The following is a 55,705-nucleotide window of genomic DNA, read 5'->3' as shown; positions in this document are numbered from 1 at the left end:
TCGGTTTGGCGATGCCATTTCGAAACAAACCTCTGATATGACTATGACCAAAAAAGAGTAACGGTTCGCGTTGTTGTGACAGGTCGGGTAGAAAATCCCGCGACCAACTGAGTTGATCTCCATGAATCAATAACGCCCCCTCGATCCGTTGTTTTCGAGGGCAGTCGCGTAATGCATCGATGACAGGAGATAGATGTGGTGGAACGAGCGACAGGATGCGCTCTTCTTGATTACCAAGTAACGTCTTAAAATCAATCAGCTTTAAAAAATCATCATCGAGCGTCACGACGAGGGAGAGCGATTCGAAAGAATAGCGCTTCGCTCGCTTTTTACCGACATGGCATTCATGAACATCACCGAGACAAAACAAATGCACATCGGGAGCGAGCCGCCGTATGTCAGCTAGGACAGCCGCTGTGTCGGCTAATGAGCTATGAAGATCCGCAAAAAGGGCATAACGCATGATCGACCACTCCTTTGTTAAGGAGATACCCGAAAATGCGTCATGCCCATCTTTTTTCAATTAAGTCGTACGGATCTTATTCTGTTTCGACTGTGACGCCACGTTCTGCGAAGACGACTTTTGCGACTTCAAGTGCGTTCAAGACACGTGGGAATCCAGTGTAAGGAACAAGATGCATGATAGCTTCGACGATTTCGTTTCCTGTTAAACCAGCTGTCAATCCAGTATTGATGTGGAGAGCAAGCTGTGGTTCTGTACCTTGTGTGACGAGAGAAGCAATCGTAACGATTGCGCGGTCACGGTTGACGAGACCATCGCGGCTGTAAACTTCACCGTATGCGAAATCCGTGATCCACTCACCGACTGCTGGAGCGATATCTTTCAGGGATTCAGAGATTTTGTCATGCGTAGATTGTGCAGCGTTTGCGTCTGTGAATTCGCTGAGTTTTTTAACGCCTGTTTCGTGACGTGATTCAAAATGAGTTGCCATGGTAAAGGACTTCCTTTCTTTTTTAACGATGTTCTTATCGTAAAGGAAGAAATACCATGCTACAAATACATGGTTTTTATGAAAGGTATGCTTATTTGGAATATATATCGCTGACGAATTGAATCCACTTCCGCGTCACGTACGATTGATAGCGACCGGTCGGAACGGCGATTCCTAAGTGCCACGGGACACGTGTTTCAAGCGGAATCGTTTTGACGCCACGAATCGAAAAGCGATCCGCGATCGAACGCGGCAGGACAGTCACGGCATTTCCTTCTGCGACTAGTAAACATAAGAAGTCCCACTGCGAGCTCACCCGAGACACGTTAGGCGTAAATCCGGCATCTTGGCAGGCGTTCAAGACGACATCGTGTAGTGAGAATGTTTCATTGAACAAGACGAACGGCATGTCGGCGACTTCCTCTAACGCAATCATCGACCGATCGGCGAGTGGGTGATCATTTGGTAAAAACAAATGCAATTCTTCTTCAATGAAGGGGTGTGTCGTTAAATGCTCATCCGAAGGCAGCACCGTTGCGATCAAATCGACTTCACCGGCGACGACCGCTTTTTCTAGCGCATGCCCACCGGCTTCGATTAATTCGATTTGAATCATCGGATACATCTCTTCGAAGCGACGCAGGAGACCCGGGAAAAACAGCGAACCGATCAGTGGGGGCACACCGAGCCGAATCGTTCCCTTCGTCAGATGCATGACATCATAGAGGTGGGAAGGCAGGTCAGATAACTGCCGCAGAATCTTTTCACCTTCAATCAATAAGGTCTCACCGGCATCCGTCAGGACGATTTGTCGTTTACTCCGATCGAACAATTCCATCTCAAGTTCTTCTTCTAAGTGACGGACCATTTTACTGAGTGTCGGTTGCGTGACGTGGAGATGTTCAGCGGCACGAGTGAAGCTTTTGAAGCGTGCCACTTCCGTAAAGTATTCCAGTTGGCGGAAATCCATCAGTATTCTCCTATTCTTTTGAGTTATAGATGTCATAACAAGTATTCATTTTTATTATTCTTTCAATCAGCGTACAGTAAAGAGACCGAACACGTAAAGGTAAAGAAAGAAGGAATCCATCATGATGAAACAACTCGAAGGAAAAGTTGCATTAATTACAGGAGCAGCAAGCGGAATCGGTCTTGAGATTGCTGAAGAATTTGCTCAAGAAGGTGCGAAGGTCGTCATCGTCGATCTTCAGGAAGAAGCTGCAAAACGCTCTGCTGAAACACTTCGTGAAAAAGGCTTCGATGCGTTTGCTGTCGCAGGTGACGTGACGAATGAAGAGGCAATCAAATCAAGTATCGATCAGACGGTCGCGCATTACGGAACGATTGACATCGTCATCAATAACGCGGGGATGCAACACGTCTCACCAATCGAAGAGTTCTCGACTGAGAAATTCGACTTGCTTCAAAGCATCATGCTTCGTGCACCATTCCTTTATACGAAATATGTCTTCCCGATCATGAAAAAACAAGGCTCTGGACGAATCTTGAACATGTCATCGATTAACGGATTGATTGGTTTTGCAGGGAAAGCTGCCTATAACAGCGCGAAACATGGTGTCATCGGTTTAACGAAAGTCGCAGCATTAGAAGGAGCAACTTCTGGTATTACGGTCAACGCGATTTGCCCAGGATATGTCGATACACCACTCGTCCAAAATCAGTTGTCTTCGCTCGCTGAGACACGGAACGTACCGCTCGAGCATGTTTTAGAAGAGGTCATTTATCCGCTTGTTCCGCAAAAACGGTTACTGCAAGTCAAAGAAATCGCGGATTACGCTATTTTCCTTGCAAGTGACAAAGCAGCAGGTGTCACTGGTCAAGCTGTCGTTCTTGATGGTGGATATACGGCGCAGTAAGAAACAGCCTAAATGAAGGGAGGTACTTTTTGGATACGATCCAGAAAGCACCTCCCTTTTTGGTTTGCTAGGTTGAACGAAAGTGTTCAGATTTTTTAGTGAATCGATTAACGGAAGTTAATGAACTGGACGTCGACCGATAATGGAAGTTCACGAACGATTTGCATCACTTGTTGCAAGTCGTCACGTGATTTACCTGTGACACGGATTTGGTCATCTTGGATTTGTGTTTTCACTTTTAATTTTGATTCCTTGACGGCATTGTTGATCTTTTTCGCATCGTCACGATCGATTCCACTTTTAAGGATAACGCGTTGACGGACTGTATTCCCGGCAGCCTGCTCGACTTTTTCGTACTGCAGGTTTTTGGTCGGGACTTCGCGCTTGATCAATTTTGCTGTTAAGACGTCTTTAACTTGATCGAGTTTGAAATCGTCATCAGAGATTAGAATCAGATCCTCTTTTTCGAGCTTCATGTCGCTCTTTGAACCTTTGAAATCGAAGCGGTTCGTGATTTCCTTCAATGCGATCTGAACTGCATTCTTGACTTCCTCGATGTTGATTTGTGACACGATATCAAATGAATTATCTTTTGCTGCCATTTTAATCTCCCCTTTCATTCCACTCTCTATTTTAGAGAGGAATACCGGAAGCGTCCACTGCTTTGAAATTTTGTTATAATAAAAACCATGAAATGAAAGGGGTGCTTAGCTTTGAAACAAACAGCAGACATGTTGACGCTCACACCGCAAGAACTGGATGAGCGATTTGCCTATAGTGGAAATGATTTAGGAGCGACCTTCTCAGAGACAGCGATTCGCGTGCGCTTGTGGGCGCCGACGGCAGAACGCGTCGTGATTCGTCTCTACAAGACACTACGCGCACGAAAAGTCGAAGAGGTCGAGATGGTGGCAGGCGAACGGGGAACGTACGTCGTTGAACTCGATCGAGCGGCATATGAAGGTTATTTCTATACGTTTCAAGCGAGCATCAACGGACAAAAAGTCGAGGCGGTCGATCCGTATGCGAAAGCCGTCGGAACGAACGGGAAACGCGGTGCGTTGATTGACCCGACAAGTGTGAAACCAGAACGATGGATCGAAGAACGCCCACTGTTCCATTCTTCGCAAGACGCAGTTGTTTATGAATTACATGTACGCGATGCAACGAGTCATCCGGCTAGTGGTGTCGTCGCACGTGGTACGTTCGCTGGACTGACGGAAGCAGGAACACGGACACCAAATGGTGGATTGACAGGACTTGATTATTTAGCGGATCTCGGTGTGACACATGTCCAGTTACTGCCGATCTATGATTTTGGCTCAGTCAATGAGACGGCGCTGAACGATCCGGATAATTATAACTGGGGTTATGATCCGGTGAACTACTTTGCGCCGGAAGGTTCGTACTCATCAAATCCAGATGATCCTCGAACGCGGATCCTTGAATTAAAACAATTAGTACAAGCATTACATGACCGCGGGATCCGTGTCATCATGGACGTCGTCTTCAATCATACGTATGATGCAGCAAAGGTTCCGCTCGGTCAATTCGTTCCTGGATACTTCTATCGTCAAGAGGCGGATGGTAGTCTCTCAAATGGTAGTTTCTGTGGAAATGATACCGCATCTGAACGTCTGATGATGCGGAAGTTCATTCTTGATTGTGTGACGTACTGGGCGAAAGAGTACCATTTGGACGGTTTCCGATTCGATTTGATGGGACTGCATGATGTCGAGACGATGAATCAGGTGCGCCATGCACTTGACCGGATTGATCCGTCGATTCTGATTATCGGTGAAGGTTGGGATCTCGATACGCCACTTGATCCAGAAGAAAAAGCGAACTACTTCAATGCACCGAAAATGCCAGGGATCGCTCATTTCAATAACGGTTTACGGGACGGGGTCAAAGGAGATGTTCAAACGCCGGAAGACCGTGGTTTCATTAGCGGTGCATTCGACCGGACGAGTGAAGTCAAGCGGGGAATCGCTGGTAACGTCTCTTCGCAAGGATTTGCCGATGAACCGAATCAGGTTGTCTCGTATGTTGAAGCTCACGATGATTTGACGATTTGGGATAAATTAACGGTGTCTCGCCCAGAGGATACGGAAGAGACTCGTCGGAAACGGCAAATGCTCGCGAATGCGATCATCTTGACGGGACAAGGGATTCCCTTCCTCCATGCCGGACAAGAGTTCTTCCGGACAAAGGACAGTATTCGTGACAGCTTCAATGCCGGAGAGGTCGTCAACCGTCTCGATTATGAACGGGCAGAAACAGAGCGTCCGGCCGTCGAGTACGTCAAAGGATTGATTGCTCTTCGTCGTCAGTATCCGATGTTCCGTCTCGCAAACGCAGCAATGATTAAAAAACACCTTCGTTTCCTTGAAGAAGGGGAGGGCGTGATTGCCTTTGAACTGAAACGCACCTATGAAGGATACGTCGAACGACAGCGTGTCTACCATAATGCGACGGAAGAGGATATCACGATTGAATTGCCAAACGGTGAATTCGAGGTGTTAGTTGAGTCGGGTGCCGTCAAGTTGCACGCACCACGGTTGCATGAAGAGAAACAGTTGGTCGTCCAAGCATTGACGACAACGGTCATTGCGGAGCGAAAAGCAGACTACAAGAAATACGCGGTAGCAGGCGGTGCAGCACTGACCATCATCGGATTGTTGTACGCAGCGAACAAACGTCGTAAGAAAACGGATTAAATTGAGAAGGACGAAGCGAAAGAAGGCTTCGTCCTTTTTTGCGTGGATGACAGTCCGATGTCAGTCTGTCATGCAATTGACTTGCGAAAATCATCGAAACATTGTTTGAAGATACATCTTTCGGGAAAATTCATATGTAGTATTTAAGATGTTGTTTTGAAGTGAGAGGGTGTACGGTGTATGTTCGGTTTCGGTGACTTATGGAAATTCTTTTTGTCGTTCTTTTTGCTGCTGCCTATCGTGACATTGATTCATGAGATGGGTCATTACTTTTTCGCCCGATTATTCGGTGGAAACATGGAAATCAATATTGGTTCAGGCAAGTCATTGCTTCGTGTTGGTCCGATTCGACTGAATCGTGTTTATTTTTGGGATGGCTGGTGTCAGTATGAGGCACTACGTCATGAAACGAAGTTTGCTAATATCATGGTCTACGCTGGTGGATCGATCGCGAACTTGGTGAGTATCTTAGTCGTAAATGGTCTCATATATGCCGGTGTGTTCGAGGCGTCGATTTTTACGTACCAATTTGCGTATTTCTCGTTTTATTTCGTCTTTTTCTCACTCTTCCCAATCGATCATCCGAATGGTTATCCGAGTGATGGAAAAGCGATCATCAACGTCTTTCGTTACGGTAAATCCGACTATCATCCACAATCTTAAACGAAGATTAAAGCCTCTTTCCGTCATTGGAAAAGAGGCTTTTTACTCAGGATTTCGATTCGCTAGACGAATCCGATTCCGTTTTCGCTTGTTCCTGCTCGAGTTCGACGAGCTTTTGAATCAAGATATGGCGCGGCATATGCATCAGTTGTTCAAGTGGTACGTTCAGACGTTTTGCGAGTTCGACAGCCGTCTCTGCTGATAATTGTAAAGGTTTCATCGTGTTCGTCCTCCTTTTTCCATGAAGTTAGTATAACAGGAGGTGCAAGTCGAGCGCATCAATAGTAGCGAGAAACTGAGAAGGTTGATACCGTATGAAGTAGGAAGTGATGCATATGTATAAACCTGCTGCAGAGCTGTTACTCCATGAATCCGTCTCACTGTTCGATCGAATCGGGGAGGATTTGCTTCTTTTTCGAGATCGCCACGGATTTATGAAATGTGATGCGGATTTAAGACCACTATGGGAAACAGCATGTGCGTATGTTCCATTCTCCTGGTACATTGAGCCAGGCGGTGGACGATTGTTCATCGTATTTGAAGAGTCAGCTTATTTTGGTTTACTAGATTTAGAGCAAGGGCATTTAGATTATATCAAGCGACCCGCTGCTTTTTCCGAAGCATGGTTCAGTAATTTATTCTTGTGGCAAGACGATGAGATCTTCCTGTACACGGCAGAAACAGACGTCGTCTGTGTGAACGTTCAAACAGGGGACTGGCGGTACTCAAATTATGAAGAGGCGCCACTGTTCGGACGCTTAGTGGAGCGAGGATATGATACACGTTTGACGTTCGAACGATTCATCGCACCTACGACAATCATTTCTTATGATGATCTAAAAGAACGGTATGTGATTTGGGACGCTGCGACGAATCAGGAATCGATTATTCCTTTTTCAGATTACGCGGAGTACTCACTCGTTGATCACCGGCACCAATTGTTTTCGATCACCGATTCATCTCGTTTTTACTTGTATGAGAAGAATCAGCTGAAATATAAGTTCGAGGGATGTCATTCCTCCGTTTTACTCAAAAGTGTGTTACTCGATGAAGAGGCGCGACGTCTTGCGATCGTATCGACATCGGCGACATTCGGCAACACATGGGTTCAAATTTTTCAGAAGACGTAACGAAACATCCTTTTCGCTTTTCAGCAAGAAGGATGTTTTTTGTACGTTTATACAGAAAGGGGGACGCATCATGGAACGGCTTGGTCATCTGATGAGTACGTATTTTCGAGGAGTGTTAATCGTTTGGGCAATCCTGCTCGTCGTGCTTGGTTATTTCGCCTATCAATTACCCGATCGGCTAGAAGGAAACGGATTTACACGTGACGGTGATTTTCAACGCGTCGAGACAGTACTCGATCAAGACTTCGGTCAGGATCCGCATACGATCATCGTCCTATTTGAGAATCAAGAGAACCTACAACAAACGATGGTGCAACATGTCGAGCGCTTCCGTGATATCAAAGGTGTCGGGAACGTCACTGGTCCTGTTGAAAATCCGCGAGCGATTCGTGACGATAAGGGATACGTGACAGTCGGTGTACCGACACTTGATGCGAAATGGGCAGCTGCGGTCACACGTCAACTGGATGACACCGGAACGATTCGGCTAACGGGTGAACCGGTCGTCGTCGATGATTTGAATACAGCGTCGAAAAATGACCTCATCCGGGCTGAGTTGATCGGAATTCCAGCAGCGTTGATCGTCTTGCTACTCGTTTTCGGTACTCCGGTTGCCGCCATCCTACCGTTGATCATGGGACTCGTTACTTTTGTCTTTGGTGCCGGTGTTCTTTATTTTGTCGCCGGACAACAAGAGTTATCAATCTTCGTCTTGAATGCGGTCGCAATGATTTCGCTGGCGCTCGGAATTGATTTTTCGCTGTTATACGTCAATCGATTTCGCGAAGAACGGCAGGACGGACAAGATATTCGGAAGGCGGCGATCCGTTCGGTCGAGACGGCAGGGCGTTCGATTTTATTTTCCGGAATCTGTGTATTCGTCGGACTTGCCGGACTATTATTGATTGATGTGGATGTTTTCCGCGCTGTCGCGATCGGAACGCTCGTTTCAGTTCTTGGAGCAGTCGTCAGTGCATTGACATTACTGCCGGCACTATTGATTGTTTTCGGGAAGGTGTTAGAGAAAGGGCGACTCTTCCGGCAGCGAGCAGGGCGCAGTGAAGATCGTTGGCGTCGCCTCGCTCGTTTCGTCATGAAGCGCCCTGTCGCAGTCACTGTTTTGTCCTTATTGCTGTTGTTACCTTGTTTATTGCCGTTACGTGACTTGACGTTGAACATTCCGCAAGCGACCGCTTTACCGGAATCCTATCCGTCACGTCTCGCCTTTGAGTCGTGGGAAAAAACATTCGGAAACGATGGAACGGACGCCGTCCTCATCTTATCTGCTGATGCTTCCTCAGAGGTGGGACGAGAAAAAATCGAAGACGTGACGATTCGACTCGAGTCGGATCCCGATGTACGCTCCGTCGTATCCGCCGCAACGATTGCCGAACAGCAACAAGTACCGCTCGAGCAGTTAGTCGCTGTTCCGGTCGGGCGCGAAGCTTTGACGGCATTTCTATCAGAGAATGACCAAGCACGAATTGATGTTAACTTAAAAGGAGATCCCGGGGATGCTGCTTCGCAAGACTGGGTGCGAAAGATGCAAGCGGACGGTTATCTTGTCGGGGGACCGGCAGCCTTCAATCAGGAAATTTATGATGCCATTGAATCGAAACTCCCACTAGCAGTCGGTGTCGTCGTCTTGGCGACATTCATCATCCTGCTGATTGCGTTCCGGTCCATCTTAATCCCAATCAAGGCGATTCTAATGAATTTGCTTAGTCTAGGAGCGACATTCGGATTACTCGTCATCTTGTTCGAGTCCGGCGCAGTTCTTCCGCAGGAGACGATCGGCATTCTGACACCGGTCTTCATCTTCTCACTCGTCTTTGGTTTATCGATGGATTATGAAGTGTTCCTCGTCTCGCGAATGGAAGAGTATTATGACGAGACAGGCGATAACGATTACGCGACCGAGATGGGGCTTGCGAAGACGAGTAAAATCATTACGTCCGCTGCCTTGATCATGATCGTCGTCACTGGAGCGTTTGCCTTCACGGGCGTCAGTCCAATTAAACAACTTGGCGTCGGTATCGCGCTTGCGATATTTATTGATGCTACGATCGTCCGGATGCTGCTCGTTCCCGCATTGATGAAACTATTTGGTCACTGGAACTGGTGGTGGCCGGGTGGTCGTCGTAAAGCGATCCGCAAGTGACGCATCGCGTAAGCACATCAGTAGCTATTCAGAGGAAGACGAGCGTATACTGTCGATATTCAATTCAAGAAATTAGAGGAGGCACTTCACTCATGGCAACTCAAGCAATGTTTGAACCATTTACATTACCAAACGGTGTGACGCTGAAAAACCGCGTCTTGATGGCACCGATGACGAACTATGCGGCACAAGAGAACGGCGAAGTATCGGATGCGGAACTCGCGTACTATGCAGAACGTTCAGGCGGCGTCAGTGCGGTCATTACAGCATGTGCGAACGTCACGGCAGACGGTCAAGGATTCCCGAATGAGTTCGGTGCGCATCGTGACGATCTCGTTCCAAGTCTGAAGCGACTTGCAAAAACGATTCAAGATAAAGGCGCAAAAGCGATCTTACAAATCTTCCACGCTGGTCGTATGGCACCACCAGAACTTGTCGGTGGGCAAACAGTCAGTGCAAGTGCTGTCGCACCCGTACGTGAAGGGGCAATGACACCTCGTGCATTAGAGGCGGAAGAAGTTGAAGCAATCGTTGAAGCATTCGGTCAAGCGACACGTCGTGCGATGGAAGCTGGATTTGATGGTGTTGAGATTCACGGTGCGAACACGTACTTGATTCAACAATTCTTCTCACCACACTCAAACCGTCGCGAAGACAAATGGGGCGGTAGCTTAGAAAAACGTCTCGCCTTCCCATTAGCGGTCGTGGATGCAGTCGAAGCTGTCGCGAAACAGGATCCTTCGTTCATCGTCGGATACCGTTTCTCTCCAGAAGAGATCGAAAATCCAGGAATCACACTCGATGATACGATGCGCCTCGTCGATGAGCTGGCGAAAAAAGACCTCGATTACTTGCACGTTTCCGTGATGGACTTCTTCGCAGGTTCGATTCGTGACGAAAATGCAACGACATCACCAATCACGCTCGTCCAAGAACGTGTTGGCGAACAAGTACCTGTCATCGGTGTCGGATCGCTGCACACAGCGGACGAAGTCGAACAAGGTTTGGCTGTCGTTCCAATGATCGCTCTCGGTCGTGAACTGATCATGGAACCGAAGTGGGTTGAAAAAGTCGAAGCGGGTGATCTTGCGTCAATCCGGACAGAACTTGATCCAGAAGCACAAGCAGAACTCGTCGTTCCAGATGCATTATGGGCAGGCATCACAAGTCGTCCAGGCTGGTTCCCGATCAAACAAACAAGCAAATAATAGAACAGCATCAAAAAGCACTCTAGATTTCATGTCTAGAGTGCTTTGAGACTGAAGGTAAAGTGCAATTTTTCTCTAACGAGAAGGATTGCGCTTTTTTGTTCGTCTCGCATCGTTTTCCTGGGACAAGCATAGCATCGCGCCGCTTCGCTGCAGGGTCGCTCTTGCTTGTTTTTTCCTAGTAAGCGATGTCGAGTGAACAAAACGCTTCTCGAATCCTTCTTCTAGAAAAAAATAACGCGTTTCACGCCACTCCTACAGGAAAAAGCGCATTATGCGCTGTCAGAGATAAACGAGACCCGTTTTCCTGCTCGAAGCGGGAAAACTGGCTTGTGTCTCGCCTGAGGAAAGGGCGTGAAAAGACGCGTCATTTTTTGGAGTCATCCTTGTTGTCTACAATCTGAAAGCACTCTAGATTTTGTGTCTAGAGTGTTTTTTTGTTTAATAGGCAACCTGTCCCATCCGAACGCCACAAAACGTATGCAAGGTGACAGGATCCTGTAGATTCGTTCGTTCCAACATATCGTTTAAGAGCAAGGCACAGACGTAGGCATCCTCTTTCGCATCATGGTGCTGGAAAGAGACGTTGAGGAATTCTGCCATCGTATTCAATCGATGGTTCGGCAACCACGGATACAGTTTGCGGGATAATTTGACCGTGCAACCGTAAGTGAAAGCGGGCATCTGGTACATATCATATTTTTGAATCGCTTTTTGGAGCGCCCCCATATCAAATGATGCATTGTGGGCGACGACCAGTTGAGCACCTGCGATTAAATCGTATAAGCCATGTGCTTCCATCGCTTCAGGTAACGTCGGTGCATCGAAGACATCACTCGGACGAATTCCATGAACCCGGATGTTTCCGGCATCGAAGTTTTCTTCTGGATTGATTAAGACCTGTTTACTCTCCGTGACGCGACCGTTAGAGAGAACGGACCAACCAAACGCACAAATACTTCGGCTATTCCGATTTGCCGTTTCAAAGTCAATCGCTAATGTATACATGCAACAGGCTCCTTTCTGTCATTCACTAGTAACAGAATACATGTTCGTATTATAGAAGTCCATCAAAAAAGACCATCTGCAAGGCAGATGATCTGATATCTCTTCCATTCACTTCGCGGTGGCGACTTTTTGTTCCTCTGCGACGTATTCCTCCGGTTTAAATAATAGAACGCGATCTTTATAGGCGAAGACAAGGGCCGTCAAGACAGCCATCGCATCAGCAATCGGGAAAGCGAACCAGACACCATTGACACCGAAGAACAGGGGTAAGATCAGGACGAGTGGAATCGTGTATAACGTTTGGCGTGACAAGGACAAGAATAAAGCGACTTTTGCTTTGGCGAGCGATTGATACATCCCGTTGACAATCATTTGAATCCCGTAGACGAACGATAGAGCGAATAAAATGCGCATCGCACTCGAGCCTTCCTGCAGCAGTGCTGCTTCTTCTGTGAACAAGCCGACCCAAAAACGGGGGAACAGTTGAATCAGTAACCACAAGCTGATTGATAACGATAAGCCGTAACGGATTGCGAGCTTAATGGCAAGCGACATCCGGCTAAATTGCCGAGAACCGAAATTATACCCGACGATCGGTTGCATCCCTTGTACGATCCCCATGATCGGCATACCGACAAGCGCCATGAACTTATTGATGACCGCAAACGTCGCTAGTTCTGTTGTACCCCCGTACCGGACGAGCATATGGTTGACGGTGATGAACAAAATCGATTGAGAAACCTGCATGATGAACGACGATGATCCGATTTGCATCATCCGAAACGTTAAACGGAAATCGGGTTTGAAAGCATTTCGATCGAGTGTTAACCCCGTTTGCCGACGCTTCGTAAAGAAGAATCGGAAAACAAGTGCAGCACCGACGATTTGTGCAACGACTGTCCCGAGTGCAGCACCTTGGATGCCCCAATCAAGACCAAAGATGAACAGCGGGGTCAAGACGATGTTGATCGCAACTGTCGTCAGCATGACGCGCATCTGATAGTTCGCGCGTCCTTCTGCGCGTAACATGGCACTCGACGCCATCGTCAACATGAAGAACGGAGATCCGATCAAGAGGACGCGTAAGAAATCGATACTATACGGCATGATCTCATCTGTCGCTCCAAAGAGACGAAGTAACGGTTCGACGAAGATGAAAGCACTGATAATGGCGAGCATACTGATGAAGAAAACCGCTATCAAGACGTTAGCGTAAGCACGACTGGCACCATCCGTTTGTTTTTGACCAAGCCGTTGTGATGCAATTGCAGCCCCCCCGATACCGATTGAGTTAGCGATCGCCATCAACACGAGCTGGACCGGGAAAGCGATTCCGACAGCGGCGACGGCAGCCGTACCGATACCTTGAGCGACGAAAATCGTATCGACGATATTGTAGAGTGCTGTGACGAGCATCCCGACCATCGCCGGTAAAGAGAGACTAAGTAAGAGCTGATTGACAGGTGCTTCACCCAGGCGGGCAGTATTTTTATTCATGGAAGGAGAGCCTCCTTTTTTAGACAAGTGGTAAGTAGGGTTTTACTCAGAGTAGTCGCTTCTTTGATGAGATGCAAGAAATCACTCTAGTCAATGTGTTTGCTCCATGAAAAAAGGATGCGCTATGAAGCGCATCCGATGGAACTAGATTCAAGATGGTGTAGGGAGATAACCTTTCGAGTACTCGAAAGCAATGAATAAAATGGCACCGAGCGCCAAGTAAGCAAGGAGCGTGATCGTTTGTTGTTTTTTCGGCATCTGGTGATACTGGACGGACTCTTCAGCGAGTCGGAGCGGCTCGATTCGCTGATCGATTCGTCGCAACAACGCATCGTAGTCGTTCGCAGCATCATATTGATACCGTAACAGATCGTCCGCTTCCTGACGTGCCTCTTCCGGACTCGCTTGTCGCAAATCTTGTAAATCGAGACGAAGCGACCAAGCAATCGGGTCGTACGTACTTTCGACCGTTTGTTCTTCCTCCACTTCCGGTGCAAGAGCGACTTCCGCGTTTGCACGTTCTTGCTCCGCCTTTGCGCGTAAGACACGTTCGCGTGCAGCACGGTATAACATCAAGGTCGATCGGTTCGCTTCATATTGTTTTGCGAACTTATACCGTTTCCAGACAGCACTACCGCCGAAGAAAGCGATCAAGAGCAGAATCAAGCTGAAGTTCGTGATGCCGTAAGCAATCAAGGCAGCAAGACCTGCAACCCAAACGATGATTGGAAGTCCCGCAAGAATCCGTCCGCCGTCAAGTGGACTGACGGGAAGTAGGTTGAAGAGATTCAATAGAGCCCCAAGATGGAAGATGACGAGCCAAAAGTCATTTCCGGTCACAGCGTATCCAATCGCAAGCGGAATGAGGGACACGAGACCCGCGAGTGGTCCACCGTACGCAAGAATCGCTTCTTGTTTTGGTGTCCGGAACGTATCCTTGATCCCGATGACGGCTCCCATGAACGGTACGAAAATCGCGGGACCAGTCTTAAAACCGAGTCGCTTCGCAGCAAGTAGATGCCCCATCTCATGAATGAATAGGAGATAGAGCAATCCAACCCCGAACCAGACCCCGAATACTTGAGCGTAAAAGAGAAGCGAAACTCCGAACGAAATCAGAGTGCCTCCAAACTTCGAAAATTTCAATAAGGCAAGGATGACCTTTCCTTTCGTTAAGAGAAAGGCGCCGGCAACAGCAAGTCCACCCCAACGTTTTTTAGCCATCGTGAAATTCCTTCTTTCATCATGTGACGTTCTTCCTTAAGTGTACGACACTGATGCAGGAAAAGTTTCATTTAGACTGCTCGGGAATCAGATAGAAACAGCTTCCGTCTGGCTGACGCGCTTCACTACCGACCTGAAAATGGTGTGTCGTCGCAAGTGCAGCGGCAATCGACAATCCGAGTCCACTTCCTGAACGATCACGTGCTGCATCAAGTCGGTAAAACCGATCAAATAACCGGGCACGTTCTTCGTTTGTTAGAGATGTCCCGCGGTCAAGAACAGCGAGTCGCTCCTGGCGCAGATGCAATTCAGGGGAAGTGGCATATTTCAGGGCGTTATCGATATAAATCGTTAAGATGCGTAGCACCGCTTCGCGATTCGCCCGAATCGTTCCAGAGGCATCAACAGGGATGATTGTCCCTGTCGCGTGATACATCCGATCGGCGAGTTCACTCCCAAGCTCCGCTAAGTCGATCTCTTCAACTGATGTTTCCTCATACCCGAGGCGTGACAATTCGAGCATGGGCTCGATCAAGGTCGTCCGCATCGCGTGCGTCTCCTGCAAGATGTGTTCAATCGATTCATCGAGGACGTCCGGCTTTGTTTTGCCCCATCGTTTCAACAATTGCGTATAGCCTTCGATGACCGTCAATGGTGTCTTCATCTCATGCGAGACATCGGCGACGAACTGCCGTTGTTGTTCCATTGTCTGATCGACACGCCCAATCATCTGATTGAAGACGCGACCGAGGCGACCGATCTCATCATCGCGTTCGGTCTGTACGGTCTCAAGCGTTCCAGAAGACGAGATCCGTTGCATCGTATCATTCAGTTGTCTGAGCGGGCGGAGCGTCTGATACGCAATCCAGAAGCTACTGATGAACGCGATGACGATTCCGACGACCAACACGATGGTGAAGGTCAAGATGAATGTCGAGACCGTATCATCGACGCTCTCATCTTCGAACAAATAGGCTTGATCCTGATAGACGATACCGAACCAATCGCCAGACTTGAATGGCTCATTCGAACGTGGAATACCGGGTAGATCACCCGCTTGTACGTCTCCATTAACGGTAGACGAGTCGTCATCCTCTTCATCATTTGAAATGACCCATCGTCCATCTTCGTTCGATAAGACGACGGAATCTTCATGAAGCGTCAGTAATGCCCGGACCGATGAATCATCCTCCATCAATTCCTCTGCCTGTTCAAGCTGCGTATAACGGGATTCAATCAAATGATTGCGGACGACGAAGGTCACGACGATGAACGAAAGCAGTAATAAAAGTGTCGTAAAGGCGGTGACGGATAAAGCGAGTTTCGTTCGAAGCTTCATGGCGTCGCCTCCCGTAGCACATAACCCACCCCACGAACGGTCTGAATCAAAGCAGGAGGGTGAGCATCGACTTTTTTCCGAAGATAACGGATGTAGACGTCGACGATATTCGTCTCGCCGAAGTAATCGTACCCCCAGACGCGATTTAGAATTTGTTCGCGTGTCAGGACATGCTCCTTGTTTTCGAGTAAATACGTCAGGAGTTCGAACTCGCGTGGTGTCAAATCGAGTCGCAATTCGTTGCGGAATGCTTCATGTCGATCAAGGTCGAGTACAAGATCGGCGAACTGTAACGTGCGCGATGCGTTATTCGTTGAAGTCGGGGTGCGGAGTAACGCCCGGATCCGGGCAAGGAGTTCCTCCATCTCGAACGGTTTCGTCACATAATCATTCGCACCAAGATCGAGTCCTGCGACTTTATCGTAAACTTCTCCACGTGCCGTTAGCATAATGACGGGGACATGAATACCTTTTCCACGGAGCCTGCGCAACACCTCGAAGCCGCTCAGCTCCGGCATCATCACGTCGAGTAAGACGAGATCAACCGAATGCTCAGCGGCAGCGAGACCATCTTTTCCGTTGGGGGCGACACGTGTCGCGTACCCGGCATATTGGAGTTCGAGTTCAAGGAGGCGTGCGATTTTCGCATCGTCCTCAACGATTAAGATGGTGGTTGGCATAAACATCCTCCTTTAATGATTATTCATCGATTTCTGTCACTTCGTCTGACGCGTTCAACTCAAGTTTGACGGAACCACCGACGCGGACGTCATCATCTTGTTCCATGTTTGATGCACGAGAGTATGACTTTTGTGCACCGTTTTGTTCGATGATGATCTCTTGATTCGTTATTTTAGCGAGCGTGCCGCGGACTTCTTGTTCCCGTGCATCGTCACGGTCTTCGTCGCGTGTAGCATTACGATCCTCGTTGTCATCTTCGCGATCAAGCTCACGGACTTGACCGTCTGCATTCAATTCGATTTTTACGATATCCCCAGATTTCGCAGCGTCGCGTTCCGCACGATCCGCAATCGCGTAAACCGTCTCTTGTCCATCTTGTTCGAGTGTCAATTCACTTTGTGATAGGGCACGAAGGATGCCGTATCGTTCATTCGCATCGTCTGATGAATCATCTGAGCGATTGCCATCGTCCTCTCGGTCATTCCGATCGTCTTGATCTTCTCGCTCCAATTCCGTGATTTGCTGATTCGCATTCAGATCGATTTTGACCCAATCGCCTTCTTGCACGGCTTCGCGTTCGACTGACGAAGCAAAGTCATACGTCTGAGTGTCACCGTTGACGTCGATCGTCATTGAACGATCCGATAGTTTTTGTAATGTGCCTTCGATTTCTTGATCGTCACGCATCGAAGCTGGGAGCTTTTGTTCGACTTGGCGCGAAGCAGCTTCGACTTTTTGCTCTGCCTGCTGTGAAGTGGTGACCGTCGAGTTGACGAGAGAGTGTCCTGGACCTGTGAAGAGGAGAAACGCTCCGGCTCCTGTTAAGACTGTACCCGTTACGGCAAGTGTAGCGATTCCTTTTTTGAAGCGTTTATTCCCTTTATCTGTTCGTTTTGCAGTCATGATGATGTCCTCCTTTAGTAGTGGCTGCTGTTCTTATACATAGAATAACCAGACCACGTGAAAGGAAGCTGAGGAACAGATTAGAATTTGATGAGAATTAGATCGTCTTGATGACTCGGGCTGGATTTCCACCGACGACGCTGTTTGCCGGTACATCCTTGACGACGACACTACCTGAGGCGATGACAGCATTATCTCCGATCGTCACACCGGGATTGATGACCGCGCGCCCACCGATCCAGACGTTATTTCCGATAGCGACCGGTTTTCCGAATTCATAACCGCTGTTGCGCTCGACAGGATCGAGTGGATGGGTCGCAGTATAGATATGTACTCCTGGAGCAAGCATGCAGTTGTCACCAATCGTAATCGGACAAATATCGAGCAAGACACAGTCATAATTGGCATAAAAGCGAGCCCCTAATGTGATGTTGTAGCCATAATCACATTTAAAGGTCGGTTCAATGTAAAAATCGGCTTGTTCTGTCTGGAATAATTGTTGAAGAAGTGCCTTCCGTTTAGTCCCATCATGGACACTCAATTGATTGAACTCATAACAGAGCGATTGTGCTCGGATGCGGTCAGCCACGAGTTCCGGATCTTGTGCTAAGTAGAGTTCCCCTTGAATCATTTTTTCTTTTTCAGTCATCTGATTCACTCCTTCATCGTTATTACTCTCATTAGACTAAATGGTGCCTCGTGATGCAACTGATATCCCGCTAAGACACGAGAAAACGAGGCTGACTCAAAAAAAGAATGACGCGTCTTTTCACGCCCTTTCCTCAGGCGAGACACAAGCCAGTTTTCCTGCTTCGTTGAAGCAGAAAAGCGGGTCTTGTTCGTCTCTGACAGCGCATAAATGCGCGTGTTCCTGTAGGAGTGGCGTGTGACGCGTCATCCTTATCTTTGTAGAGACTGACTTTTGAGTCAGCCCCGTCGAGATTCGATCCTTATGCTAATTCGATTCCGCCTGTGACACCATAAATTTGCGCCGTGACATAGCTTGCAGCGTCTGAAGCGAGGAAGACATACACATCCGACAGTTCGACCGGTTGACCACTTCGTTTCAGTGGTGTTTCCTGTCCGAACTCTGGAATGTTCTCGCTTGGCTGACCACCCGAGATTTGAAGCGGTGTCCAAATCGGACCAGGTGCGACGGAGTTGACACGGATTCCTTTTGGCGCGACTTGTTTAGCGAGTCCGCGCGTGAACCCGTTGATGGCAAACTTCGTCGATGCATAATCCAAGAGGTTCGCGCTTGGGTTATATCCTTGAACGGATGTTGTCGTGATGATCGAAGCCCCTTCCTTCAAGAGTGGCAAGGCTGCTTTGACGACCCAGAAAAGAGAGAAGACATTGATTTCGTATGTCTTACGTAATTGCTCCGTTGACAGGTCGAGAATATCTTCGACAGCTTGTTGTTTACCTGCGACAAGCGCTAAAATGTCAAGCCCGCCGAGCGATTCGTGTGCTTCTTTAATGAGTTGCTGACAGAACGCTTCATCACTTAGGTCACCAGGTAAGAGATATGCTTTTTGTCCCGCTGCTTCAACGAGTGCTTTGACTTCTTCCGCATCCTGTTGTTCTTCCGGTAAGTAGTTGAGCACGATGTCAGCTCCTTCACGAGCATAGGCAATGGCTGCTGCTCGGCCGATGCCGGAGTCTCCACCCGTAATCAGTGCTTTTTTGCCGATCAATTTGCCAGAGCCTTTATAACTCTCTTCGCCACAATCGGGAACAGGTTCCATTTTTGCTTGAACCGCTGGTGCGTCCTGATATTGTTTTGGGAAATCGTCATTGAAGTATTGGGTTAACGGATTTTTCGATGCAGCCATGTAAACATTCCTCCTGAAAGTTAGTTTTGGTATAGGGTGTATGTTCCCTCAACAGGTCGGATTAAACGTTTCTGATGATAGTAAATTTGGAAATTGATGGTTTACACTAGAAGAAGAGGAGTGTGAAGAAGATGATTACTGGATTGTATGAAGCTCATTTACCGGTCAAAGAACTTGAACGATCGATTGTCTTTTACGAAAAATTAGGTCTAGCATGTGCGTTCCGAAATGAACGCGTCGCTTTCTTTTGGATCGAGCATGGCAAGAGTTGGTTAGGTTTATGGAAAGCTGGTCAAGCCGAGTTACCGTATCATCCAGCGATTCGACATATGGCGTTTCGGATGGAGCAGGAAAATATCGATAAAGCACAGGACTGGTTAAAGGAGAGAGGGATTGAAGTCCGATCCGCCTTTGGTGTAGCGGCAGCCGATCAACCGCTTGTTCTCGATAACCATCCACATGCGCACGCGGCGATCTACTTCGAGGATCCAGATGGCAATTCGCTCGAATTGATTGCACCGTTACGCTTTGATATGGAAACAGTGAATGGCACGATGCCGTATCAAGACTGGCAGCATCTATTTGAGACTGAATCGGAGAAAAAGACGACATAACTGGTATTTTCATTCGAAATCGCTTCCTAGGGAAAACAAGCAGGAGCGACCCTGCAGCGAAGCGGCGCGATGCTTGTACCAGGAAAACGATGCGAGATGAACAAAAAAGTGCAATCCTTCTCGTAAGAGAAAAATTGCACGTTGTCTTCAGTCTAAAACGGGGCTGACTCAAAAATCAATTTTCACAAAGATCAGGGTGGCAGAATGAAAATCTGCCACCCTGATCTCGTAATAAAAAGAATGACGCGTTTCACGCCACTCCTACAGGAAAAAGCGCATTTGCGCTATCAGAGACGAACAAGACCCGCTTTCCTGCCTGAATTAGGCAGGAAAACTGGCTTGTGTCTCGCCTGAGGAAAGGGTGTGAAAAGAAGCGTCATTTTTTTGAGTCAGCCTCGTTTGATTGATCGTGTAATGCGCTTAGACACGAGCGGATTGACGCTCATTCATCGCTTGTAGAGCTGCTTGGTTCAGCAAGTTCCACGGTTTGTTGTAGTGCGGTTGGAAGAAGAAGTCGACGAAAGCGAGCTCTTCCAGTGTCATATCATTTTGAATCGCGACAGAAAGTGTGTTCATCGCTTGTGTCAAATCAACTTTTGAGATGATTTGTGCACCGACGACACGATGGGTTGCTGTCTCGAAGACGAGCTTCAATTGAACGTCTTCTGCTGTTGGCATGAACTCTGGGCGATACGCATCTGTGACCGTCGTGCTGCTCACTTCAAGTCCGAACAAGGGTGCCGCTTCTTCTGTCAAACCAGTCGATGCGATATTCAAATCATATAGGCGAAGACCAGATGTGCCTTGTGTTCCTTGGTAACGAATTTTTGGTGCGCGTAAGTTTTTACCGATTAATGTTCCCATACGGACAGCATTCGTTGCGAGTGGAATATAGGCGTGTGTCCGAGCTGGATTGTAATAGACGGCACAGCTGTCACCAGCAGCAAAGATGCTCGGGTTGCTTGTCCGCATATAATCGTCAACGATGATGGCACCGTTCGGTAGCATATCGACCTGTCCTTTTAAGAGTTCCGTACTTGGGCGGAAGCCGACACAGAGAATGACAAGATCCGTTTCGAACGTTCCTTTGTCTGTGACGACGTGTGTCACAGCGCCGTTTTCGCCTTTGAAGCTTTGGACGGTTTGTCCGAGTTCGAGGCGAATGCCACGGTCTGTCAATTCATGTTCGATGACATCAGTGAACGTGCGGTCGAGGTATTTGTTGAGAATGCGATCCGCACTATCGATGAACGTGACGTCTTTTCCGTATGCTTCAAACGCTTCGACGAGTTCAGCACCGATGTACCCTGCACCAACGACTGTGATCCGCTCTGCATCTGTCGCTTTTTCAATGATTGTTTGAGCGTGGTGATAGTTTTTACAGAGCTCGATCTGATTCAATTCAATGCCGGGAAGCATTGGAATGATTGGCCATGACCCTGTCGTCATGATGAGTTTATCGTACGTATCGTGAACGACTTCACCAGTCATGAGGTTTTTCGCAACGATCGTTTGGCGTTCACTATCGATTTCAAGCACATCATGTTTCAGACGCATCTCAGCGCCGAGTTCAGCGAGTTCACTTGGTGATGAGTAGAAAAGTGATTCCGCATGTTTGACGACACCACCGACGTGAAGCGCGATTCCACAAGAGAGAAACGATACATTGTCATTCCGCTCATAAACGGTGATCTCGACGTCTTGTTGTGAAGCGAGTTCTTTGACTGCTGCTGTTCCTGCGTGTGTACATCCGATGACTGCTACTTTCATGGGTAAAGTCTCCTTTGTGTTTTGTTTGTGATAAATATCACATTCATTTGATATACTTAGTGTAATCCTTCACAAGGTCGTTTTCAAGTAGTTTGTTCAATGTTGAGCATAATCTTGTCTAAATTGTGAAAAAGTGAGCAAAAGTGTTTGGATTATATGAAGAATGCGTAAAACTGTTTTAGTTACTGAAATTCGGGTTATAATGAAGATAGATTTTTAATGAAGGGGTGGAAACCGATGGATACCGAGAGGACCAATCATCTATTCAGCTTACCTGATTTTTAGCAGTACCGGTCATAACGAACAGACGGTAATGGCTTATAAAAATCAGGGAGAGCGAAAATAGATGAATACCCAAACGGGACGTATAAAACCTCTCCCACGATGTAAACGGGAGAGGACAATAAAACATGAAACGAATCGCAACCATCTTAACCGGTACGCTGATCATGGCGTTCGGTTACTACACATTGAATGAACAGTTCGGATTAGCAGAAGGCGGCTTCATCGGATTATCGTTGCTCGGTCGATACTTTTTTGATATCAATCCTTCGATTTCAATGATCGTGCTCGATATTCCATTTTTCATTGGTGCCTTGTACTTCAAAGGAAAACGTTTCGTCAGCGAAGCGTTACTTTCAGCAGGTGCGTTATCAGTCTTTTATGAGATGTGGCACCGACTCGATTTGTTCCACTTTCCAGAACAGGCTTGGCCAGCGACGCTCATCGCAGCGATCGCTAGCGGAATCGTGACCGGATATGGTCTCGGACTTGTTTTGAAAAGTGGAGCGGCAACAGGTGGAGACGATTTGCTATCGATGGGACTCAGCAAACTGACAGGTCTATCGATCGGGACGATCTTGTTCGGACTCGATGCCATCGTGTTAGTGATCTCACTCGTCTATCTGCCGCTCAGCCTAACGTTATATACGTTACTGGCTGTAGCGATCGCTGGACGTGTCGTGGCTGTCATGACACGGGAGCCTGTCATCGTACCGGCACCTGTCGTACAAAAAGTCACGCAGTGAGACGAATGAATGTCTAAAAAAAATCATGTATCGGATTCGACATCGTCGAGTCCGATTTTTCAGGTTCATGGACTAGAAAAAACAAAAGGAGAACGATGAGATGATTCGACAAGCACATGCTTCTGAAGCGCAACAGATTGCCCCCTTGATTGAGCAAGCGATTCATGAGATTGCTGAGACATTGACGGGAACGACAAAGCGGGAGGACGTTTTAGAGCGACTCGCGTACTTTGTCGCTGAAACAGGAAACCGACTGAGCCATGAGAACATCCTCGTGAAAATCATCGAGGGTGAAGTAGCGGGAATCGTCATTGCATATGCCGGGACGGATGCGAAACGACTCGACGAACCGATTAAAGACCAACTGAAGCGCTGGACGGGTCAAGATATCCAAATCGACGTCGAGACGGAAGGTCCGGTCTATTACCTGGATACTTTATCGGTTGACGCGCGTCATGGCGGAAAAGGGATTGGTACGGAACTGCTTCAGGCAGCAGCGGAAGAGGGCGAGAAACGAGGACTACAAGCGTTCACCTTAAACGCTGATCAAACGAATGCCGGGGCACAGCGCCTGTATCGTCGTCTCGGCTTCGAACCGATTCGGACGATTGAAATCAGCGGCGGTACCTTTGATTATATGGAACGTCGTTACGATACGCAGCAATGAAAAAAACCATGTCGATTTCCACGGTGTCATTCGGGAATCGCATGGTTTTTCGTATGCATGCAGTTGTGCCATCAAGGCGTTAATTGATACAGCATCGCTTGCGCGTCTTCTGGTTCGTAGCGGGCATCACTCGTGAAGCGTGTGACCAGTTTGACGTTTGGTCGCACGCCTTGAGCGTGGAGGCGCTCGAGCAATCGACCGGTCACGTAACTCTGATCGGATTTTGGTTCTGCGTTCCATTTACTGACCGAACCGATCGGAACGATTGCGGCATCCGGTCGTTCGGACTGGAATTGTCGAGCTTCCTCGTCGGTAAAGACTGTCGCGCCGATTGGAAGAGTCGCTACGTAACGCGCTAGTTCAATCGTCGCCGGAGGACGCGTTGCTTGTTCGTTCAACGCGAGGCTACCGATCGTCAACTGAACGACTAAAAACGGCAGATACATCCGTAACGGAAGCTGACGGATTGACCAGATGAGTAGCAATAGGACAAGTGGTAAGACGTGACGGGGTTTATCGATATTTTGTCCGAGCCAGACCCAGACGAAATAGAGTCCAGCCGTCGCTCCCCAAGCGACATCGACCGCCCAACGTCTGCGTAAGAACAGCAGCAGTCCAGACACTAGTCCGATCCACGTGCCATAACCGATCCCATGCCAGAAGAGTTGCTGAAGCGTCTGAACAAATCGTTGAACGATAGAAGCGTCATCGGTCTGAGCAGAACCACCCCAATCGGAAAAATGACCGCTGACGAAGCGGAGTGATAATTGAAGAAACGAATAAGGTCCACCGACAGAAAAAGCGACCGGGAGCAACCAAGCAAGCTGCGCCAGAACAAGAAGGGCGCACTCGGATAAGAGTTGCCAGTAATCCTTTCGTACCTGCCACAGCAGGACAAGCAACATGAAGCCAAACGGCGCATAGGACAGTCGAGTCGCCATCAGTAAACCGAATAAAAGATATGGAAGCCAGCGACGAATCTGATGCCGTGCGCGTTCGATGCTCCAGCCGTACCAGACGAGTAGTCCGAGTGCGAGCCCATCCGACATCCCGGTTGCAGCGAACGTCACGAGTGAGGAAGTGGAGAGAACGGTAAAGGCAGCGATCAGTCGAGTCGTATCATAGGCATGACGGCGGAACAGCGAGTAGAGTGGCAAGATGGCACTTGCCAGACCTAGTGTGGAGACGAGTCCGAGCGCTTTGACAGGTATCATTAGTGGCAGAAACAGATTGGCAAATAAGATGAAAAAGGGATAACCCGGAAAGTGCGGACGTAAATCAGCCAAATCATAATCGGTCACAGCGAGCGTGAAGTTCGCAATATCGTAGCTCGCGATGAAGGGACTGACGTAAATGATCCGTAAACCAATCCAGCCACCGATGAATAGCAACGTGATCCAAAAAAGCGATCGTCCACGCGGACGTGAACGATCGCTTCGGACGGTCAAGAAACCTCCTGTAAGGACTTTGATGACTTCGATGGTTTGTTTTGACGGAGCAACATCCAACCGGCAAAGGCGAAGTAGCCCCACCAAGCGACGACTTGTTCGAGCGATGGGTTATGGCTGTATCCGAACATCGCACCCATGAACGTTCCAATCTGTCCACTGATCAATGTTGAATTTCCTGTATCACGCAAGTATTGCACCTGATCGATATAGTGCTCCGGCATGAAGCCGACGATGTTATACACAGCAGCTGGTGTGCCGTCAGCATTCATCAAAAGACTACCGAGCAAACCAAGATCTTGGAAGCGTCCAATCGTTTGGACGAGCATGCCGGCTGCGATGAATAGAATGAGTACGCCCGTCACTTGGAAGAAGCGTTTGACGGGAATCTTCATGGAGCCGGAAACGAATAAGTATCCGAAAATCAAGGCAAGTAACAGACCGGAAACCGCACCGTAACTCGTCAGTACTTTTTCGATTTCCCCACCTGAGATGGCAGCAAAGAAGAAGACGGTCTCAATTCCTTCTCGAACGATGACGAGGAAGGAGTGGATGATCATCGTGATCGCACTACCCGTCGAGACGGCAGCGGCGACTTTTGCTTGCGAGGCTTGTTGATTCTCTTTCGCTTCCTTCCCCATCCAGAGGACCATGTGTGTCAAGAGCAGGACGGAGACCATCATGATGCCGAGACGGAGATACGTATCGCTTCCGAAGCTCGCAAAACTCGTAAAGACGACTTGGAACAGGAACGCGACACCAAGGCTAGCGAGAAGTGCCAACCCGACACCTGCGTAGACCCACTTTTTATATTGTGGAGCGTTCAATCGATCGAGATAACCTAAGATCAACCCAACGATGAGAACAGCCTCGAGACACTCCCGAAGCGTAATCAAAAACGCTTGAAAATCCATCTGTCTTCCTCCTTATGAGCGGCGTTTCTTCTTCCATTGACCAATGACGACGATAATGATGAGTACGATGACGAGTCCGAGCGCAATCAATTTCCAAATCGCGTCCGTTCCGAACGTTTGACCGAGGAAGGAGTCTTCTTCCGTGAAGACGCCTGTTTTTTCTTCACCTGGCAGGACGAAGAGAGGCGTCAACGTATCTTCGATCATCGTAATGTTTTTCTTGAAGGATTCTTCATCACTCGCTTTTTTCCCGACCCCAAACAGACCAGGATTTCCGAGTGCTTTTAAGGATTCATCAAATGCAGTATACACGTCATCGGATGTTTGTGCATCCTTGCTTTCCTTGACGTAAGGCGCGAGCACATCGTATGTCCCGCGGGCTTTCGCAAGTAAGAGTTTCGCTTGACCGAAGTCTTCGAACTGCTCTTCAGCAAAGTGCAGGCGACGTTCGATATTTTGACGGAGAGCGACACGGTACGCTTGTTTGGCAGCCTCGGCATCTTCTTGTTCAAGCGCCGTATCGATCTTCGCTTTCGCTTCAGGGAAATACAGTTTGAATTCTTTATCATAGGCGGCAAGCGTCTCTTTCGCAAGCGCGTAATCTTTAGCATCGAGTTGTTCTTCAAATTGTTTATAGGCTTCCGCAAAAGCTTCCTTTCCTGGGTCTCCGTAACTATAAGCGGAAACCGTGGAAGTGCTCACGAACAGTGAGAGCAGGAGGAGCGGTAGCAAAAGAAGGCGTTTCATCCGAGGTGCTCCTTTCGTTCCATGCGTTCTTCAACGCTAAGCTGTGTGATCGGTCGTCGCCACTCCCGGTAAATCGCTGGGAGGACACGTTGGACATAATTCAGACGGATAAAGGACTTTCCTGCTTCCCGGACCCGATAACGAATCGGGACTTCGTGAAGGCGGAAGCCTTTTCGGACGAGATTGAGGGTCAATACTTGGGCATAGTTATAATCGTGAATGATCTCAGCATGGTGACACGCTGCGCGTGAAAAAGCACGCATCCCACTTTGACCATCATGGATTTTGCGTTTCAATAAAAGGCATTGCAACCACGTGAAGACATGATTGCCGATATAGCGATAGAGCCGCATCCCGTCGACGGTACCGAGGAAGCGGGAACCGAATACGTAGTCGGCCTGATCGTGTAAGATTGGTCGGACGATATCCGGAATTTGATCGGCCGGATATTCGTTATCGGCATCAATCATGACAGCAACATCAGCGCCGAGCTCGTAGGACTGGCGGAGTCCTTCCCGGACTGCAGAGCCGAGTCCTTGATTCTGCTCGAACCGATAGACATGTGCGCCGTGTTGACGCGCGATCGTACTCGTCGCATCCACTGAGCCGTCGTCGATGACGAGGGTCTCGACCGGAATACCGTCAATCATGTCCGGAATTCGTTTTAAGACGAGCGGGAGCGACACTTCCTCATTGTGGGCAGGTAAAAAGACGATGATCTTCATTTAGACTTCGCCTCCTTGAACGCTTCTGTCAATAGCACACCGCGGCTATCGTGCGGGATGTCTGCCCCTAGGATTTTGGTGATCGTCGGTCCGAGTGACAGGATATGACGGTGCGTATCGACTTTTAGACCGGCATGAACGTTCTTACCATACATCCAGAACGGGACGAACCGTTCGCCTTCATCCAAGTGACCGTGTCCACCGATTCCGTCCGCTTGACCGTGATCCGCCATGACGATGAGTGTCGCATCCTCGAGTTTACCAAGGCGATCGAGCTCCTCACAAAACTCGGAAAGGAGCGCATCCGCTTCCTCGATTTTTTCGACATACTCGGAATAGAGAGTGCCTCGACTGTGTCCTGTTTGATCCGTTCCGATCAACTGAATCGCGAGCAGATCCGGGTCCTCTTCATGGACGATTTGTTTGGCACGCTCTACGATATTTCGATCCGCAACATCGTTATGCATGACTGCCGTGACGGTCCGTACGTCGGTTGAACCGAACGCATCGACAAGGTGTGCGATACCAAGGATTTTTCCTGACTTATCGACGGCACGGAGGCGATCGAAGACGGTATCCGTTTTAACGCCGGTCGTATTCCAGACCATGTTCGAATGAATGCCATGATCTTCTGGGCGAGCACCGGTGAACATCGAACTGAAGCAGACGACGGTCCGGGCAGGGTAAACCGTCTCCATATTCGTATATTCCGTTCCTTCCTGACGCAATCGTTCGAGGAACGGCGTGTTTGCTGCCATGTAGCGATCTTTACGCATCCCGTCGACAATCAGGACATAGACTTTTTCTGAAGTCGGAAGATTGGCATCTACCGTCATTGCCTCGGGCAACTTCGGTTTCCAGTCGAACAGGTAGTGATGCAGGATCCATGCAAAGACGAATAGACCAATTGGGAACCAGATGAACGTCATGTCGAGTGTCGACGCGTCACTTGCCGTCCACCAGTACATGAGCAACAGAGCAACCTTAGGCAGTTGCTCCTGCGCGTTACCACTTGTCGAATCACTATTCTTCAGAACGAGTTTCCAAAAGCGCGTAAAGTTCGTCCAGCGCGTTCCAATCCGGAGATGATAATAGATCGTCCCCCAGAAAAAAATCGTAAAGAAGAAATAGAGACCTGCGCCATAGGCGAACAAAGGTAAATAATCTGCATTCGTACCCCGAAGGAACAGCCAAACGATGACCGGAATCCAAAGGTAATTTCGTAAAAATAACGGAAAATCATAACGCCACAGCAAGATGAATAAAGGAAGCGTCACGATGAAACCAAGACCAGATTCTGCGAGTGGCATCTGCGTCCATAAGGCGTACGTCAAGAAGACGCCGATCGTAAAAATGGGTGTGAAGGGTTTTCCTTCATTGAGTAAGTTCCAGGCGCGTGCTGCGACTTTTTCAAAGCGAGAAGCACTTTTCATCGTTTTCCTCCTTTCCAATCAGTGTATTTGAGCTGACGAACCAACAACCGAAGCGTAGCCGGATGCCGAATGAGAACGTACAGCGGGATAAGAAAAGCAAAGGCATATTTAAAGAAGTGCGTCATCAAGGCAACGTCGTACGCATGAGCAACACCGGCTTGCCGTAACACCGTACCCATCGCGAGTTCGTACGTACCGAGTCCACCCGGCGTGAACTGAATCACACCAGACAGGACACCGGCACTCATCGCGATCAATGTCGTCGGGAAGGACACATCGATACCGGCTCCGTGCAAGAGGAGGAAGACGGCGAGTGCCTCAACGGCCCAAGCGAGCGTTCCGAACAGAACGAGCGATGGGAGATGCGGGACATGTCGGCGTAACACGAGCAATAACGCGGTCGCAAGGAGCGCGACGAGCAAGACAATCGGATGAAACAACCAACCGATCAAAATGAAGGTACACAGAACGATCAAGTCAATACTTCGTTGTAAGACGAAGATCGCGCTCGTCTGCTTCCATGGACTTCCGACGGCTCTCGCCGTCACGAGTCGGATCATCTCTCCCAGTTTGACTGGTGAGAGGTGATTGATCGTCAGTCCGAGATACAGGCTCGACAGGTATACAGCGGTCGGTGCACGTTTTGCATCGGCGCGGCGCCAGGCGACCGCCCGTAAATAAAAGGCGATCGCATACGTCAAGGTCGCAAGGATCGTCCAGGGACTCTTAAATAAAGCTTCAATGTACCGATACGAGACCGGTAACTCCAAGAAAAAACGGAGCAGTAAAAAGATGACAAGCCCGGTAAGCGTCAGATACAGAAACGTTCGAATCAGCGGTTTTGATGCCACGCGATCACCTGCTCCAGTCCAACATCAATTTCGATTGACGGTTGGTAACCGAAGGCTTCCTGTGCTGCCGTCGTATCACTCCATGTCATCGTCACGTCTCCGCGTCGTGCAGTTTGAGTCTTCACAGGCACATCAAACCGTTGACCGATCCGTTCAGCTAGCGTACGGACGGAGACCGGCTGATTCGCGCCGAGGTTATACGTCCCGACTGCACGAGCCAGCAACGCCTGTTCCATTCCGCGGGTGATATCATCGATATACGTGAAGTCACGGATTGGATCGCCGAAGACGGTGAGTGCCTCTCCGCGTAATGCCTGTTCGATGAATCGAAACAGCGCCATATCAGGACGACCCGATGGACCATAGACCGTAAAGAAGCGAAACAGCGTCACATTTACATCATATAAATGAGCATAAGCATGACAAAAGCTTTCAGCGCTATACTTCGCTGCTGCATAAGGACTGGCGACATGTCCCGTTGCCTGTTCCTCTTTCAGTGGACCCGTCTGCTCCCCATAAACGGAAGAAGAAGACGCGAAAAAGACATGCGGCATGCCATGTCTTTTTGCGGCTTCTAACAAGGTCACCGTCATGTCGATGTCCTCACAAATATAGTGATGTGGTTCTTCGAGCGAACGCGGAACACCTGGAAGAGCTGCGAGATGGAAGACGGCGTCGAACGATGTCTCCATCCAGGCGTCGAGATCGTGATGAACGTCACCCGTCGTAACGGTAACACCGGCACGTCTTAGTTCATCTGCTCGTTCTTCTTTTAACTGGATATCATAGTAGTCCGTGAAAGCATCAAGGACATGGACGGTATGGTGCTGCTGGAGCCGGAGGGCGAGGGCGGCGCCAATGAAGCCGGCACCTCCTGTGATTCCGATATTCATCTTATCCCTCCGTTTCCATTTCCTTCTTAGTTAAGTGGTTCGAGTGCGTCTGTGATCCGTTCACCTGTCGTTTCAGCCTTGACGTCACCTTTTTCGACGAGTGCGAACCATTCGTTTGCGTCTTTTGCGACTTGTGCTGCTTTGTCCTTGCCAAGACGATTCTCAAGCGTCGGTTTCATCGCAACGACGAACATGTTCGCTTCCATTGCTTCTGCACGTGCTGTATCGACGTCTTTCTTCTCGATCGCTTCTTGTGCCTCTTCATGATACCCGTCGACTTTTTCCGTCAACGCTTTTGCGAACAATCCTTCGATTTCTTTGTAAGAGACATCAGCTGGTTTTGTTTTCGAGAAATCATAACGCTCTTTCAGCGTTTTGACAGCTTCTTCGTCTCCGCCTGCTAATGATTCTTCAATCGCAAGGAGGAAACCATATCCTTCGGCTTGCTCCATTTGTAATTCTTTTTCGTCCGTACCGGCTTTTGCGCCATCCTCGATTTTTTGTGCATAACCGAGTGCAGCTAAATAGAAGGAACGATAAATCGATTTATCCGTTACTTGTTTTGCAACATTGAAGTCACCGATTTCTTTCGCGTCGATGGCTTCTTGCTGAGCTGCAAGACCTGATGTGATCGCTTGAGCGATGGCGTCTTCGTTTTTAAAGCCGTAGCTCGCGTCACGTTTTTCAGCTGTCGGAATGAAGACGGTCTTCGCCATCGCTTCCACGTCCTTGAGTGCTTCCGTTGCAGCTTCCGGTTTACCAGCTACGAGTGCTTCTTCAGCTTTTGCTTGTGTTGCTTTTTGTAATTTATAGAAATACGATTGTAGACCTTTATCCACGAGTTGACGCGCGATGTTCTCATCGAGATCCTTCGCTTCCACACCTGCTAAAGCAGACTGGATGACTTGTTCGATTTCTGGTGCTGTCGTCTCGACACCACCTTTGAGTTTCGATTCATAACTTGTCGTGACCATCTTCCAATCGATCGCTTGTCCTTCTTTTGCTTTGTCGAGTTCTGTTTTAATTGAGCTGAAGATCGTCAATTCATCTGTCAGTGTCGTTGCAGCAATCCCCGCATCTGCTGATTTTGTTTCGGTCGACTGTTCCGTTTTCTCTTTTTTCGGTGCAGTCGTATCCGTTTCATTCGAACCGCAGGCAGCCAAGATACCGGCTACCATGAAGATCGAAGCTACTTTTAAACGTTTTTTCATAATCGTGATTCCCCCAGAAGAATTAATAAGACGTTTTCCGTCATGTAGTCGTTTTCACAAATCTAACTATAGCGAGAATAATTCTCATTGTCAATTGAACTTTAAAGAAAAAAACGGCTTCGGAGCAGAGCTCCAAAGCCGTTTTAAAATGAGAAATTAGAACTGTTCGTACAGTTTTGTCAAATACGTGTAGACTTCGTCTGATGCTTGGAACATCATGACAGAATGTCCGAAGATGGCAGCTGGATTGAAGCCGTGATCAAGATCGATCGTTGATGCGATCGTGACATCACGGTCGCTGTCGAGAACGACGCGGAAGTATTTGAATTCTTGGTTGAAGTCGTTGATGGCGTTCAGAATCGGGAGATCCTCGACACCATCTGGTACGTGTGTCACCGTACGAGCGAACAATTCGACATCTGTCGTCGTCTTACTGAAGACGATCATCATCATCGGTTCTGCTCCAGCAGGTGTTTTTTCTTGTGTCATGAAGAAGACGTGTGTCTCATTCTCACGTGCTTCCATTGGAATGCCTTTTTCAACTAGGAAAGCTTGGAATGCTTCCAAGTGTTGTTGCTGTTGTGGCGCGATTCCTTGTTCGTTTGTTTCGGGTTGACGATCTTGGTGAATCGGTGTCACTTTATTGTTCTCGTTTGATTCGTTCGAGTTACGTTCCTGGTCCATTGCAAAATCCCCCTTTATATACTATAAATTCAGTTTCAAGCATTTCAGAAGGAATTGCAACTAATGTCCGTTAAGATAGGAAGAAAATACAAAAGAGCAGAGATATGTCTTGTTTGTGAATTTGCGAGCAATTGACTTGAAAAGACATACCTAACAGGGTATATTAAGTGGCAGATAGAAACTCAAGGAGGAATCATCAGATGAAAACGATCATCGTAGGGGGCGTCGCAGGTGGCGCCACGGCAGCAGCGCGACTGCGTCGTATTGACGAAACGGCAGAAATCATTTTGCTTGAACGGGGAAAAGAGATTTCGTTCGCGAACTGTGGACTGCCTTACTATATCGGAGATGTCATCAAAGATCGCAATAAATTACTCGTCCAAACGCCAGAAGGCATGCATGCACGGTTTAATTTAGATGTCCGCAATTTGTCGGAAGCGATTCGGATTAACCGTGAAGCGAAGACGGTCACGATCCGCAATGTTGAAACGGGTGAAGAATACGATGAATCGTACGATCATCTGATTCTTTCTCCAGGTGCAAAACCGATTCGTCCAAACATTCCAGGACTCGATGACGCAACAAACGTCTTTACGTTACGGAACATCCCGGATACGGACCGGATGCGGGAATACGTCGATACGACGCGTCCAGAGCAAGCAGTCGTCATCGGTGGAGGATTCATCGGTCTCGAAATGGCAGAAAACCTCGTCGAACGTGGGGCGCACGTCACCCTCGTCGAGATGGCGGATCAAGTCATGGCTCCGATCGACCCGGAAATGGCAGCAATCGTTCATGAACATCTGCGTGCGAAAGGCGTCGAGTTGATTCTAGAAGATGGCGTCGCTCATTTTGAAGAGGCAGGTCGCCGCGTCGTCCTGACAAGCGGACGCGTGATCGAAACCGAGATGAACATCCTATCGATTGGTGTCGCGCCGGAGAGTACGCTCGCAGCAGATGCTGGTTTAACACTTGGCATCAAACAGACGATTCAAGTCAACGATCAACTGCGGACATCCGATCCATCGATCTTTGCGATTGGTGACGCGATTGAAGTTAAAGATTATATCACGAAGGAAGCGACACACGTTCCACTCGCGTGGCCGGCAAACCGTCAAGGACGCCTCGTTGCTGACATCATCGCCGGACGCGACGTTCGGTACAGTGGCACGCTCGGAACAGCGGTCGCAAAAGTCTTTGATTTGACGGTCGCTTCGACCGGTAACAATGAAAAACGGTTGCGTCAACTTGGTCTTCGTTATGAAGCCGTGCATCTCCACCCGGGATCGCATGCGGGATATTACCCAGGGGCGAGTCCGATTTCGATGAAGCTACTGTTTGATCCAATCGAAGGAACGATCTATGGAGCGCAGGCAATCGGCATGACAGGTGTCGAGAAACGAATCGATGTCCTCGCGACAGCGATTAAAGGTGGATTGACAGTGCTTGATCTACCAGATCTTGAACTATCATATGCACCGCCATATAGTTCAGCAAAAGATCCGGTCAACATGGCAGGATATATTGCGTCGAACATCGTGCTTGGTGACAGTGCGAACGTTCATTGGCATGAAATCGATGCGATCGTCGCCAACGGTGGCTTATTACTCGATGTCCGTGAACCATCGGAAAACGAGTTAGGCGCGATTCCGGGATCGGTCAATATCTCGTTACCGACATTACGTGAGAAGTTGACTGATCTGCCGAAGGATCAAACGATCTATGTGACATGCCAAGTCGGATTACGTGGATATGTTGCGAGTCAACTGTTGCAACAACACGGTTATGATGTGAAAAACTTAAGCGGCGGATACAAAACATGGTCGGTCGTGCGTCGTGATCAAGAAGCACGAAGCCAAGCGAAGGAGGAGACTGCTGTGACGGTAACGAAACGTGAGCCAACAACGAAGACTGCACCAGAACAAGTGACGCTGCTCGATACGTGCGGCTTACAGTGCCCAGGTCCAATCTTAGAGCTGAAAACAAAAATTGATCAGATGACGGACGGCGAGCAAATTTTCGTCAAGGCGTCAGACCCAGGATTCTTACCGGACGTTCAAGCATGGGCGAAAAAACTAGGTCACACAGTTCATTCAGCGGAGATGAATCAAGGTGTCGTCGAGGTCATGCTTGAAAAAGGGCAAGGAGAGACACCAGCTCCAGCGCCGGTTCAAGTCAATCCAGCAGATGATGCGACGATGGTCGTTTTCAGTGGTGATCTTGATAAAGCACTTGCCTCTTTCGTCATCGCACAAGGTGCACAAGCGATGGGGAAACAAGTGACGATGTTCTTTACGTTCTGGGGCTTGAACATCATTCGAAAACCAGACGCACCGGCAGTCGAAAAAGCCGGCATTGAACGGATGATGGGCATGATGATGCCGAAGCATGCCGGGGAGCTACCGCTCTCGAACATGAACATGGCAGGCGCCGGTCAAAAAATGATGAAAAAAGTCATGAAGGACAAACAAGTCGATGCACTCGAGACGATGATGGCAAAAGCGCAAGCAGCCGGTGTTCGGATGATCGCCTGCACGATGTCGATGGATATCATGGGCATCAAGAAGGAAGAACTCCTTGACGGCATTGATTACGGTGGTGTCGCGAGTTACCTTGGTGCAACGGATGGTGCCAATCTGAATCTGTTCATCTAATCTAAAAACCTGTTTAAATGAACGTGTCAAACCTGACATCTGATGTGAGGTTTGACACGTTTTTTGTGGTATGAGGTATAGATGAGTTTGATTTTTAAAAAAAAATTGCGTATGATAATTCACATGTGAAAAAAGTTTACATCTAAAAAGAGAAACTATGTGGTGGAAGTGGAGGGAATCGGATGGAGAAGCAGGTAATGGATGTAGTCAGTAGAATCAGTGACATGTTATGGACAAACGTACTGATCATCTTACTCGTCGGATTAGGCATTTATTTTACATTCCGGATGCGGTTCGTTCAATTCCGGATGATACCGGAGATGTTACGTTTACTGTTCCAAGGAACGGATAAAGGCAAAGATGGTGTATCACCGTTCCAAGCATTTGCAATCAGTACGGCAGCTCGCGTCGGTACCGGTAACATCGCGGGTGTTGCGACAGCGATCGCACTTGGTGGACCAGGAGCAGTCTTCTGGATGTGGTTGATCGCCTTGATCGGTTCGGCATCGGCATTCGTCGAGAGTACACTCGCGCAGATCTACAAGGTGCGGGACGATAAGGCATGGCGTGGGGGTCCTGCCTATTATATGGAAAAAGCACTCGGTCAACGTTGGTTAGGAATCTTATTTAGTATCTTGATTACGATCTCATTCGGATTTGTCTTCAATTCCGTTCAATCGAATACGATTTCGCTTTCTCTTCAAAATCAATATGGCTTTGATAAAACATGGATTACGGTCGGACTAGTCGTGCTGACGGCACTTGTCATCTTTGGTGGTGTCCGTAGTATCGCAACCGTCGCGTCGTTCCTCGTACCAATCATGGCCGGTGGTTATATCCTGATCGCGCTCTACATCATGGCGACGAATCTTGAAGTACTGCCAAGTATTTTTAAATTGATCTTCCAAGAAGGTCTATTCGAATTCAAGACACTCGCAGGTGGTGCAGTAGGTGCAGCACTCTTGAACGGGATTCGCCGTGGTTTATTCTCGAACGAAGCCGGTATGGGTTCAGCGCCGAACGCGGCGGCAACAGCGGAAGTCTCTCACCCGGCGAAACAAGGATTGATTCAATCGTTTGCGGTCTTCGTTGATACGTTGATGGTCTGTTCGGCGACAGCGATGATCGTTCTCGTCAGTGGAGTGGCAACAAAGGATGCTAGTGGTCAACCGGTAGCTGGGATCGACTTAGCGCAAGGTGCGCTCGCATCACAAGTCGGATCACTCGCGACAGGATTCATGGTCGTCGCGATTTTCCTCTTTGCTTTTAGTTCTGTCGTCGGAAACTACTACTACGGTGAATCGAATATCAACTTCATCCGTGAAAATAAACAAGTTTTGATGGCGTATCGTGTACTCGTTCTCGTCATGATCGTCTTCGGTTCACTCGTTGAATCGGCGAACCTCGTGTGGGCGTTAGCAGATATCTTCATGGGACTGATGGCGATCGTTAACTTGTATGCGATCTTCCGTCTCTCAAAAATCGCGAAACTAGCGCTCGAAGATTATGTCGGGCAACGAAAAGCTGGAAAAGAGCCACGATTCTATGCGGACTCGATTCCGAACTTGCCGGGGAAAGATACGCTTGAAGCATGGCAAGAATCAGAAAAAGACGAAAAAGCAATCTAAGAAAAAGGGAGTCAGAGAAATCTGGCTCTTTTTTTGTATAGAACGAATTTAAAAAGGGAATACAGAGTACAGAAGGGAGGGGGAGAATGGAAAACGTACATTTCGTCCGCGTCACAGATGCGGTCTGGGAGTCGTTCGGAAACGATCCCCACATCATCATGGACTGGATTTTATTCATTCATGAGACACAACCCGATCATGAACAATTATTCGCTCTCGAACAGACGAATGCTATCTATCATTTGATGAATCAAATCGATATCTATATTGATCAAGACACGCATTACAATCTGGGACGAGCGATCGTTGGCGAAGAGTTGATCGTTAACGAAGAGAAAGCGGCGATTGTCGGTATTCTTCCCTTACCACTCCTCATTATCTCGGCTGAGGTGATGCGGAATTTTGATCAACGGGCACTTGCTTCGATTCATAATGAAGCCGGAACACCGGGAGAATTCGAGGATGTCTGGGAACAGTTCGCCAATCTGCGTGCCTATTTTCAAAAGGCGGAAGAAGCGGAAGATACGATTTTAATTTATTATGTCTGATCAGCTTCAATCATAAAAAAAGAGACCCGCTTCCAAGTCATAGACTGGAAACGGGTCTCTCGTCGTTCAGATGAATCAAGAGGCTGACTCAAAAAGAATGACGCGTCTTTTCACGCCCTTTCCTCAGGTGAGACACAAGCCGATTTTCCGGCTTTATTCAAGCAGGAAAACGGGTCTTGTTTGTCTCTTACAGCGCAAAGAGGCACTTTTCCTGTAGGAGTGGCGTGAAACACGTCATTCTTTTTGTTACGAGATAGGGTGGCAGATCATCGTTCTGCCACCCTTCTCTTTGTGGAAACGGACTTTTGAGTCAGCCTCATCTTTTACGTGAATTGCCAGATTAAAAATCGATTTCGTCCGGATCCGGTCCGAGGCGGACATCCGTTGCGATACGATCAATTTTCTCAAGATCATCAGCATCGAGTTGGAAATCAAAGACGTCGAAGTTTTCCGCAATGCGTGCTGGTGTAACGGATTTTGGAAGAGCAACGATGCCGTTGTCGAGATGCCAACGTAAGACGACTTGTGAAGGTGTCTTGCCGTGTTTCTCTGCGATTTCCTTGAAATCATTGATTTCGAGGAATTTCCCTTGCATGAGTGGGCTCCATGCTTCGACTTGAATGTTGTGATCTTGCAAGTATTCGTGCAGTTCGTGTTGCGGTAATTGTGGGTGCAACTCGACTTGGTTGATCATTGGTGCCATCAAGCCCTCTTCTGCCAATGTATCGAGGTGATGTTCTTTGAAGTTCGAGACACCGATCGCTTTGATCTTGCCTGCTTCATACAGTTCAACCATTGCTTTCCACGCTTCGATATAGCCTTCGACCGGCCAGTGAATGAGATAGAGGTCAAGGTAATCTGTTTCGAGACGTTCGAGCGATTCTGCGAATGCTTCCTTCGTCCGACCGGCACGAATATCATCGTTCCAGACTTTTGACGTTAAGAAGAGATCCTCACGTTTCACGCCGCTTTCCTTGATTCCTTTTGCGACACCGCGCTCGTTTTTGTAGACAGCAGCCGTATCGATATGACGATAGCCGACACGTAATGCTTCAGCGACAGCAGCAGGTGCTTCTGTCTCTTCATCTACTTGCCAGACACCGAATCCGATTTGGGGAATCGTAATACCGTTTGAAAGTTTTGCGTATTGCATGTGTTACTCCTCCTCATAAAACGTAGTTTAGATTTGCTCGTTTAGTTTAGCATGAACGAACGAAGACGTCCGTTTCCATGCTCATGGAGGAACAAAATAAGGTAAAATAGAAAAGAATCATAAGATTTAATCGTGTGTTAAAAGAGGGGGAGAAAAGATGGCTCAAAAGAATAAACAGCTATCCAAATGTACTTGGCTTAGCATTGGCGCGTTGTTAGTAACGCAGGCAGTGGGTCTGTTTCTTAGTGCGCGAAAGTCAGGACGTAATCCATGGGTGTGGGGAGGCGCTGGACTCGTTCAATTCCCGCTTCCGGCAATCGCTTACTTAATCTTAGAACGACAAGCGAAGCAGAAAAAATAATAAAAACAGGTCCAATCGTCGACGCGATTGGACCTGTTTTTATGGTTACGAAGAAATTTTTTCTTGCTTCGTCGCTGTCTTCTTCATGCGTGGCAAGCCGAAGAAGATGGCGATTGATCCACAGACGAAGAGGAGGAACGGGTAGAACAGATACGGAATCAGTTCAGGAGAAGCTGTTTTCGTCAATTCTGCTGCGATCAAAAGTTGTGCCCCGTACGGAATGATGCCTTGAATACCACAAGAGAAGATATCAAGGATACTCGCTGATTTCTTGCGATCGACTTCATACGTATCGGCGATTTCAGCTGCCAGTGGTCCAGCGACGAGAATCGAAATCGTATTGTTTGCTGTCGCGAGATTCGTTGCACTGACGAGTGCCGCCATACTGAATTCGGCACCCCGACGCTGTGAAATCTTGCGTGTCAGCGTCTCTTTTAAGAAGGCGATTCCACCGTTGAACGTAATCAAGCTGACGAGACCACCCATGAGGAGCGTCAAGATGGAGATCTCCGCCATGCCCAACATGCCTTCAGACATCGAGAGGACGAAGCCACTTAAGCCGAAGCTACCATCAATCATACCGATGATGCCGGTGAGTAGCGTACCACCAATTAAGACAAGGATGACATTGACACCGAAGATCGCAAGAACGATGACAGCGAGATATGGAATCAACTTGTAGAATTCAAAGGCTTTTGCTTCGACGACGTCACCAGAACCGGAAACGAATGCGAGCAGGATGACCGTCAAAATAGCAGCCGGCAGGACGATCATGAAGTTCGTCCGGAATTTATCGCGCATGTTCGTTTTTTGGGTACGGACGGCAGCAATCGTCGTATCCGAGATGAACGACAAGTTATCGCCAAACATCGATCCACCAACGACAGCAGCCGCTGCGATCGCAACGTTGATGCCTGTCGCTTCATGAATACCGAAGGCGATCGGTGCGAGTGCAGCAATCGTTCCGGTAGATGTCCCCATCGCCATCGAGATGAAGGCAGCGATGATGAACAGACCACTCATGAGAAGCGATGGAGGTAGAAACGTCAAAGCGGCATTAACGGTCGCATCGATGGCACCGATTGCTTCTGCCGTTCCAGAAAACGTACCGGCTAGTAAGAAGATGAAGACCATGATCATGATATCGGGATTTCCGGCACCCGTTGCAATTCGTTCAACCGTTTGATTGATCGATCCTTTCGTCGTGATTGCAGCAAAAATCAAAGCGATCAGTGCGGCGATAAGGATCGGAAATTTGTAAAAGTCGTCATAGAAGATCCCGGCTCCGATGAAGAGGACCAGGAATACGACGAGGGGAAGCAGTGCCCATTTGTTAGGCGTGATCGTTTCATTCATTGTTGACACCTCGTTTCTCAAAGATACAAAAAAAGACCCCTTCGCAAGAAAGAAGGAGGTCTTTATGAAATAAAGACGCTCTTCTTATCTCTCAAGCTTTCGCTTGCTGGATTTGGCACAGTACGAATCAAATCGTCCGCTGCCGAAACATCATTGGGCCAGTCCCTCCGTTTCTCGCGATAAAAAGAAGTCATTCAATTGTTGTAAAACACGTTTCTTACCGTACCGCATTGAGTAACGCGTGTCAACTGTACTTTACTGAAGTGCCTTTTTCAATGTTTGGACGTTTTCTTCCATCAACTTGAAATAAGAACTGTTTTGTTGCGCTTTCGTGACCGACTCTAGATTATGAATCGTTACGGATTCAGCTCCGATTTCTTTTTGGATGACACGTGCAACCTTAGGTGAAACTGTCTCTTCGAACGCGACGTATTTCAAATCATGCATCCGTGCTTCTTTCACTAAAGCGGCCAGTTGCTTTTGTGACGGTTCATCAGAAGGAGAAATTCCTGCGATCGGCAGTTGTGTGAAACCATATCGTTCTGCGAGGTAACCGTAAGCGGCATGCGTAACGAGAAGTTCTTTTTTCGATCCATCAGCGACCGCTTGTTTGAACTCTTCATCGAGTGCGTCAGCTTGTTGATCGAACGCTTTTAAGTTTTTCTCGAATGTTGCTTTGTCTTTTGGTACTTCTTTTGATAGAGCAGTTGTAATCGAGCGTGCCATTGCTTTTGCGTTGACAGGGTCGAGCCAGACGTGTGGATCGTATTTTCCGTGGTCATGACCCTCTTCTTCATGCGCATGTTCATCTGTTGCATGATCATCATGCCCTTCTTCTTCGTGGGCATGTTCGTCTTCTGTATGCCCTTCTTCTTCATGTGCATGAAGTGTAGCATCCGACTCTAGCAAGTTGACGTCCTTACTTGTCTCGACGAAGCGGACATCCGTGCCTTTTAGACTCTCCTGGATTTTTTTCGAATACGGCTCGAGCGTCGTACCGGTTAAGAGGAACAAGTCGCCCTTGGCAATCTCAGTGAGTTGTTTTGACGTTGGCTCGTAAGAGTGGGGGTCTGCTCCAGGTGGGACGATCATCTTGACGTCGACTTGATTACCACCGATTTCGCGGGCAATAGCAGCCGTCGCGAACGTTGATGCATAGACTTCTGTCTGGGTTTTATCTGAAGTCGATGAATCGGTATTTGAACCGCAAGCAGCGAGGACACTTGCACTCGCGAAGGCGACCGTTAAAGCAGGAATGATTTTTTTCATTATATGATACCTCCATTATTAAAACGTAACTATTCCGATTTGGACTTTCTCACTATAGCGGAACGCCGATGAAGCGTCAAGTAGGAATACCGAGACGTTCGACATCTTTTAAAACGGGGTAAAAGGATAATAAAGTGAAGAAACTGGTACGTCTTTTGGAGGTGATCAAGTGAAACGTGAAACTGCATGGCTAATGGGGGGAGCTGCGTTATTGACGACGGCAGCAGCGGGAGCGAGTATCTGGAACAATTATGGTGCATTGCTTCGATGGACCGAACCCGCCTTGCCACTCACAGAAAAACAACTGGCACCGCGGACGCTTACCTATAAACAGGTGGGAGACCGCATCTTACAGCTCGATCTCTATTATCCACCGGGAGAGGGACCGTTTCCCGTTGCCATCTATGCACACGGTGGTGCATTTGTTCGTGGAGAGCGCGATGACATATTCTGCTTTAGTCCAATCGTCGACCGTCTGCTTGAACTCGGAGTTGCCGTCTGTAGTATCGATTATCGTTTGTTTGAAGAGGGCAGTTATTTTCCGGATAACCTCGAAGATGTACGGGATGCGTTATGTTTTTTGAATAAGGAAGCAGAGGATCTTCGCATTCTAAGAGGACGGATGATGGTATGGGGAGACTCAGCCGGAGCCGCACTCATGCTGACGACGGCACTTGCCCCATCTGCTTTCGTTGGTGAGCGTGATGAGCGCCACATGCCATTGATCAGTGGTGTGATCGCTTTATATCCACCGACGAACTTTTTGTTGTTTAATTTCATTCAGACTTGGATTGCCCACATTAAGTTCTACAAGGGGGGACGAGAAGAATGGCGCAAGCTGATGACGCACGTCTCACCCGTCACACATTTATCGTCGGATGCCCCGCCCATCATGCTCTTGCACGGTAAAAAAGATCCAATCGTTCCATTTTCTCAAGCCTTGCATTTCGTTGAGAAGGGAGCGGATGTCGGAGCCGATGTTCGTTTGTTTTCCTTCCCGAACGGCACCCACTCACTTGCCAGTTTCGCTCAGACGGAAAATCCGTTAAAGATTGAGCGATTGCTCGAACGAATTGAACGTTTCACCTGTCAGGTGCTACTGTTGCCACCGCGACAACTTCCGAATGGAAAACATGATACAATCAGTCATATTTCTTAAATGAGGGAGACAGAGACATGACTGAAATTTGTTTAGTGCGGCATGGTCAGACGGATTGGAACTTAAACGAACGGATTCAAGGAAGAGAAGATATCCCGTTGAATGCAACAGGAAGAAGACAAGCGGAACTCAGCGCCGCTTATCTATCGAATGAAAAGTGGGATGTCTTGTTAGCAAGTCCTTTATCGCGTGCCGTTGAAACAGCAGAAATCATCGGTCGTGCTGTTGGTTTAACGATCACAGGGACAGATGAGCGACTTGTCGAACGCGAATTCGGAGCCGCTTCCGGTGAACCGGTCGCAGCGATTTACGAAGCCGTTCAAGCGAACGATACGACACTTGTGCCAGGTCTTGAAACGGAACAAGCCATCCAGGATCGCGTGTTCGATGCGCTACAGGAAGTGACACGCACGTATGAAGGGAAACGAGTTCTAATCGTTTGTCACTCGCATACGATCAAGGCAGCATTATCGTCGATTGATGCGACATTTAGTTACCGGACACCATTGAAAAACGCGTGTGCGAATTATATCCATCATACGGATCACTATACGATTGATCGCATCAACGTAGCGGACCACATCACGGACGAGGTTGAAAAACCTTAAGAGACGGGTGCGTTCGGATGCTCTGTCAAATATTGTTTGAACGTTTCTTTAGCGATACTGGTGATATGGGCGCCACGTTTTGAACGACGATCCTTATACTCTTGAACGAGTTCTTCGCCAGCGAATCCATCTTCGACGACTTCGCGTAAGATTGATTCAGATAAATCATTTTTCATCATGACCATCTTACCCGTGAAGACATATGAGACGTTTTCGCTTAAGACAGTCCGTTCAAGAGGCGTGACGATCATCGCGGCAGGGTCATTATCAGGTCGTGAGATCGTGATTTCAATCAAAGCACGTAAATGTTTTGTGAACAATTCATCGACAATCGGCTGATCCGTCGGAGGAACGACGATTTCTGCAACCCACTGTGCCGTCTGTTCGGTACTGACCGTCAATCCGTCCTGAATGGCGACGGGAATCGTCGTATCACGTCCTGACTCATCCATTAAAATGCGTAATGTGCATAACTTAAAGGTTTTCATGAAAAAATACCCTCCCTTGATCGCTTACGATTTTCCTACAGTATACCGTGAGGAATGTAAGACGGGAAACTTTTCCTGACGAAATTCGTATGAACTATGTTTAAATAAGACTAGATACTACTAAACAGGAGGATCGTTCATTATGCCGCAAGTACTCATTGGAATATTAGGAATCCTGGGTATCGTTCTACTTGCCCACCATATCATCATGTATTGGCATGCTGAACCGACAGACCGCCCGACGCTTGCATATCGCATTGCGCTCCTGATTGCCTGTTTGCTACTCATTAGTGGAAGTGATCATTTAATCAGTATTTTCTACGCGGATTCCTTAGCTGAATTCGGTCAACGCATCACGTATATCGTCTTCATCGGAGGTGCACTTGGCTTCGCATGGTACTTTCGTAAGAAGATGGAACAAGCGCCAACAGAAATGACACCTGTCGGAAACGAAGCAGGATTAACATGAGAAAAAGCGCCGTTCATTCCGATGGAGGAAGAACGGCGCTTTTTGGCGTTTTATTTTAATCCACTTGCCAGTCGAGTATCCCGAATCATGTCGAGTTTGAGCTTCCAGAGACGATCGCTGAATGTGACAGCATAAATCTCTGGCAAACGCAGCCGTTTGTACTCTTCCCACAGACGACCGATCTGTGTTTCGTGGAAGTGGCGGCTCTCTTCGATCGTCGGAACCGTATAGACCAGTTCTCCATCTTTGAAGATTGGTTCAAGTAACCGTTCGACCTTGAACTGTTCGATGCGATTTCGGAACGATGGGTCCCGGACGTCGATGAGATCGACAGCTTCAAGTGTCGACGGATCTTCGTCCATCAACGTCACGTAATCGCCTTTGAACTTATCCGTCACCGGATCGATGATGCGATACACTTCCTTGATATGGGGCGTCGTCGTTTTTGCTTTTGACGAGGATACTTTAATGACGGGTGCGAGCTCGCCATCTACTTCACGCGCGACCAGTTTATAGACCATTCCAAGAGCTGGTTGTTCGTAGGCTGTGATACCGCGTGTTCCGACGAGGAACGTATTGGCTTGGGCACCTTGGATGCGTAAGTCCTGGATGACGTACTCATCGAGGTCCCCTGATAAGACGATGTCGACTTCCGGGAAGCCGGCTTCGTCCAGCATGTTACGGGCACGTTTTGACAAGTAAGATAAGTCGCCAGAATCGATTCGGATGCCACGTAGTTTATGCCCTTTGGCTTGGAGCTCCTTCGCAACCGTGATGGCATTCGGAAGACCACTCTTGAGCGTATCGTACGTATCGACGAGTAATGTCGCCTGATCCGGATAATGAGAAGCGAATGTCCGGAATGCCGTCAATTCGTCATCGTGGAATTGAATGTCGGCATGTTCCATCGTTCCACCACACGGAATGCCGAAGTCGCGTCCTGCTGAAGCAAGGCTTGTGACGTCAAAACCAGCCAGGTACGAAGCACGCGTACCGAAGTAAGCGGCATCAATGCCTTGCGCGCGACGGGCACCAGCTTCGAGGAACTTCGCACGAGGAGCCGATTGACGAATCCGTGCGTACTTCGTCGCGATGAGCGATTCGTGGTTCGCGATGTTCAAAATCGCGGTCTGTAAGAGTTTTGCTTCAAAGATGCGTGCCTCGATCCGAATCAGTGGTTCGTTCGGAAAGACGATTTCGCCTTCTTTGACACTTGAAATCGAACCATTGAACTTGAACTGACGCAGTTCATCCTTGAACTCATCCGGGAAGCCAATCATCTCTTGCAAGTACGTGATATCTTCTTCCGTGAAACGGAGTGTTTGAATATACTCGATGATATTTTCGAGACCCGCAAAGACGACATAGCCTCCTGCGAACGGATTCGAACGGTAGTAAACATCAAAGACGGCACGTTCATTATGACGTCCTTCTTTCCAATAGATATACATCCACCGTGGTAAGTACAGATCGGTATGGAGTGCAAGATTACGTTGTAACATGACGGACAGATCCCTTCTTATTCGCCGACGACTTCAGCGCCGATCGATTGTTTAAAGTGTGTAAGCGCCCACTCGTGACCAGTCGCGTTAAAGCTTGCGACCGCATCGACATGGACGACGATACGATACCCGAGATTGTAGGCATCGACAGCTGTATGAAGGACACAAATGTCCGTACAGACACCGACGAGGTGGACTTCGCGGATACCGCGTTCACGCAAGCGTAAATCGAGGTCCGTCCCGGCGAACGCACTATAACGCGTCTTGTCGATGACGTGATCGGCAACCCGTGCCATGGCTGCGACTTTTCCGAACAGATCACGTCCATGTGTTCCGCGGATATTGTGTGGCGGGAAGAGGACGGTTTCCGGGTGGAACGTATCGCCTTCTTCGTGAATATCGTTGGCGATGACGACGTAATCTTCCGTTGAAAATTCCTCCATCAACGTAGCAATTCGATCTTCAATCGCTTGTCCTGGTTTTCCACAAGTCAGCTTTCCTTCGTCAGCAACGAAATCGATCGTGTAATCAATGACAATCAGAGCGCGCATATGCGTAAGCCCCTTTCCGATTTTGAATTAGTGTTCTCTTTCACATTGTACTCTATCTCACACAGAAGGCAAAAGGAAGAAATCGGATACAAACAGGTATAGAGAAGTAAAAGAATGGGGTATAAAGTATAGGACGAAAATGATAGTAGAGGAGGAGAAAGGGATGGCTAGGTTGAATGAATATGAAGTGGAAGAGCGTCTTGAGCGGTTGCAGGATTGGAGTGTCGTGGATGATGAAATCGTCCGGACCTATACACTTGCATCGTTTCCTGCGGCACTGGATTTCGTACAGGAAGTCGGGAGTATCGCTGAAAACTTGAATCATCATCCACGGATCGTGATCGACTATAAAAACGTCACACTTGCGGCGACGACTCATGATGAAAACGGATTGACGGAAAAAGACTTTCAACTTGCGGAGGCCTGTGATGCCATCTAAACTTTCGATTACATTCGGTAGCGGTTCGTTCGTTGAACAAATTCGTTCCCGTGATGCTCATATTCGTGTCGCTAGCGGAAGCGGCGATGCCATCCTCTGGATGGAGACGGACTCGAAATCACCTTTTCAAAGTGGCAATACCTACACGTTGCTCGAATCACGTGGCAATTTTTCGGATGAAGGCAGTCTCTTCTACTGGTCGATTCCGGCAGATCAAAATAGTGGAGATCTATTCGTACATCAAGTGATGTCGAATCCGAAAGTCATCGGAGCAGAATACGGTGGCTTCCAAGCGTTTCGGATTGGACGTGTCGAGAAGGGAACGGATCTTGCCTTATTGATTCAGTTCCAAGAGACAGGGGACGGAGCTCGTTATGCAAAATCAGTTGAACGTCTTACGGTAGACCAGTATGCTGAAGAGGCAGGGAAGTCGTTCGCGCCTTCTCCCGTCATGAAACGGTATCAAATCGTACCACCAACAAATGAGTGAGATGCAGGGGGACTAACAGATGAAGAAGAACTATTTTGTCGTAGCAACACTCGGTGGCGCACTCGTCGGCGCTACTTTATCACTACTGCATAAAGATACGCGCCAAGCGCAGTTCGCAGCAGTGAAACGGACATTCAGCGGCGCAGGAACACAATTGTCTGCCGTCAAACAAGATCCAAAAGGGCGCTTTGAGGAACTAAAAGCACTCTATACGGATAATCAGGAGACGATCCATAACCTGATTGACGACGTGAAGGACTTAGCAGAAGTACTTCGCAAATAAGCAAAAAAAGGACTCACGCGTGTAGCGGAGTCCTTTTTGTATGCTGGTTTACAAGTAGCGGAAGAATAATCCGAGTACGGCAAACGCGATGATGATATAGAAGAAGATCCGACCGAGTTGACCAGAACCGCTTACGAAGACAGGTCCACCGCTCGAACGACGACCGGTTTGAAACGGACGTGTGAATGGAACGGCACGATTACCAAAGACGAATCCGAAGAGGAATCCGAGGACGAAACCGTACAAATGACCAAAGACAGCAACGTTCGATCCGAGCAACGTAAAGACTGCCGTGACCGCAGTGAAGATATACACAAGACGTGTATCATCTGCTAGGATGACCGTCCGCTTGAATCGACTCAAGTAAACATAAAAACCAAGCAAACCAAGAATGGCACCCGATGCTCCAGCTTGACCATAAAACGGTTCATTGATTTTCGTGAAGTACGTCAAGATGTTCGCGAGCGTACCAACGAGCAAGTAAAAGGCTGCAAATCGACCGTGACCAATCATCCGCTCAAGCGGTGGAGCGAAGATGACGAGAGCAAACGTATTGAACGCAATGTGCCAAAAATCGTAATGCAAGAACGTTGCTGTGACGACACGCCACCATTCACCTTGCTCGATTAAGAGATTGATGGATGCCCCTGCATTTAGAGGAGAGAATGTCAGGTTAAGGAGTTGACCCAACTGTTCGATGACAAACAGGGCGACTTGGATTAAAATGAACAACGAAACGACCGGATAAGAACGTGTGAACGTTTGTAGGTTTTCCGTTCGACTAAACATGACAACACCTCGCTTCATCTTCATTCTATATGAAGATGGCGAAGAATAGAACTGTGGAGGCGTCTCGGATGATTTATGGAATTGGAATCGATTTGGTCGAACTGCATCGAATCGAGCAAACGCTTGAACGACAGCCGCGTTTTGCCGGGAGAATCTTAACACAGGCAGAGCAGGAACGATTTCAATCGCTCTCGGGACACCGTCGTATCGAGTATCTTGCTGGACGTTTCGCTGCAAAGGAAGCGTTCGTCAAAGCATTCGGAACCGGCGTCGGAAAAGAAGTCTCTTGGCAAGACGTTGAAATTTTAAACGATGAGACAGGGCGACCGATCATGAGTGGACCATTCGATGGCGTCATCCACGTCTCGATCACGCATTCAGAGCATTATGCATCTGCGCAAGTCTTATTAGAGAAGAGGGAATGGGATGTACCGACCAACTTGGATTGAAATCGATCGGGAAGCGATCGCACATAATATACGCGAAATCAAAACACGGATGGGCGAACAACAGGTGATGGCGGTCGTCAAAGCGGACGGCTATGGTCACGGGGCAGTGACAGTCGCTGAGATCGCTCTTGAGAACGGAGCTGACTTACTCGCTGTCGCACTCCTCGAAGAAGCGATTGAGTTACGCGAAGCGGGCATCCAAGCACCGATTCTGATGCTTGAAGCCTTACTACCGGAACATGCACCAGTTGCTTCGAATTATGATGTCGCCGTTCCTGTCTTTTCAGCCGATTGGCTTCAGGAAGCGAAACGTCATTTGACGGAAGTCGATCATCTCCGCTTGCATATCAAAGTCGATACGGGAATGGGGCGACTCGGATTGCAACATGTCGATGAGTTGAAGCGAATTCTTGTTGAGTGTGATGATGATCTCGTTGAACTTGAAGGGATCTATACGCATTTCGCGACTGCTGACGAGCTGAACAGCCGGTTGTTTGAACGCCAGCTCGAGACGTTTTTATCGTACGTCGCACTAGTACCGGATATCCGGTACGTCCACTGTGCCAATTCGGCGGCAGCGATTCGCTTAGCAGGTCAAGCACCGTTTAACGTCGTTCGAGTTGGTATTGCATTATATGGGGCGATGCCGTCCGATGAGATGGCAGGTCATTATGAATTTCTAAAACCAGCGTTTTCACTGAAAAGTCGTCTGATGCAGGTCAAACAAGTCGAACCGGGTCAAACGATCAGTTACGGAGCGACCTATACCGCGCCGACGGATGAATGGATCGGTACCGTTCCGATCGGTTACGCGGATGGCTGGTCACGCAAGTTCCAAGGCTATTCGTTGATCGTAGACGGTCTACCGTGCGAAATCGTCGGGCGTGTCTGCATGGATCGGCTCATGATTCGTTTACCGCGGGAATATCCGATCGGAACGGAAGTCATCTTGATTGGAGAAGGGGCACCAATCGAGGAAGCAGCCCATTGGCTCGGGACGATCAACTATGAAGTTCTCTGTCAATTCTCGAAGCGTGTTCCACGTCAATGATTCGTACAAGACATCAATAAGATGGCAAAAATATGTTATTTGTTTGAATTTTGATTGTATTTTCTGAATTCGACTGATATATTGAAGTAGAAAGTGAGTCGTTCGTTAAGGTTTCAGTGAATCTGGAGGTGCCATTATCTTGGTCCAACAACGGGAAATGCAGTTTGTTGAGCGAAATGTAGCGAAGGAGACGATTGGGATGAAGTCGAACCATACGACCGAAGAACGCAAGCGTCAGCTACGTGAGGAATTGAAGCGTGGTTACGAAGAAATGGCAGCAATCAATTTATCGATCGTTGGCGAAATGTTCCAGATTGAAACGGAGGCGGAGTTCTCACTCCTACGTCAAGTAAGCGGGGTGTAAGCTTTGATAGTCAAACGTGGCGACGTGTTTTATGCAAATTTGTCACCTGTGGTCGGATCGGAACAAGGGGGAGTTCGTCCCGTGCTTGTTCTACAAAATGATATTGGTAACCGATTCAGCCCGACAGTCATCGTGGCTGCGATCACGGCACAGATCGACAAAGCCAAACTACCGACCCATGTGGAAGTATATCGAGAGCGACACGGATTAGAACGTGATTCGGTCATCTTACTTGAGCAAATCCGGACAATTGATAAACGCCGTCTAACGGATAAAGTCACACATCTAGATCCAGACACGATGATGAAAGTAAATAGTGCCGTCGCAATCAGCTTAGGCTTGGTTGATTTTTAGGCACTTACATAGAAGCGCAACACAAGAAGAGTCGATACTAGCGTATGCGACTTTTTTTGACCTCTTTTTTTATAAAATGGGTTTTAAAGTTTTCTTTACGGGGAAAGATACCCAAGTGACCTTTTTATAAAGGGATGAGGTAGGATGAATAGCAAGACCACATAGACAGATTTTCCTTGAGGAGGAACTTGAAGATGGATTTAACAATTAAAACAGAGCAGCTTGACGGTCAGACGCATCTTTATATCGCAGGTGAGATTGATACGTATACAGCACCAAAGCTTCGCCAAGAACTAGTCCCGGCAGTTGAAACAAACGATGTCGTCGTCCATTTGGATGAAGTACACTACATGGATTCGACAGGTCTCGGCGTGTTCGTCGGAGCACTCAAAGCGGCGAAAAAGAACGGTACATCGTTCACGCTCGTCGGCGTTTCTGAACGCATCCGTCGTCTATTCGAAATCACAGGTCTTTCAAGCATCATTACAATCGATAGTGGTGTAAGAGGTGGAACGCAATGAAGAACGAACAACTAAACATGACATTACCGGCAAAACCGGAATATGTAGCCATTGCCCGTCTGACGGTTTCAGGTGTCGCCAACCGGATGGGATACACGTATGATGACATCGAAGATATCAAGATCGCTGTCTCAGAAGCATGTGCGAACGCTGTTCAACATGCATACGAAGGAAAAGAAGATGGTAGCATCGCCTTGACATGTAATGTCTATCCGGATGATCGTCTTGAGATTGTCGTCAAGGATAACGGCATTACGTTCGATAAAGATGAGGTCAAACGCCAAAGTGAACCGATTACGAATGCACACGATCTCGATTCCTTGCATGAAGGAGGACTCGGCATCTTGATGATCGAAGCATTGATGGATCAAGTAACGATCGAGAAAGCGAACGGCGTCACTGTCCATATGACAAAATATATGAATAGAGATGAGGTGGGTCAAAGTGCCAGCAAAGTCTCAACAACGCCATCACAGTGATGATGAAGTACTTCGACTGATTGATTTGTATCAGCAGGACGACCAAGATGAGGAAGTGCATGCGGCATTACTCGAGCGTTATTCAGACTTGGTAGAAGCTTTGGCCCGGAAGTTCTCGCGCGGTCGACCGATTCATGACGATCTCGTTCAGGTCGGTATGATTGGGTTGCTTGCAGCCCTTCGCCGCTTCGATAAGGAATTCGGTCGCAGTTTTGAATCGTTTGCTGTTCCGACGATCATCGGTGAAATCAAACGTTTCATCCGCGATAAAACGTGGAGCGTTCACGTTCCACGTCGCATCAAGGAACTTGGACCGAAAATCAAGAAGGCAGTCGAGGAGTTGACGACGGAGTTGCAACGCTCTCCGCGCATCGATGAGATTGCTGCGCGTCTTGAAGTATCGGAAGAGGAAGTCCTCGAAACACTTGAAATGGGTAAAAGCTATCAAGCGTTATCCGTTGATAGCTCGATTGAGGCAGATCAGGAAGGTAGTACCGTTACATTACTCGATCTTGTCGGGAATCAAGAAAACGGCTACGACTCCGTCGATCAGCGTCTGATTCTTGAAAAGGCATTTGCTGTCTTAACGGACCGCGAACGTTCGATTCTCGAATGTGCCTACTACCGCAATATGAGTCAAAAAGAAACGGGCGAACTACTCGGCATTTCACAAATGCATGTTTCCCGTCTCCAACGACGCGCTTTACAAAAGTTACGTGAAGCGATCAAAGTTGAACCAAATGAAGTATTCTCAAAAGACTGACCTCGTGTCAGTCTTTTTTCTTTTCCATGCGTTCTTCGGTATAATGAATGAGAGGTGAAGCAGATGGAAAAGAGAATCGCAAGTGAATTGAATGTACGTCCTGCGCAAGTGAAGGCAGTCTTACAATTGACGGAAGAAGGCGGTACGATTCCGTTCATCGCCCGCTACCGGAAAGAACAGACAGGTGAACTCGATGAGGTCGCGATCAAAGCGATTCTCGATCGACATAAACAATTAACGCAACTTGAAAGCAGACGGAGCGACGTCCTTGAAAAGATTGAGGAACAAGGTGGACTGACGCCGGAACTTCGTCGAACACTTGAAAAAGCGACGACGTTACAGCAAGTCGAAGATATCTACTTACCATTTCGACCAAAACGTCGGACGAAAGCGGAAATTGCACGGGAAGCAGGGCTTGCACCACTTGCTGACTGGCTCCGCGACAAGTCTGCTTATGATGAAGCGACATTCCATCGCTTGAGCAATGGGCTGGATTCGGAAGAAGCGCTGACTGGGGCGCAATCGATCATTGCCGAGGAGTGGGGCGAACAAGCGACGGTGCGTGAGTTCATTCGTAAGCAAATGCGCCGTTCAGCAGAAATCGTCACAAAACAGAAAAAGGATGCAGTCGATGAAAAAGGTGTTTTTGCGCAGTATTATGCCTACAGTGAGCGGATTCAACAGATCGTTCCGCACCGGATTCTTGCGATTAACCGTGCGGAAGCATTGAAAATCGTCTCTGTGAAAGTCGTGTTAGAGGAGCAACGGGTTTTACCAACATTGCTTCGTTCCTACGCACAACTGGCGCCAAAGAAACGTGATATCGTCGAAGCGGCGATTACGACGGGCTATAAAAAATCGGTCTTCCCTGCCATTGAACGGGAAATTCGAAATGAACTGACGGAAAAGGCAGAGCTCCAAGCGATTGACGTCTTTGGTAAGAACCTCCGCCAACTCTACATGCAGCCACCGATGAAAGGGAAAGTCATGTTGGGACTTGATCCGGCTTACCGGACAGGGTGTAAGTGGGCGGTCATCGATCCGACAGGTGAAATGAAGGAAGTCGGCGTCATTTACGTGACGATGTCAGAGCAAAAAGCAAAAGAAGCACGCCAAACTCTTTCGCAGCTCGTCGATACATATGGGATTGAGTTGATTGCGATTGGTAATGGTACAGCTTCACGGGAAACAGAAGCATTCGTTGCGGACTGGATGAAGGGGCAAACAGATATCGCCTTTACGATCGTCGACGAGGCAGGAGCAAGTATTTATTCTGCTTCAGAGATTGCCCGGACCGAGTTCCCGGAGCTTCAGGTTGAACAACGATCCGCGATTTCGATTGCACGTCGCCTGCAGGATCCACTCGCTGAACTCGTTAAAGTCGACCCGCAGTCTGTCGGAGTCGGTCAATATCAACATGATGTCTCGCAAACGAAACTGAAGGAGACACTTGATTTTGTCGTCGAGACGGTCGTCAACCAGGTTGGGGTCGATGTTAATACAGCGTCAGAACCGCTATTGAGTTATGTCGCAGGAATCACGAAGGCGACAGCGAAAAAAATCGTCGAACGCCGCTCGGAACTTGGAACGTTCAAGACGCGTCAGGAATTATTGAAAGTTCCTCGTCTTGGTGCAAAGGCATATGAGCAGGCTGCAGGATTCCTGCGAATTCTAGAAGGTACGCATCCGCTCGACCGGACGCCGATTCATCCAGAGCAGTACAAAACAGTCGAGAAGTTATTTAAGACACTCGGCTTAACGCTTGATCAAGTTGGAACGGATGCGGTGCGGGAACAATTGTCTACATTGTCATTACCGGAGATGGCACAGACGCTCGAGATCGGAGAACCGACACTACGTGATATCATCGAAGCGTTACAACGTCCGGGTCGTGACCCACGGGAAGCGCTCGATAAACCGTTGCTTCGCCAAGATGTTCTATCGATGGATATGATCCAAGTCGGGATGGAGTTCCAAGGAACGGTCCGGAATGTTCTTGATTTTGGTGCGTTCGTTGATATCGGAGTGAAAGAGAATGGCTTGATTCATATCTCGAAGCTTAGTCGTAAACGTGTCAAGCATCCACTTGATGTCGTCGCTGTCGGGGATATCGTGACGGTATGGGTGACAAATGTTGAACCAGAGCGGGGACGGATTGGTTTGACACTGGTTCCGCCGAAATGACGAATGAACAATTACAACGATACGTCGAGCAACTTTCGCTCGACGTATTTTCCTTACCGTTTCGACATGAAGCTTATTTTAATCCACGACTGAAGACGACAGGTGGTCGCTATTTCTTAGGCGATCATCATTTAGACTTCAATAAACGATATATCGATGACATGAAAGTCTTCCGCGGAATCGTGATTCATGAACTATGTCACTATCATTTACATCTAGCAGGAATGGGGCACCGTCATCAAGATCAAGACTTCAAGGAATGGTTAGAGCGCTATGGTGGGCTTCGATACAGTCCCAGAAGACAAGAAGACGAAAAAAAATCCTATCTTTATGAATGTGAGAAATGCAGCACATTATATAGAAGGAAAAGACGCATGAATACGGAAAGATATCGATGTGGTCGATGTCGTGGAAAGATTTTTTACAAAAGTAGTTGACGTTCATTTCGGAGCATGATAAATTATAGAAGTCGTCAAAACGACAGCAACTAAACAACTTATCGTCGCTAAAAACTTTTTTAAAAAAGCATTGACGGAAAGAAAAAAAGTTGCTACTATATAAAAGTGTTCCGAACAGAACGTAACGTTCCGCAATAGCTCAGCGGTAGAGCAACCGGCTGTTAACCGGTAGGTCGTAGGTTCAAATCCTACTTGCGGAGCCATTCTTTTGGAGATGTACCCAAGTGGCTATAAGGGGCGCCCCTGCTAAGGGTGTAGGCCGGGAAACTGGTGCGAGGGTTCGAATCCCTCCATCTCCGCCAGACCTCTTATGTGAAAATGTTTCTTGAGAATAATTATTGATTACGATATGGCCCGTTGGTCAAGCGGTTAAGACACCGCCCTTTCACGGCGGTAACACGGGTTCGAATCCCGTACGGGTCACCATATGGAGGATTAGCTCAGCTGGGAGAGCACCTGCCTTACAAGCAGGGGGTCGGCGGTTCGATCCCGTCATCCTCCACCATTTCTTTTTAAAGAGTTGTTTACAACTTCAAATTGCGGTCCTGTGGTGTAGCGGTTAACATGCCTGCCTGTCACGCAGGAGATCGCGGGTTCGAATCCCGTCAGGACCGCCATTTTTGGGCTGTAGCCAAGTGGTAAGGCACTGGATTTTGATTCCAGCACGCGAAGGTTCGATCCCTTCCAGCCCAGTTTTTATGTGTCATTAGCTCAGTTGGTAGAGCATCTGACTTTTAATCAGAGGGTCGCAGGTTCGAATCCTGCATGACACACCATTTTTAATTTCATATTTGCGGTCGTGGCGGAATCGGTAGACGCGCTAGGTTGAGGGCCTAGTGGTGGCAACATCGTGGAGGTTCAAGTCCTCTCGACCGCACCATATCGCACCCTTAGCTCAGCTGGATAGAGTACTTGACTACGAATCAAGGGGTCGGGAGTTCGAATCTCTCAGGGTGCACCATATTTTGTTTGCTTTGACGGGCCTATAGCTCAGCTGGTTAGAGCGCACGCCTGATAAGCGTGAGGTCGGTGGTTCGAGTCCACTTAGGCCCACCATTTTCAAAACAAACAATGACGAACTTTGAAAACTGAACGATGAGGCAAAAATCGTATTCTACGGAATACAAAAACGAATGAAGCGCAAGCTTCGT

General features: G+C 48.2%; 58 protein-coding genes, 10 tRNA genes and 1 riboswitch (1 of these 69 cut by a window edge). Of the genes, 38 read left to right on the top strand and 30 right to left on the bottom strand.

Features of this window, described 5'->3' with window-relative positions:
• The 3 genes from ITJ88_RS13495 to ITJ88_RS13485 form a co-directional block, all read right to left on the bottom strand.
• Positions 1 to 463 carry the 5' portion of a metallophosphoesterase family protein gene (locus ITJ88_RS13495; protein ID WP_195865987.1) on the bottom strand. The gene continues 131 nt to the left of window position 1, outside the view, so only the first 463 of its 594 coding nucleotides appear in the window; it begins with the start codon at positions 461 to 463; the stop codon falls past the left edge of the window.
• Positions 464 to 539: 76 nt separating this feature from the next.
• On the bottom strand, positions 540 to 953 hold the full coding sequence (locus ITJ88_RS13490) for a carboxymuconolactone decarboxylase family protein (protein WP_023469674.1): 414 nt from the start codon (positions 951 to 953) through the stop codon (positions 540 to 542).
• Between the two features lie 91 nt (positions 954 to 1,044).
• Positions 1,045 to 1,923, bottom strand: a complete 879-nt coding sequence (locus ITJ88_RS13485; protein WP_058265682.1) for a LysR family transcriptional regulator — start codon at positions 1,921 to 1,923, stop codon at positions 1,045 to 1,047.
• 121 nt (positions 1,924 to 2,044) lie between these two features.
• On the opposite strand from ITJ88_RS13485, the gene ITJ88_RS13480 reads away from it, so the two are divergent.
• A complete protein-coding gene (locus tag ITJ88_RS13480; RefSeq protein WP_058704411.1) occupies positions 2,045 to 2,830 on the top strand; it encodes a 3-hydroxybutyrate dehydrogenase in 786 nt (261 codons plus the stop codon).
• Positions 2,831 to 2,937: 107 nt separating this feature from the next.
• On the opposite strand, the gene ITJ88_RS13475 is transcribed toward ITJ88_RS13480, so the two are convergent.
• Entirely contained in the window at positions 2,938 to 3,432 is a 495-nt protein-coding gene (locus tag ITJ88_RS13475; protein WP_023469671.1) for a YajQ family cyclic di-GMP-binding protein, read from the bottom strand.
• A 111-nt stretch (positions 3,433 to 3,543) separates the two neighbouring features.
• Between ITJ88_RS13475 and pulA the strand changes: the two genes are divergently transcribed.
• Positions 3,544 to 5,550, top strand: coding sequence for a type I pullulanase (pulA, locus tag ITJ88_RS13470; protein WP_230088863.1), 2,007 nt, complete (start codon positions 3,544 to 3,546; stop codon positions 5,548 to 5,550).
• 180 nt (positions 5,551 to 5,730) lie between these two features.
• The gene (locus ITJ88_RS13465; RefSeq protein WP_058265683.1) at positions 5,731 to 6,213 is read left to right on the top strand and encodes a site-2 protease family protein; all 483 of its coding nucleotides are present in this window, start codon (positions 5,731 to 5,733) and stop codon (positions 6,211 to 6,213) included.
• A gap of 46 nt (positions 6,214 to 6,259) precedes the next feature.
• On the opposite strand, the gene ITJ88_RS13460 is transcribed toward ITJ88_RS13465, so the two are convergent.
• Positions 6,260 to 6,433 (bottom strand): YycC family protein, encoded by a 174-nt coding sequence (locus tag ITJ88_RS13460; RefSeq protein WP_195865986.1) that lies wholly within the window; start codon positions 6,431 to 6,433, stop codon positions 6,260 to 6,262.
• Between the two features lie 115 nt (positions 6,434 to 6,548).
• On the opposite strand from ITJ88_RS13460, the gene ITJ88_RS13455 reads away from it, so the two are divergent.
• The 3 genes from ITJ88_RS13455 (at position 6,549) to ITJ88_RS13445 (ending at position 10,712) form a co-directional block, all read left to right on the top strand.
• Entirely contained in the window at positions 6,549 to 7,343 is a 795-nt protein-coding gene (locus ITJ88_RS13455) for a hypothetical protein (protein WP_195865985.1), read from the top strand.
• 70 nt (positions 7,344 to 7,413) lie between these two features.
• Positions 7,414 to 9,504: an MMPL family transporter gene (locus tag ITJ88_RS13450; RefSeq protein ID WP_195865984.1), complete on the top strand. Its 2,091-nt coding sequence runs from the start codon at positions 7,414 to 7,416 to the stop codon at positions 9,502 to 9,504.
• 92 nt (positions 9,505 to 9,596) lie between these two features.
• Positions 9,597 to 10,712 carry an NADH-dependent flavin oxidoreductase gene (locus tag ITJ88_RS13445; protein ID WP_058265686.1) on the top strand — a complete coding sequence of 372 codons (1,116 nt, stop codon included), beginning with the start codon at positions 9,597 to 9,599 and terminating at the stop codon, positions 10,710 to 10,712.
• Between the two features lie 441 nt (positions 10,713 to 11,153).
• On the opposite strand, the gene ITJ88_RS13440 is transcribed toward ITJ88_RS13445, so the two are convergent.
• The 8 genes from ITJ88_RS13440 to ITJ88_RS13405 all read right to left on the bottom strand — a co-directional run bounded on the left by ITJ88_RS13440 (position 11,154) and on the right by ITJ88_RS13405 (position 19,199).
• Positions 11,154 to 11,720, bottom strand: coding sequence for a 3'-5' exonuclease (locus ITJ88_RS13440; protein WP_053452136.1), 567 nt, complete (start codon positions 11,718 to 11,720; stop codon positions 11,154 to 11,156).
• A gap of 108 nt (positions 11,721 to 11,828) precedes the next feature.
• The gene (locus ITJ88_RS13435) at positions 11,829 to 13,217 is read right to left on the bottom strand and encodes an MATE family efflux transporter (RefSeq protein ID WP_064300670.1); all 1,389 of its coding nucleotides are present in this window, start codon (positions 13,215 to 13,217) and stop codon (positions 11,829 to 11,831) included.
• A 150-nt stretch (positions 13,218 to 13,367) separates the two neighbouring features.
• On the bottom strand, positions 13,368 to 14,441 hold the full coding sequence (locus tag ITJ88_RS13430) for a site-2 protease family protein (RefSeq protein ID WP_023469662.1): 1,074 nt from the start codon (positions 14,439 to 14,441) through the stop codon (positions 13,368 to 13,370).
• Between the two features lie 67 nt (positions 14,442 to 14,508).
• The gene (locus ITJ88_RS13425) at positions 14,509 to 15,780 is read right to left on the bottom strand and encodes a sensor histidine kinase (protein ID WP_195865983.1); all 1,272 of its coding nucleotides are present in this window, start codon (positions 15,778 to 15,780) and stop codon (positions 14,509 to 14,511) included.
• Complete coding sequence (locus ITJ88_RS13420; protein WP_087681615.1) at positions 15,777 to 16,460, bottom strand: response regulator transcription factor; 684 nt, start codon at positions 16,458 to 16,460, stop codon at positions 15,777 to 15,779. Before ITJ88_RS13420 ends, ITJ88_RS13425 begins: the two co-directional genes overlap by 4 nt.
• A 19-nt stretch (positions 16,461 to 16,479) precedes the next feature.
• The gene (locus ITJ88_RS13415) at positions 16,480 to 17,364 is read right to left on the bottom strand and encodes a hypothetical protein (RefSeq protein WP_230088862.1); all 885 of its coding nucleotides are present in this window, start codon (positions 17,362 to 17,364) and stop codon (positions 16,480 to 16,482) included.
• A gap of 97 nt (positions 17,365 to 17,461) precedes the next feature.
• Positions 17,462 to 18,013 (bottom strand): maltose acetyltransferase domain-containing protein, encoded by a 552-nt coding sequence (locus ITJ88_RS13410; protein ID WP_195865982.1) that lies wholly within the window; start codon positions 18,011 to 18,013, stop codon positions 17,462 to 17,464.
• 301 nt (positions 18,014 to 18,314) lie between these two features.
• On the bottom strand, positions 18,315 to 19,199 hold the full coding sequence (locus ITJ88_RS13405; protein WP_055969577.1) for an SDR family oxidoreductase: 885 nt from the start codon (positions 19,197 to 19,199) through the stop codon (positions 18,315 to 18,317).
• A 131-nt stretch (positions 19,200 to 19,330) separates the two neighbouring features.
• On the opposite strand from ITJ88_RS13405, the gene ITJ88_RS13400 reads away from it, so the two are divergent.
• Entirely contained in the window at positions 19,331 to 19,813 is a 483-nt protein-coding gene (locus ITJ88_RS13400; RefSeq protein ID WP_195865981.1) for a VOC family protein, read from the top strand.
• Between the two features lie 420 nt (positions 19,814 to 20,233).
• Here the strand turns inward: ITJ88_RS13400 and ITJ88_RS13395 are convergent, their stop codons facing one another.
• Entirely contained in the window at positions 20,234 to 21,583 is a 1,350-nt protein-coding gene (locus ITJ88_RS13395; protein WP_195865980.1) for an FAD-dependent oxidoreductase, read from the bottom strand.
• A gap of 410 nt (positions 21,584 to 21,993) precedes the next feature.
• Between ITJ88_RS13395 and ITJ88_RS13390 the strand changes: the two genes are divergently transcribed.
• On the top strand, positions 21,994 to 22,611 hold the full coding sequence (locus ITJ88_RS13390) for a YitT family protein (protein WP_064300662.1): 618 nt from the start codon (positions 21,994 to 21,996) through the stop codon (positions 22,609 to 22,611).
• 100 nt (positions 22,612 to 22,711) lie between these two features.
• Entirely contained in the window at positions 22,712 to 23,278 is a 567-nt protein-coding gene (locus ITJ88_RS13385; RefSeq protein WP_195865979.1) for a GNAT family N-acetyltransferase, read from the top strand.
• 71 nt (positions 23,279 to 23,349) lie between these two features.
• On the opposite strand, the gene ITJ88_RS13380 is transcribed toward ITJ88_RS13385, so the two are convergent.
• From ITJ88_RS13380 to ITJ88_RS13340, 9 genes are all read right to left on the bottom strand, one after another.
• Positions 23,350 to 24,726 (bottom strand): hypothetical protein, encoded by a 1,377-nt coding sequence (locus ITJ88_RS13380; protein ID WP_195865978.1) that lies wholly within the window; start codon positions 24,724 to 24,726, stop codon positions 23,350 to 23,352.
• A complete protein-coding gene (locus ITJ88_RS13375) occupies positions 24,723 to 25,640 on the bottom strand; it encodes an FTR1 family iron permease (protein ID WP_075642928.1) in 918 nt (305 codons plus the stop codon). The genes ITJ88_RS13380 and ITJ88_RS13375 overlap by 4 nt, the downstream gene beginning before the upstream one ends.
• A 12-nt stretch (positions 25,641 to 25,652) precedes the next feature.
• Positions 25,653 to 26,387 carry a hypothetical protein gene (locus tag ITJ88_RS13370; protein ID WP_230088861.1) on the bottom strand — a complete coding sequence of 245 codons (735 nt, stop codon included), beginning with the start codon at positions 26,385 to 26,387 and terminating at the stop codon, positions 25,653 to 25,655.
• Positions 26,384 to 27,112, bottom strand: a complete 729-nt coding sequence (locus ITJ88_RS13365; RefSeq protein WP_195865977.1) for a glycosyltransferase family 2 protein — start codon at positions 27,110 to 27,112, stop codon at positions 26,384 to 26,386. The genes ITJ88_RS13370 and ITJ88_RS13365 overlap by 4 nt, the downstream gene beginning before the upstream one ends.
• Positions 27,109 to 28,545: an alkaline phosphatase family protein gene (locus ITJ88_RS13360; RefSeq protein ID WP_195865976.1), complete on the bottom strand. Its 1,437-nt coding sequence runs from the start codon at positions 28,543 to 28,545 to the stop codon at positions 27,109 to 27,111. The genes ITJ88_RS13365 and ITJ88_RS13360 overlap by 4 nt, the downstream gene beginning before the upstream one ends.
• Positions 28,542 to 29,396 (bottom strand): lysylphosphatidylglycerol synthase transmembrane domain-containing protein, encoded by an 855-nt coding sequence (locus tag ITJ88_RS13355; protein WP_195865975.1) that lies wholly within the window; start codon positions 29,394 to 29,396, stop codon positions 28,542 to 28,544. Before ITJ88_RS13355 ends, ITJ88_RS13360 begins: the two co-directional genes overlap by 4 nt.
• Positions 29,378 to 30,289: an NAD-dependent epimerase/dehydratase family protein gene (locus tag ITJ88_RS13350; protein ID WP_195865974.1), complete on the bottom strand. Its 912-nt coding sequence runs from the start codon at positions 30,287 to 30,289 to the stop codon at positions 29,378 to 29,380. Before ITJ88_RS13350 ends, ITJ88_RS13355 begins: the two co-directional genes overlap by 19 nt.
• Before the next feature lie 26 nt (positions 30,290 to 30,315).
• Positions 30,316 to 31,500 carry a hypothetical protein gene (locus tag ITJ88_RS13345; protein WP_195865973.1) on the bottom strand — a complete coding sequence of 395 codons (1,185 nt, stop codon included), beginning with the start codon at positions 31,498 to 31,500 and terminating at the stop codon, positions 30,316 to 30,318.
• Positions 31,501 to 31,656: 156 nt separating this feature from the next.
• Positions 31,657 to 32,184 (bottom strand): type III secretion system chaperone family protein, encoded by a 528-nt coding sequence (locus ITJ88_RS13340; RefSeq protein ID WP_023469644.1) that lies wholly within the window; start codon positions 32,182 to 32,184, stop codon positions 31,657 to 31,659.
• A gap of 200 nt (positions 32,185 to 32,384) precedes the next feature.
• On the opposite strand from ITJ88_RS13340, the gene ITJ88_RS13335 reads away from it, so the two are divergent.
• The 3 genes from ITJ88_RS13335 (at position 32,385) to ITJ88_RS13325 (ending at position 37,014) form a co-directional block, all read left to right on the top strand.
• Positions 32,385 to 34,838, top strand: coding sequence for a CoA-disulfide reductase (locus ITJ88_RS13335; protein ID WP_195865972.1), 2,454 nt, complete (start codon positions 32,385 to 32,387; stop codon positions 34,836 to 34,838).
• A 182-nt stretch (positions 34,839 to 35,020) separates the two neighbouring features.
• A complete protein-coding gene (locus tag ITJ88_RS13330; protein WP_195865971.1) occupies positions 35,021 to 36,466 on the top strand; it encodes an alanine/glycine:cation symporter family protein in 1,446 nt (481 codons plus the stop codon).
• 86 nt (positions 36,467 to 36,552) lie between these two features.
• Positions 36,553 to 37,014: a hypothetical protein gene (locus tag ITJ88_RS13325; protein ID WP_195865970.1), complete on the top strand. Its 462-nt coding sequence runs from the start codon at positions 36,553 to 36,555 to the stop codon at positions 37,012 to 37,014.
• Positions 37,015 to 37,354: 340 nt separating this feature from the next.
• On the opposite strand, the gene ITJ88_RS13320 is transcribed toward ITJ88_RS13325, so the two are convergent.
• A complete protein-coding gene (locus ITJ88_RS13320) occupies positions 37,355 to 38,167 on the bottom strand; it encodes an aldo/keto reductase (RefSeq protein ID WP_029342855.1) in 813 nt (270 codons plus the stop codon).
• A 157-nt stretch (positions 38,168 to 38,324) separates the two neighbouring features.
• Here ITJ88_RS13320 and ITJ88_RS13315 point away from each other — a divergent pair, with 157 nt between their 5' ends.
• Entirely contained in the window at positions 38,325 to 38,528 is a 204-nt protein-coding gene (locus tag ITJ88_RS13315) for a hypothetical protein (protein WP_195865969.1), read from the top strand.
• Between the two features lie 45 nt (positions 38,529 to 38,573).
• Here ITJ88_RS13315 and ITJ88_RS13310 read toward each other — a convergent pair whose 3' ends face one another.
• Together ITJ88_RS13310 and ITJ88_RS13305 are read right to left on the bottom strand one after the other, a co-directional pair.
• Positions 38,574 to 39,884, bottom strand: a complete 1,311-nt coding sequence (locus ITJ88_RS13310) for a Na+/H+ antiporter NhaC family protein (protein ID WP_064300651.1) — start codon at positions 39,882 to 39,884, stop codon at positions 38,574 to 38,576.
• An 81-nt stretch (positions 39,885 to 39,965) separates the two neighbouring features.
• Positions 39,966 to 40,070, bottom strand: a riboswitch (SAM riboswitch).
• A gap of 69 nt (positions 40,071 to 40,139) precedes the next feature.
• Complete coding sequence (locus tag ITJ88_RS13305; protein WP_195865968.1) at positions 40,140 to 41,153, bottom strand: metal ABC transporter solute-binding protein, Zn/Mn family; 1,014 nt, start codon at positions 41,151 to 41,153, stop codon at positions 40,140 to 40,142.
• A 169-nt stretch (positions 41,154 to 41,322) separates the two neighbouring features.
• Here ITJ88_RS13305 and ITJ88_RS13300 point away from each other — a divergent pair, with 169 nt between their 5' ends.
• Together ITJ88_RS13300 and ITJ88_RS13295 are read left to right on the top strand one after the other, a co-directional pair.
• Complete coding sequence (locus tag ITJ88_RS13300) at positions 41,323 to 42,312, top strand: alpha/beta hydrolase (protein ID WP_195865967.1); 990 nt, start codon at positions 41,323 to 41,325, stop codon at positions 42,310 to 42,312.
• Between the two features lie 17 nt (positions 42,313 to 42,329).
• Positions 42,330 to 42,920, top strand: a complete 591-nt coding sequence (locus tag ITJ88_RS13295) for a histidine phosphatase family protein (RefSeq protein ID WP_087681596.1) — start codon at positions 42,330 to 42,332, stop codon at positions 42,918 to 42,920.
• On the opposite strand, the gene ITJ88_RS13290 is transcribed toward ITJ88_RS13295, so the two are convergent.
• Positions 42,917 to 43,408 carry a YwpF family protein gene (locus tag ITJ88_RS13290; RefSeq protein WP_050678476.1) on the bottom strand — a complete coding sequence of 164 codons (492 nt, stop codon included), beginning with the start codon at positions 43,406 to 43,408 and terminating at the stop codon, positions 42,917 to 42,919. The genes ITJ88_RS13295 and ITJ88_RS13290 overlap by 4 nt on opposite strands.
• A 142-nt stretch (positions 43,409 to 43,550) precedes the next feature.
• Between ITJ88_RS13290 and ITJ88_RS13285 the strand changes: the two genes are divergently transcribed.
• Entirely contained in the window at positions 43,551 to 43,877 is a 327-nt protein-coding gene (locus tag ITJ88_RS13285; RefSeq protein WP_029342848.1) for a hypothetical protein, read from the top strand.
• A 50-nt stretch (positions 43,878 to 43,927) separates the two neighbouring features.
• Here ITJ88_RS13285 and ITJ88_RS13280 read toward each other — a convergent pair whose 3' ends face one another.
• Together ITJ88_RS13280 and ITJ88_RS13275 are read right to left on the bottom strand one after the other, a co-directional pair.
• A complete protein-coding gene (locus tag ITJ88_RS13280; RefSeq protein ID WP_029342847.1) occupies positions 43,928 to 45,379 on the bottom strand; it encodes a nicotinate phosphoribosyltransferase in 1,452 nt (483 codons plus the stop codon).
• 17 nt (positions 45,380 to 45,396) lie between these two features.
• Positions 45,397 to 45,930, bottom strand: coding sequence for a cysteine hydrolase family protein (locus tag ITJ88_RS13275; protein WP_195865966.1), 534 nt, complete (start codon positions 45,928 to 45,930; stop codon positions 45,397 to 45,399).
• Positions 45,931 to 46,093: 163 nt separating this feature from the next.
• On the opposite strand from ITJ88_RS13275, the gene ITJ88_RS13270 reads away from it, so the two are divergent.
• From ITJ88_RS13270 to ITJ88_RS13260, 3 genes are read left to right on the top strand one after another with little or no spacing between them, the layout of a single operon-like run.
• The gene (locus ITJ88_RS13270; RefSeq protein WP_023469630.1) at positions 46,094 to 46,369 is read left to right on the top strand and encodes a 4a-hydroxytetrahydrobiopterin dehydratase; all 276 of its coding nucleotides are present in this window, start codon (positions 46,094 to 46,096) and stop codon (positions 46,367 to 46,369) included.
• A complete protein-coding gene (locus ITJ88_RS13265) occupies positions 46,359 to 46,859 on the top strand; it encodes a hypothetical protein (protein ID WP_023469629.1) in 501 nt (166 codons plus the stop codon). The genes ITJ88_RS13270 and ITJ88_RS13265 overlap by 11 nt, the downstream gene beginning before the upstream one ends.
• A 19-nt stretch (positions 46,860 to 46,878) precedes the next feature.
• Positions 46,879 to 47,142, top strand: coding sequence for a hypothetical protein (locus ITJ88_RS13260; protein ID WP_023469628.1), 264 nt, complete (start codon positions 46,879 to 46,881; stop codon positions 47,140 to 47,142).
• Between the two features lie 48 nt (positions 47,143 to 47,190).
• On the opposite strand, the gene ITJ88_RS13255 is transcribed toward ITJ88_RS13260, so the two are convergent.
• Positions 47,191 to 47,931, bottom strand: coding sequence for a rhomboid family intramembrane serine protease (locus ITJ88_RS13255; protein WP_195865965.1), 741 nt, complete (start codon positions 47,929 to 47,931; stop codon positions 47,191 to 47,193).
• A gap of 68 nt (positions 47,932 to 47,999) precedes the next feature.
• Between ITJ88_RS13255 and acpS the strand changes: the two genes are divergently transcribed.
• The 19 genes from acpS (at position 48,000) to ITJ88_RS13160 (ending at position 55,610) form a co-directional block, all read left to right on the top strand.
• Positions 48,000 to 48,380 (top strand): holo-ACP synthase, encoded by a 381-nt coding sequence (gene acpS, locus ITJ88_RS13250; RefSeq protein ID WP_195865964.1) that lies wholly within the window; start codon positions 48,000 to 48,002, stop codon positions 48,378 to 48,380.
• Positions 48,358 to 49,431 (top strand): alanine racemase, encoded by a 1,074-nt coding sequence (gene alr / locus ITJ88_RS13245; RefSeq protein WP_195865963.1) that lies wholly within the window; start codon positions 48,358 to 48,360, stop codon positions 49,429 to 49,431. The genes acpS and alr overlap by 23 nt, the downstream gene beginning before the upstream one ends.
• Before the next feature lie 139 nt (positions 49,432 to 49,570).
• On the top strand, positions 49,571 to 49,795 hold the full coding sequence (locus ITJ88_RS13240) for a hypothetical protein (protein WP_023469624.1): 225 nt from the start codon (positions 49,571 to 49,573) through the stop codon (positions 49,793 to 49,795).
• A gap of 3 nt (positions 49,796 to 49,798) precedes the next feature.
• Positions 49,799 to 50,149: a type II toxin-antitoxin system PemK/MazF family toxin gene (locus ITJ88_RS13235; protein ID WP_023469623.1), complete on the top strand. Its 351-nt coding sequence runs from the start codon at positions 49,799 to 49,801 to the stop codon at positions 50,147 to 50,149.
• Between the two features lie 194 nt (positions 50,150 to 50,343).
• Complete coding sequence (locus ITJ88_RS13230) at positions 50,344 to 50,670, top strand: STAS domain-containing protein (RefSeq protein ID WP_023469622.1); 327 nt, start codon at positions 50,344 to 50,346, stop codon at positions 50,668 to 50,670.
• Entirely contained in the window at positions 50,667 to 51,149 is a 483-nt protein-coding gene (gene rsbW / locus ITJ88_RS13225; protein WP_195865962.1) for an anti-sigma B factor RsbW, read from the top strand. The genes ITJ88_RS13230 and rsbW overlap by 4 nt, the downstream gene beginning before the upstream one ends.
• Entirely contained in the window at positions 51,115 to 51,912 is a 798-nt protein-coding gene (gene sigB, locus ITJ88_RS13220; protein WP_023469620.1) for an RNA polymerase sigma factor SigB, read from the top strand. Before rsbW ends, sigB begins: the two co-directional genes overlap by 35 nt.
• Positions 51,913 to 51,975: 63 nt before the next feature.
• Positions 51,976 to 54,096 (top strand): Tex family protein, encoded by a 2,121-nt coding sequence (locus ITJ88_RS13215; protein ID WP_195865961.1) that lies wholly within the window; start codon positions 51,976 to 51,978, stop codon positions 54,094 to 54,096.
• Positions 54,093 to 54,533 carry a SprT family protein gene (locus ITJ88_RS13210; RefSeq protein ID WP_195865960.1) on the top strand — a complete coding sequence of 147 codons (441 nt, stop codon included), beginning with the start codon at positions 54,093 to 54,095 and terminating at the stop codon, positions 54,531 to 54,533. The genes ITJ88_RS13215 and ITJ88_RS13210 overlap by 4 nt, the downstream gene beginning before the upstream one ends.
• Positions 54,534 to 54,682: 149 nt before the next feature.
• Positions 54,683 to 54,757 (top strand) — tRNA-Asn (locus tag ITJ88_RS13205).
• 7 nt (positions 54,758 to 54,764) lie between these two features.
• Positions 54,765 to 54,856 (top strand) — tRNA-Ser (locus ITJ88_RS13200).
• 49 nt (positions 54,857 to 54,905) lie between these two features.
• A tRNA-Glu gene (locus ITJ88_RS13195) sits at positions 54,906 to 54,980 on the top strand.
• A 3-nt stretch (positions 54,981 to 54,983) separates the two neighbouring features.
• A tRNA-Val gene (locus ITJ88_RS13190) sits at positions 54,984 to 55,059 on the top strand.
• Positions 55,060 to 55,095: 36 nt separating this feature from the next.
• Positions 55,096 to 55,171: transfer RNA gene (locus ITJ88_RS13185), tRNA-Asp, on the top strand.
• 4 nt (positions 55,172 to 55,175) lie between these two features.
• Positions 55,176 to 55,247 (top strand) — tRNA-Gln (locus ITJ88_RS13180).
• A 7-nt stretch (positions 55,248 to 55,254) separates the two neighbouring features.
• Positions 55,255 to 55,330: transfer RNA gene (locus ITJ88_RS13175), tRNA-Lys, on the top strand.
• Positions 55,331 to 55,347: 17 nt separating this feature from the next.
• Positions 55,348 to 55,434: transfer RNA gene (locus tag ITJ88_RS13170), tRNA-Leu, on the top strand.
• Positions 55,435 to 55,438: 4 nt separating this feature from the next.
• Positions 55,439 to 55,515 (top strand) — tRNA-Arg (locus tag ITJ88_RS13165).
• A gap of 18 nt (positions 55,516 to 55,533) precedes the next feature.
• Positions 55,534 to 55,610 (top strand) — tRNA-Ile (locus ITJ88_RS13160).
• Positions 55,611 to 55,705: the final 95 nt, after the last annotated feature.

The sequence above is a fragment of the Exiguobacterium abrahamii genome (genome assembly GCF_015645365.1).
GTDB lineage: Bacteria > Bacillota > Bacilli > Exiguobacteriales > Exiguobacteriaceae > Exiguobacterium_A > Exiguobacterium_A abrahamii.
This window is presented reverse-complemented; position numbering and strand designations above follow the sequence as displayed.

What these genes read in the sequence shown, in the direction of transcription:
- ITJ88_RS13490 (WP_023469674.1), bottom strand. Translation starts at nt 953, where the DNA reads ATGGCAACTCATTTTGAATCACGTCACGAAACAGGCGTTAAAAAACTC.
- ITJ88_RS13485 (WP_058265682.1), bottom strand. Translation starts at nt 1,923, where the DNA reads ATGGATTTCCGCCAACTGGAATACTTTACGGAAGTGGCACGCTTCAAA.
- ITJ88_RS13480 (WP_058704411.1), top strand. Translation starts at nt 2,045, where the DNA reads ATGATGAAACAACTCGAAGGAAAAGTTGCATTAATTACAGGAGCAGCA.
- ITJ88_RS13475 (WP_023469671.1), bottom strand. Translation starts at nt 3,432, where the DNA reads ATGGCAGCAAAAGATAATTCATTTGATATCGTGTCACAAATCAACATC.
- ITJ88_RS13465 (WP_058265683.1), top strand. Translation starts at nt 5,731, where the DNA reads ATGTTCGGTTTCGGTGACTTATGGAAATTCTTTTTGTCGTTCTTTTTG.
- ITJ88_RS13460 (WP_195865986.1), bottom strand. Translation starts at nt 6,433, where the DNA reads ATGAAACCTTTACAATTATCAGCAGAGACGGCTGTCGAACTCGCAAAA.
- ITJ88_RS13455 (WP_195865985.1), top strand. Translation starts at nt 6,549, where the DNA reads ATGTATAAACCTGCTGCAGAGCTGTTACTCCATGAATCCGTCTCACTG.
- ITJ88_RS13450 (WP_195865984.1), top strand. Translation starts at nt 7,414, where the DNA reads ATGGAACGGCTTGGTCATCTGATGAGTACGTATTTTCGAGGAGTGTTA.
- ITJ88_RS13445 (WP_058265686.1), top strand. Translation starts at nt 9,597, where the DNA reads ATGGCAACTCAAGCAATGTTTGAACCATTTACATTACCAAACGGTGTG.
- ITJ88_RS13440 (WP_053452136.1), bottom strand. Translation starts at nt 11,720, where the DNA reads ATGTATACATTAGCGATTGACTTTGAAACGGCAAATCGGAATAGCCGA.
- ITJ88_RS13435 (WP_064300670.1), bottom strand. Translation starts at nt 13,217, where the DNA reads ATGAATAAAAATACTGCCCGCCTGGGTGAAGCACCTGTCAATCAGCTC.
- ITJ88_RS13430 (WP_023469662.1), bottom strand. Translation starts at nt 14,441, where the DNA reads ATGGCTAAAAAACGTTGGGGTGGACTTGCTGTTGCCGGCGCCTTTCTC.
- ITJ88_RS13425 (WP_195865983.1), bottom strand. Translation starts at nt 15,780, where the DNA reads ATGAAGCTTCGAACGAAACTCGCTTTATCCGTCACCGCCTTTACGACA.
- ITJ88_RS13420 (WP_087681615.1), bottom strand. Translation starts at nt 16,460, where the DNA reads ATGCCAACCACCATCTTAATCGTTGAGGACGATGCGAAAATCGCACGC.
- ITJ88_RS13415 (WP_230088862.1), bottom strand. Translation starts at nt 17,364, where the DNA reads ATGACTGCAAAACGAACAGATAAAGGGAATAAACGCTTCAAAAAAGGA.
- ITJ88_RS13410 (WP_195865982.1), bottom strand. Translation starts at nt 18,013, where the DNA reads ATGACTGAAAAAGAAAAAATGATTCAAGGGGAACTCTACTTAGCACAA.
- ITJ88_RS13405 (WP_055969577.1), bottom strand. Translation starts at nt 19,199, where the DNA reads ATGGCTGCATCGAAAAATCCGTTAACCCAATACTTCAATGACGATTTC.
- ITJ88_RS13400 (WP_195865981.1), top strand. Translation starts at nt 19,331, where the DNA reads ATGATTACTGGATTGTATGAAGCTCATTTACCGGTCAAAGAACTTGAA.
- ITJ88_RS13395 (WP_195865980.1), bottom strand. Translation starts at nt 21,583, where the DNA reads ATGAAAGTAGCAGTCATCGGATGTACACACGCAGGAACAGCAGCAGTC.
- ITJ88_RS13390 (WP_064300662.1), top strand. Translation starts at nt 21,994, where the DNA reads ATGAAACGAATCGCAACCATCTTAACCGGTACGCTGATCATGGCGTTC.
- ITJ88_RS13385 (WP_195865979.1), top strand. Translation starts at nt 22,712, where the DNA reads ATGATTCGACAAGCACATGCTTCTGAAGCGCAACAGATTGCCCCCTTG.
- ITJ88_RS13375 (WP_075642928.1), bottom strand. Translation starts at nt 25,640, where the DNA reads ATGGATTTTCAAGCGTTTTTGATTACGCTTCGGGAGTGTCTCGAGGCT.
- ITJ88_RS13370 (WP_230088861.1), bottom strand. Translation starts at nt 26,387, where the DNA reads ATGAAACGCCTTCTTTTGCTACCGCTCCTCCTGCTCTCACTGTTCGTG.
- ITJ88_RS13365 (WP_195865977.1), bottom strand. Translation starts at nt 27,112, where the DNA reads ATGAAGATCATCGTCTTTTTACCTGCCCACAATGAGGAAGTGTCGCTC.
- ITJ88_RS13360 (WP_195865976.1), bottom strand. Translation starts at nt 28,545, where the DNA reads ATGAAAAGTGCTTCTCGCTTTGAAAAAGTCGCAGCACGCGCCTGGAAC.
- ITJ88_RS13350 (WP_195865974.1), bottom strand. Translation starts at nt 30,289, where the DNA reads ATGAATATCGGAATCACAGGAGGTGCCGGCTTCATTGGCGCCGCCCTC.
- ITJ88_RS13345 (WP_195865973.1), bottom strand. Translation starts at nt 31,500, where the DNA reads ATGAAAAAACGTTTAAAAGTAGCTTCGATCTTCATGGTAGCCGGTATC.
- ITJ88_RS13340 (WP_023469644.1), bottom strand. Translation starts at nt 32,184, where the DNA reads ATGGACCAGGAACGTAACTCGAACGAATCAAACGAGAACAATAAAGTG.
- ITJ88_RS13335 (WP_195865972.1), top strand. Translation starts at nt 32,385, where the DNA reads ATGAAAACGATCATCGTAGGGGGCGTCGCAGGTGGCGCCACGGCAGCA.
- ITJ88_RS13330 (WP_195865971.1), top strand. Translation starts at nt 35,021, where the DNA reads ATGGAGAAGCAGGTAATGGATGTAGTCAGTAGAATCAGTGACATGTTA.
- ITJ88_RS13325 (WP_195865970.1), top strand. Translation starts at nt 36,553, where the DNA reads ATGGAAAACGTACATTTCGTCCGCGTCACAGATGCGGTCTGGGAGTCG.
- ITJ88_RS13320 (WP_029342855.1), bottom strand. Translation starts at nt 38,167, where the DNA reads ATGCAATACGCAAAACTTTCAAACGGTATTACGATTCCCCAAATCGGA.
- ITJ88_RS13315 (WP_195865969.1), top strand. Translation starts at nt 38,325, where the DNA reads ATGGCTCAAAAGAATAAACAGCTATCCAAATGTACTTGGCTTAGCATT.
- ITJ88_RS13310 (WP_064300651.1), bottom strand. Translation starts at nt 39,884, where the DNA reads ATGAATGAAACGATCACGCCTAACAAATGGGCACTGCTTCCCCTCGTC.
- ITJ88_RS13305 (WP_195865968.1), bottom strand. Translation starts at nt 41,153, where the DNA reads ATGAAAAAAATCATTCCTGCTTTAACGGTCGCCTTCGCGAGTGCAAGT.
- ITJ88_RS13295 (WP_087681596.1), top strand. Translation starts at nt 42,330, where the DNA reads ATGACTGAAATTTGTTTAGTGCGGCATGGTCAGACGGATTGGAACTTA.
- ITJ88_RS13290 (WP_050678476.1), bottom strand. Translation starts at nt 43,408, where the DNA reads ATGAAAACCTTTAAGTTATGCACATTACGCATTTTAATGGATGAGTCA.
- ITJ88_RS13285 (WP_029342848.1), top strand. Translation starts at nt 43,551, where the DNA reads ATGCCGCAAGTACTCATTGGAATATTAGGAATCCTGGGTATCGTTCTA.
- ITJ88_RS13280 (WP_029342847.1), bottom strand. Translation starts at nt 45,379, where the DNA reads ATGTTACAACGTAATCTTGCACTCCATACCGATCTGTACTTACCACGG.
- ITJ88_RS13275 (WP_195865966.1), bottom strand. Translation starts at nt 45,930, where the DNA reads ATGCGCGCTCTGATTGTCATTGATTACACGATCGATTTCGTTGCTGAC.
- ITJ88_RS13270 (WP_023469630.1), top strand. Translation starts at nt 46,094, where the DNA reads ATGGCTAGGTTGAATGAATATGAAGTGGAAGAGCGTCTTGAGCGGTTG.
- ITJ88_RS13265 (WP_023469629.1), top strand. Translation starts at nt 46,359, where the DNA reads ATGCCATCTAAACTTTCGATTACATTCGGTAGCGGTTCGTTCGTTGAA.
- ITJ88_RS13260 (WP_023469628.1), top strand. Translation starts at nt 46,879, where the DNA reads ATGAAGAAGAACTATTTTGTCGTAGCAACACTCGGTGGCGCACTCGTC.
- ITJ88_RS13255 (WP_195865965.1), bottom strand. Translation starts at nt 47,931, where the DNA reads ATGTTTAGTCGAACGGAAAACCTACAAACGTTCACACGTTCTTATCCG.
- acpS (WP_195865964.1), top strand. Translation starts at nt 48,000, where the DNA reads ATGATTTATGGAATTGGAATCGATTTGGTCGAACTGCATCGAATCGAG.
- alr (WP_195865963.1), top strand. Translation starts at nt 48,358, where the DNA reads ATGTACCGACCAACTTGGATTGAAATCGATCGGGAAGCGATCGCACAT.
- ITJ88_RS13230 (WP_023469622.1), top strand. Translation starts at nt 50,344, where the DNA reads ATGGATTTAACAATTAAAACAGAGCAGCTTGACGGTCAGACGCATCTT.
- rsbW (WP_195865962.1), top strand. Translation starts at nt 50,667, where the DNA reads ATGAAGAACGAACAACTAAACATGACATTACCGGCAAAACCGGAATAT.
- ITJ88_RS13215 (WP_195865961.1), top strand. Translation starts at nt 51,976, where the DNA reads ATGGAAAAGAGAATCGCAAGTGAATTGAATGTACGTCCTGCGCAAGTG.
- ITJ88_RS13210 (WP_195865960.1), top strand. Translation starts at nt 54,093, where the DNA reads ATGACGAATGAACAATTACAACGATACGTCGAGCAACTTTCGCTCGAC.